This window comes from Gordonia sp. 'Campus' (genome assembly GCF_022206305.1).
Lineage (GTDB): Bacteria > Actinomycetota > Actinomycetes > Mycobacteriales > Mycobacteriaceae > Gordonia.
Genome location: NZ_JAKOIW010000030.1, coordinates 1 through 42,132, shown reverse-complemented (window position 1 = coordinate 42,132; position 42,132 = coordinate 1). Strand labels below are relative to the sequence as shown.

At 68.3% G+C, this 42,132-nt stretch carries 36 protein-coding genes and 1 pseudogene; 18 read left to right on the top strand and 19 right to left on the bottom strand.

All coding sequences use genetic code 11. The annotated features are described in order from the left end of the window. Positions 1-133: 133 nt before the first annotated feature. The 5 genes from atzF to MAY35_RS21890 are packed head-to-tail and all read right to left on the bottom strand — an operon-like array spanning position 134 to position 7,076. On the bottom strand, positions 134-1,801 hold the full coding sequence (atzF, locus tag MAY35_RS21910) for an allophanate hydrolase (protein ID WP_238423397.1): 1,668 nt from the start codon (positions 1,799-1,801) through the stop codon (positions 134-136). Then, the gene (locus MAY35_RS21905; RefSeq protein ID WP_238423396.1) at positions 1,798-3,873 is read right to left on the bottom strand and encodes a 5-oxoprolinase/urea amidolyase family protein; all 2,076 of its coding nucleotides are present in this window, start codon (positions 3,871-3,873) and stop codon (positions 1,798-1,800) included. The genes atzF and MAY35_RS21905 overlap by 4 nt, the downstream gene beginning before the upstream one ends. Positions 3,874-3,926: 53 nt before the next feature. Then, positions 3,927-4,601: an urea amidolyase associated protein UAAP2 gene (locus tag MAY35_RS21900; RefSeq protein WP_238423395.1), complete on the bottom strand. Its 675-nt coding sequence runs from the start codon at positions 4,599-4,601 to the stop codon at positions 3,927-3,929. Between the two features lie 25 nt (positions 4,602-4,626). Further along, complete coding sequence (locus MAY35_RS21895; RefSeq protein WP_238423394.1) at positions 4,627-5,478, bottom strand: urea amidolyase associated protein UAAP1; 852 nt, start codon at positions 5,476-5,478, stop codon at positions 4,627-4,629. A gap of 35 nt (positions 5,479-5,513) precedes the next feature. Next, a complete protein-coding gene (locus MAY35_RS21890) occupies positions 5,514-7,076 on the bottom strand; it encodes an amino acid permease (RefSeq protein ID WP_238423393.1) in 1,563 nt (520 codons plus the stop codon). A 227-nt stretch (positions 7,077-7,303) separates the two neighbouring features. On the opposite strand from MAY35_RS21890, the gene MAY35_RS21885 reads away from it, so the two are divergent. The 3 genes and pseudogenes from MAY35_RS21885 (at position 7,304) to MAY35_RS21875 (ending at position 9,488) form a co-directional block, all read left to right on the top strand. Further along, the gene (locus MAY35_RS21885; protein WP_238423392.1) at positions 7,304-7,954 is read left to right on the top strand and encodes a TetR/AcrR family transcriptional regulator; all 651 of its coding nucleotides are present in this window, start codon (positions 7,304-7,306) and stop codon (positions 7,952-7,954) included. 59 nt (positions 7,955-8,013) lie between these two features. After that, on the top strand, positions 8,014-8,517 hold the full coding sequence (locus MAY35_RS21880) for a MarR family transcriptional regulator (RefSeq protein WP_238423391.1): 504 nt from the start codon (positions 8,014-8,016) through the stop codon (positions 8,515-8,517). A gap of 99 nt (positions 8,518-8,616) precedes the next feature. After that, positions 8,617-9,488: pseudogene (locus MAY35_RS21875) on the top strand (type IV toxin-antitoxin system AbiEi family antitoxin domain-containing protein). Between the two features lie 66 nt (positions 9,489-9,554). Here the strand turns inward: MAY35_RS21875 and mmsB are convergent. The 3 genes from mmsB to MAY35_RS21860 are packed head-to-tail and all read right to left on the bottom strand — an operon-like array spanning position 9,555 to position 13,180. Continuing rightward, positions 9,555-10,424 (bottom strand): 3-hydroxyisobutyrate dehydrogenase, encoded by an 870-nt coding sequence (gene mmsB, locus MAY35_RS21870; RefSeq protein WP_238423390.1) that lies wholly within the window; start codon positions 10,422-10,424, stop codon positions 9,555-9,557. Between the two features lie 41 nt (positions 10,425-10,465). Beyond that, the gene (locus tag MAY35_RS21865) at positions 10,466-11,641 is read right to left on the bottom strand and encodes an acyl-CoA dehydrogenase family protein (protein ID WP_238423389.1); all 1,176 of its coding nucleotides are present in this window, start codon (positions 11,639-11,641) and stop codon (positions 10,466-10,468) included. 6 nt (positions 11,642-11,647) lie between these two features. Next, on the bottom strand, positions 11,648-13,180 hold the full coding sequence (locus tag MAY35_RS21860; protein WP_238423388.1) for a CoA-acylating methylmalonate-semialdehyde dehydrogenase: 1,533 nt from the start codon (positions 13,178-13,180) through the stop codon (positions 11,648-11,650). A gap of 157 nt (positions 13,181-13,337) precedes the next feature. Between MAY35_RS21860 and MAY35_RS21855 the strand changes: the two genes are divergently transcribed. Continuing rightward, positions 13,338-13,787 carry a flavodoxin domain-containing protein gene (locus MAY35_RS21855; RefSeq protein WP_238423387.1) on the top strand — a complete coding sequence of 150 codons (450 nt, stop codon included), beginning with the start codon at positions 13,338-13,340 and terminating at the stop codon, positions 13,785-13,787. Between the two features lie 45 nt (positions 13,788-13,832). Here MAY35_RS21855 and MAY35_RS21850 read toward each other — a convergent pair whose 3' ends face one another. Beyond that, a complete protein-coding gene (locus MAY35_RS21850) occupies positions 13,833-14,708 on the bottom strand; it encodes a DMT family transporter (protein ID WP_238423386.1) in 876 nt (291 codons plus the stop codon). Between the two features lie 115 nt (positions 14,709-14,823). On the opposite strand from MAY35_RS21850, the gene MAY35_RS21845 reads away from it, so the two are divergent. From MAY35_RS21845 to MAY35_RS21830, 4 genes are all read left to right on the top strand, one after another. Next, complete coding sequence (locus MAY35_RS21845; protein WP_238423385.1) at positions 14,824-15,117, top strand: hypothetical protein; 294 nt, start codon at positions 14,824-14,826, stop codon at positions 15,115-15,117. Beyond that, entirely contained in the window at positions 15,114-15,608 is a 495-nt protein-coding gene (locus tag MAY35_RS21840) for a histidine phosphatase family protein (protein WP_238423384.1), read from the top strand. The genes MAY35_RS21845 and MAY35_RS21840 overlap by 4 nt, the downstream gene beginning before the upstream one ends. Positions 15,609-15,660: 52 nt before the next feature. Then, positions 15,661-16,488: an ammonia-dependent NAD(+) synthetase gene (gene nadE / locus MAY35_RS21835; RefSeq protein ID WP_238423383.1), complete on the top strand. Its 828-nt coding sequence runs from the start codon at positions 15,661-15,663 to the stop codon at positions 16,486-16,488. 61 nt (positions 16,489-16,549) lie between these two features. Next, positions 16,550-18,583, top strand: a complete 2,034-nt coding sequence (locus tag MAY35_RS21830) for an NAD(+) synthase (protein WP_238423382.1) — start codon at positions 16,550-16,552, stop codon at positions 18,581-18,583. A gap of 18 nt (positions 18,584-18,601) precedes the next feature. Here MAY35_RS21830 and MAY35_RS21825 read toward each other — a convergent pair whose 3' ends face one another. The 3 genes from MAY35_RS21825 to MAY35_RS21815 all read right to left on the bottom strand — a co-directional run bounded on the left by MAY35_RS21825 (position 18,602) and on the right by MAY35_RS21815 (position 23,020). Then, positions 18,602-20,002: a wax ester/triacylglycerol synthase family O-acyltransferase gene (locus MAY35_RS21825; protein ID WP_238423381.1), complete on the bottom strand. Its 1,401-nt coding sequence runs from the start codon at positions 20,000-20,002 to the stop codon at positions 18,602-18,604. Positions 20,003-20,171: 169 nt separating this feature from the next. Continuing rightward, positions 20,172-20,996, bottom strand: coding sequence for a fibronectin type III domain-containing protein (locus MAY35_RS21820; RefSeq protein ID WP_238423380.1), 825 nt, complete (start codon positions 20,994-20,996; stop codon positions 20,172-20,174). Further along, the gene (locus MAY35_RS21815) at positions 20,996-23,020 is read right to left on the bottom strand and encodes a serine/threonine-protein kinase (RefSeq protein WP_238423379.1); all 2,025 of its coding nucleotides are present in this window, start codon (positions 23,018-23,020) and stop codon (positions 20,996-20,998) included. The genes MAY35_RS21820 and MAY35_RS21815 overlap by 1 nt, the downstream gene beginning before the upstream one ends. A gap of 104 nt (positions 23,021-23,124) precedes the next feature. Here MAY35_RS21815 and MAY35_RS21810 point away from each other — a divergent pair, with 104 nt between their 5' ends. From MAY35_RS21810 to MAY35_RS21785, 6 genes are all read left to right on the top strand, one after another. Further along, positions 23,125-23,703, top strand: coding sequence for a nuclear transport factor 2 family protein (locus MAY35_RS21810; RefSeq protein WP_238423378.1), 579 nt, complete (start codon positions 23,125-23,127; stop codon positions 23,701-23,703). A gap of 358 nt (positions 23,704-24,061) precedes the next feature. Further along, positions 24,062-25,054, top strand: coding sequence for an acyl-ACP desaturase (locus MAY35_RS21805; RefSeq protein WP_238423377.1), 993 nt, complete (start codon positions 24,062-24,064; stop codon positions 25,052-25,054). A gap of 77 nt (positions 25,055-25,131) precedes the next feature. Beyond that, positions 25,132-26,265 carry a tRNA dihydrouridine synthase DusB gene (gene dusB, locus MAY35_RS21800; protein WP_281063168.1) on the top strand — a complete coding sequence of 378 codons (1,134 nt, stop codon included), beginning with the start codon at positions 25,132-25,134 and terminating at the stop codon, positions 26,263-26,265. A gap of 230 nt (positions 26,266-26,495) precedes the next feature. Then, positions 26,496-28,727 (top strand): LCP family protein, encoded by a 2,232-nt coding sequence (locus tag MAY35_RS21795; protein WP_238423375.1) that lies wholly within the window; start codon positions 26,496-26,498, stop codon positions 28,725-28,727. Between the two features lie 141 nt (positions 28,728-28,868). After that, positions 28,869-29,531, top strand: coding sequence for a phosphate signaling complex protein PhoU (gene phoU, locus MAY35_RS21790; protein WP_238423374.1), 663 nt, complete (start codon positions 28,869-28,871; stop codon positions 29,529-29,531). A gap of 156 nt (positions 29,532-29,687) precedes the next feature. Further along, positions 29,688-29,837 carry a hypothetical protein gene (locus MAY35_RS21785; protein WP_238423373.1) on the top strand — a complete coding sequence of 50 codons (150 nt, stop codon included), beginning with the start codon at positions 29,688-29,690 and terminating at the stop codon, positions 29,835-29,837. A 120-nt stretch (positions 29,838-29,957) separates the two neighbouring features. Here MAY35_RS21785 and pstB read toward each other — a convergent pair whose 3' ends face one another. The 6 genes from pstB to MAY35_RS21755 form a co-directional block, all read right to left on the bottom strand. After that, positions 29,958-30,734 carry a phosphate ABC transporter ATP-binding protein PstB gene (gene pstB / locus MAY35_RS21780; protein ID WP_238423372.1) on the bottom strand — a complete coding sequence of 259 codons (777 nt, stop codon included), beginning with the start codon at positions 30,732-30,734 and terminating at the stop codon, positions 29,958-29,960. A 45-nt stretch (positions 30,735-30,779) separates the two neighbouring features. Continuing rightward, the gene (gene pstA / locus MAY35_RS21775; protein ID WP_238423371.1) at positions 30,780-31,679 is read right to left on the bottom strand and encodes a phosphate ABC transporter permease PstA; all 900 of its coding nucleotides are present in this window, start codon (positions 31,677-31,679) and stop codon (positions 30,780-30,782) included. 2 nt (positions 31,680-31,681) lie between these two features. Further along, a complete protein-coding gene (pstC, locus tag MAY35_RS21770) occupies positions 31,682-32,710 on the bottom strand; it encodes a phosphate ABC transporter permease subunit PstC (protein ID WP_238423370.1) in 1,029 nt (342 codons plus the stop codon). A 144-nt stretch (positions 32,711-32,854) separates the two neighbouring features. Continuing rightward, complete coding sequence (gene pstS / locus MAY35_RS21765; RefSeq protein ID WP_238423369.1) at positions 32,855-33,931, bottom strand: phosphate ABC transporter substrate-binding protein PstS; 1,077 nt, start codon at positions 33,929-33,931, stop codon at positions 32,855-32,857. Positions 33,932-34,196: 265 nt separating this feature from the next. Continuing rightward, entirely contained in the window at positions 34,197-35,135 is a 939-nt protein-coding gene (gene mshD / locus MAY35_RS21760) for a mycothiol synthase (protein ID WP_238423368.1), read from the bottom strand. Further along, entirely contained in the window at positions 35,116-35,904 is a 789-nt protein-coding gene (locus tag MAY35_RS21755; RefSeq protein ID WP_238423367.1) for a response regulator transcription factor, read from the bottom strand. Before MAY35_RS21755 ends, mshD begins: the two co-directional genes overlap by 20 nt. Before the next feature lie 210 nt (positions 35,905-36,114). Between MAY35_RS21755 and MAY35_RS21750 the strand changes: the two genes are divergently transcribed. The 4 genes from MAY35_RS21750 (at position 36,115) to MAY35_RS21735 (ending at position 39,475) form a co-directional block, all read left to right on the top strand. Beyond that, the gene (locus MAY35_RS21750) at positions 36,115-36,972 is read left to right on the top strand and encodes an LmeA family phospholipid-binding protein (RefSeq protein WP_238423366.1); all 858 of its coding nucleotides are present in this window, start codon (positions 36,115-36,117) and stop codon (positions 36,970-36,972) included. 412 nt (positions 36,973-37,384) lie between these two features. Continuing rightward, positions 37,385-38,224: a sulfurtransferase gene (locus MAY35_RS21745; RefSeq protein WP_238423365.1), complete on the top strand. Its 840-nt coding sequence runs from the start codon at positions 37,385-37,387 to the stop codon at positions 38,222-38,224. 5 nt (positions 38,225-38,229) lie between these two features. Further along, the gene (locus tag MAY35_RS21740; protein WP_238423364.1) at positions 38,230-38,535 is read left to right on the top strand and encodes a DUF1416 domain-containing protein; all 306 of its coding nucleotides are present in this window, start codon (positions 38,230-38,232) and stop codon (positions 38,533-38,535) included. A 226-nt stretch (positions 38,536-38,761) separates the two neighbouring features. Beyond that, entirely contained in the window at positions 38,762-39,475 is a 714-nt protein-coding gene (locus tag MAY35_RS21735; RefSeq protein ID WP_374238000.1) for an FABP family protein, read from the top strand. 80 nt (positions 39,476-39,555) lie between these two features. Here the strand turns inward: MAY35_RS21735 and MAY35_RS21730 are convergent, their stop codons facing one another. Continuing rightward, positions 39,556-41,724 (bottom strand): heavy metal translocating P-type ATPase, encoded by a 2,169-nt coding sequence (locus tag MAY35_RS21730; protein ID WP_238423363.1) that lies wholly within the window; start codon positions 41,722-41,724, stop codon positions 39,556-39,558. Between the last annotated feature and the right edge of the window lie 408 nt (positions 41,725-42,132).

Sequence of the window (42,132 nt, the reverse complement as noted above, 5' to 3'; positions counted from 1 at the left end):
GGTCATACGTCCCACTCCCTCTCCCCGCCCCACCGAGATGAGTCAGTCAATCATCACGGGCGGCCGATTGGTAGCCGAACGAGACTTGTGGCACGAAACGGACTTCGGGACAGGCGTCCAGGTCTGGGCTCACCTACCAGCGGTCGCGGTCGAGGCTCTCGCCCTCGGCTCCGGCATCGGCCGCACAACCGAATCCGACGACCCACCTGGCGGGTCCGGTCTCGCCCGCGGCGATCTCCACCCTGCCCAGCATCATCGGTTGCGGAAGGGCGGCGAGGAACTCGCCGAGAGCCGCCGACGGCAGGGTCCAGATCTCACCGCGGATCGCCCGTCCCGCAGCGGGATCCCGGATCAGGCCGGGCTTGGGAGGTGTGGTGTCCAAGGCCACCAGTCGGTAAGCCGCGGTGGTCGTGACCTCACCCGCCCAGCGCGCGCCGCGGTCGGAGAGTTCCTGCGTCAGGGGTCCACCGCGCATGTGTGCGCCGAAGACCGCCAGCTCGATCGCATCGTCCGGTTCCACCCAGGAGGGACCCGCAACGGGTGAGCCGAGGAACCGGCCGGCCACGTCGACGAGGACGGCGTCGTCGTGGCCGCGGCCGAGGAACGTGACACCGAAGCGGGACTCGGTGCCGTCGGCCTCGGCGACGGTGCCGGCGGGGACCGCGAGCGCGGACAGATCGAACAGATTGCAGAAGTTCGTGTACGTCCCCATCGTCGAGTTCACGCCGACCGGGTCGGCGGCGACCTCGGCGATCGTGGGATGCATGGGGGCGGTGGGGACCAGCAGGGCCGTCGCGTCCCCCCACTGCCCCATCGCCTCGTCCCGCAGGACGGTCAGGCGACGACGGGCACGCAGCAGGTCGACGGCGGAGAAACGTCCGGCCGCGCCGATGATCCCGGCGACCGTCGGATCCACACCGTCGGCGATCGGGTCGGTCACCGAGGCGAGGTACTCCCCCACCGCGTCGGCGCGTTCGGCGACGAGGGCGTCGTCGTAGAGGAGCCTGGCGGCTTCGAGGAACGGCGCCAGGTCGATGGTCTTGACCACGAAACCGGCTGCCTCGGCACGGCATATCGCGTCGTCGAACGCCGCTCGCCACCGCTCGTCGAGGCCGGGGAGCTCGGCGGGCACCGCCACGGTGGGCCGTTCCGGCGCCGCGTATGGGATCGACGAGGGAAACGGGCGGGGTCCGACCGCGGCCTTCATCGCCGCGGTCGCCCGGTTCGCGAGCGCGAGATCGGCGGCGAAGATGGTCACCACGTCGTAGCTGGCACAGGCCGGGACGACGCCGCCGGTGGAGATCACACCGACTGTCGGTTTGACGCCGACGAGGCCTTGCAGTGCCGCCGGCACGCGTCCCGATCCCGCGGTGTCGGTCCCGATGGCGATGTCGGCGAAGCCCAGCGCCACGGCGACCGCGGAGCCCGAGCTCGAACCGCCCGAGATTCGATCCGGGCGGCGCGAATCACGAACCGCGCCATGCGGACTGCGCGTGCCGACCAGTCCGGTGGCGAACTGGTCCAGGTTGGTCTTGCCGATGACCACCGCGCCGGCCGCACGCAGCGCGGCCACCGAATCGGCGTCGGCATCCGGGGAGTAGGCGTACCCGGGACATGCGGCGGTGGTCGGCAGCCCGGCTACGTCGACGTTGTCCTTGACGGCCAGGAGAACTCCGGCCAGCGGACCGCCCGCTGCCAGGGACCGTCGATGATCGGCCTCGACGTCGGCCTGTGGTCGGATCGCGAGGAAGACCTCCGGCCGATCCGCGATGCGCCGGTAGATGTCGTCGATCCTGGTCATGCCACCTGCTCCTGATCCGCCGCGTTGTCCGCGGCCCTGTCCGTGGTCGGCGAATCCTCGACATGCTTTGTCTTGAGCGCGAATTCACCCTGCTGTGACCAGCGATGCCGTTCTTCGGCCCGAGCGGCCTCCATGGTCCGGCGCCGGGCCGCGATGTCGTCCGCGTTGTCGTCCAGGAAGGTCTGATGCTCGGCGAGCGAGAACATCCCGTCGGTGATCTCGGTGCTGTCGCCCCGTCCCGCGGCGACGTCGGCGCGCATGTCCAGGAGTTCCTCGGCGCTGACCGGATACCACTGGATGCGGTCGAAGAAGCGGAGCAACCACGGGTGTTCGGGATCGAACCCGGGCGCGGGCAGCGGGTGCCGGTGGTTCCAGACCTGTGTCGTGCGCCCGACGAACTGATAACCGCCCGGACCCTCCATGCCGTAGATGCAGAGGTAGGCGCCGCCGATACCGACGGCGTTCTCCGGCGTCCAGGTGCGGGCGGGGTTGTACTTCGTCGTGACGAGACGATGGCGGGGATCCAGCGGAACAGCGACCGGTGCACCGAGATACACATCCCCGAGACCCAGGACGAGGTAACTCGCGTCGAACACGGTCCGGTATACGTCGTCGACGGAGTCCAGGCCGTTCATCCGGCGGATGAACTCGATGTTCCACGGGCACCAGGGGGCGTCGGACCGGACGCCGAGCATGTACCGCTCGATGGCCTCGCGCGTGGCCGGGTCATCCCACGACAGGGGCAACCGAACGGTGCGGCTGGGGACGGCGAGATCCTCGGCCGCGGGCAACTGACTCTCGCACTCGGTGAGCCACTCGAGCATCTGCGACTGCGACCACACATCGGGGTCCGCCTTGACCTGTAGCGATCGGATTCCCGGCGTGAGATCGATCAGACCACGCGGCTTCTCGGCCGCGATCCGTTCGCTCAGCGCGTGCACCCGGGCGCGCAGAGCCAGGTCGAGATGCATCTCGCCGTACTCGACCAGGACGTTGTCGTCACCGGACCGGCGGTAGGTGACCGCCGTGGACCCGTCGGCTGTCGTCGTGCTGCCGAGGATTCCGTTGTCGAGGTCGCCACCGGACGACAGCACGTCGACGAAACTCGCACGCCGCCCGAGTCCCGTCTGGGCAGGCGATGCCGCACGATCGCCACGCACTGCGACGAACCGGATGGTGTCGCCGGGCTTGAGCTGTCCGAGCTTCCACCGCTGGGCCGTCGTGACGGTCACCGGGCACACGAAACCGCCCAGACTGGGCCCGTCGGGGCCGAGGAGAATCGGTGTGTCACCGGTGAAGTCGAGAGCACCGACCGAGTAGGCGGTGTCGTGGATGTTCGACGGATGCAGACCGGCCTCGCCGCCGTCCTCCCGCGCCCAGCGGGGCCGGGGTCCGATGAGCCGGATTCCGGTGCGGTCGGAGTTGAAGTGGACCTCGTAGTCGGCGGCGAACAGGTCGGCGATGTCCTCCTCGGTGAAGAACTCGGGCGCACCGTGCGGGCCGACCGTCACGCCGAGCTGCCAGTTGTTGGTGAAGGCGGGCTGCTCGTCGCCCAGAATCCGCCGCGGCGCCGCGCTGGGCCCCCCGAACAGTGCGAGCCGGTCGCCTGCGGTGAGTGCCCGTCCGTCCAGACCACCGAAGCGACCCATCGTGAACGTCGACCGGCTGCCCAGATGGTCCTCGGCGTCCAGTCCGCCGGCCACCGCGATGTAGGCCCGCATGCCCAGTGACCCGACGGTGCCGACGTCGAGGACGTCGCCGGCCGCCAACCGGAGCGGAAACCATTGCGGCACGGTCGTTCCGTTGACGGTGACGGTCACCGGAGCGCCCGTCACCGCGACCACGGCCGCCTCGTCGAACCGCAACGACGGCCCCATCAGGGTGATCTCGAGCCCGGCTGCGGTCTCCGGATTCCCGACGGCCAGGTTGGCGAGCCGGAACGACAGATCGTCCATGGGACCGGACGGCGGGACGCCGACCTTCCAGTACCCGATGCGGCCGGGCCAGTCCTGGATGGTGGTGAGCGGACCGGACCGCAGAACGGTCACCGACCCCGCGGTGGTGGCAGACATGATGTGGGATTCCTCGTCAGACGACAGTGCGTGGGCGTGCGGGACAACGGGGATCAGGACGGGCGGGTCACGACGACCCGCACCGCAGTGGGATCGAATCCGTTGCAGGGGTTGTTGATCTGCGGGCAGTTGGAGATGAGCACGAGGGTGTCGGTCTCGGCACGCAATGCCAGGCGCTTGCCCGGCGCGGACAGGCCGTCGACGATGCCGAGCGACCCGTCGGGATCGACCGGGACGTTCATGAAGAAGTTCACGTTCCCGACGAGGTCGGCCTTGCCGAGTCCGTGTCGGCTGCCCTCGATGAGGAAGTTCTCGACGCAGGCGTGCTGGTGCTTGGTGTGGTGGCCGTAGCGCAGCGTGTTCGACTCCTGCGAGCACGCGCCGCCCAGGGTGTCGTGGTTGCCGACCTCGTCGGCGACGATCGTCATCAGCGGCGACGACTCGTGGTCGCGGATCACGCTGCCCGTCGTCAGGAAGATGTTGCCCTGCGCGGCGATCGTCGACTGTGCCGAGTATCGCCGTGACACATCGTCGGCCGCGTAGAACAGGGTGTCGACGGCCTGGTTCCCGTACAGGTCGACGATGGTGAGCACGTCACCGGCGGCGACGACGCCCGACCACGGTCCCCGGTCGCCCACGAGAGCGTCGAGGACGACGTCGCCCGGGACGAGCGCGAGGTCGGCGGCCGGGGCCGAAGCGGCATCGGTGATGGTGTGTGCGGTGGTCACTGTGGTGTCCTCTCAGCGGGTCAGCTCAGAAATGAGCTGCAGCCCAGACGTCTTCGGAGTTGGCAACGGCACGCTGGTATTCGGGGTCGCGCGTGCCTGCATCGGCGACGAGGGTCTCGAGGTCCTGCGCCGCCCGCCACGCGAGCACCTCCAGCGATGTGGTGTCGAAGGTCGGTGACGGGTCGAGCGGATGAGCGGTGTTGGCGACCGCGACGATGCACGGCAGGTGCAGGACGAGATCCACCGCGGTACCCGGGCCCGCGTTGCCGGTCGAGCGCAGCGAACCGTCGGGGTCGACGGTCACCCCGTGGAAGAACGACAGCGACGGCGCGACGTCCGACGGGGTCAGTCCGTGCTTGGCGGCGGCGAGGGTGAAGAGTTCACGACCGGCCGGGCTGGCTGAATGCACCTCGCCGGCACCGTATCTCGAGGTGTTCGAGGCAAGGGTCGTGGTGCCGCACAGGGCATCGTGGCGTCCGGAACCGTCCGCGACGACGGTGGCCAGGGCCCGCCCCTGATCGCTGAGCAGCGGGTGCCCGGCACCCAGGTATGCCTGCCACGGCACCTTGACGGTGTCGGCGACGTTGAGTCGCTCCCAGGGGGCGTCGGCACGCCACAACATCAGGTGTGCGCACGCCGCGCCGGCGACATCGTGGAGCCGGACCCGCGTGCCGCGTGCGAGGACCTTGCTGGTGTACCGGCCACCGGGCACGGTCTCGGCCCAGGTGAGGGTCGCGGCGTCGACATCGGCAGGTGGGTTCGGCCATCGTGACGCCGGGACCACCGGCATGCTGTCGGTGATGACACCGGCCTGCGCTCGGGCGTGTGCGCGCGCCCCGGAGGTGGTCCCGGTGCCGGGAACTGTGCTCGTGGTCATGGGAGTTCCTTTTGTCGTCGGGGGTGTTCGGTCAACTAGGCGCGTGCGGTGTCCACCGGTCGGGGGTGCTCCTTGCCGCGCGGATAGCAGGCGATGCCCACCAGGACGGTGGCGACGATGCAGATCGGTCCCGCCCAGCGCAGGATCGGCATCTCGCCCGAGGGATCGAAGACCTCGGCGCGCGGCCACGCCAGGTTGATCACCATGAGCGCGCCGTAGAGAACGGCGAGGGCGTTGACGACGATCCCGAACCGGCCCAGGCTGAACAACTTCCGGCCGCCGGCGTCGACTCCGCCCGCATGGGGCCAGCCCTGGAACCTGCGGTAGAGCATCGGGCCGGTGACGGCGAGATACGCGAGGTAGATGAGGATGATGCACACGCTGGCGAGGGTCGCGAAGATCGCCGAGTTGCCGATGTTGACCAGGAGGATGCCGATACACAGCAGGCCGATGAGGATCGACGGGACGATCGGGGTGCCCGTCCGGCTGTTGACGTGGGACAGCTGCGCGGAGAACGGGAGCCGGCCGTCGCGTGCCATCGAGAACATCAGTCGTGAACACGCGGTCGTGATGGCGAGAGTGCAGATGAAGATGGCCACCGCGACATCGGCCAGGAGGACCTTGCCCCAGAAGCTGCCGAGCACCGAGTCGAGAACGTAGGGCAGGCCGCCGGTCGCGAGTTGTTCGTCGAGCGTGGGTGCGGCCATGAGGGTGCCGAGGAGCATCAATCCACCGCCGATGGCCGACACCGTGAGCGCCATGCGGATGGTGCGCGGGGCGACGCGCCGGGGGTCGCGGGTCTCCTCGGCCAGCTCACCGGCCGAACCGAAACCGACCATGACGTAGGCGGCCATCAGTCCGGACACGATGAACGCCCAGATGTACCCGGGCTGCTGGCCGGGAACGCCGGTCTCGAAGACCACGTCCGGCCCGCGCTGGGCGTGGGTGAACAGGGCCAGGATGACCGCGACGACGCCGACGAGCTCGCACACCACACCGATGCTGTTGACCCGGCTCATCCACCGGACGCCCACGCAGTTGATCGCGGTGACGATGACGACGAGGATCGAGCCGAGCAGAACCGCGTTGGCGGCACCGCTGGTCGTGGTGAGGGTCGGGTCGTCGCCGACGATCTGGAAGCCCAGCCAGATCGACGGCAGGACCACCTGCAGGGCGATCGCGGCCGCGGCGGCCGTGACCACCTGGGCGATCATCATGAACCAGCCGCCGAACCAGCCGACCACCTCGCCGCCCATGCGCCGCGACCACTGGTAGATCGCACCCGAGATCGGGTACCGCGCAGCGATTTCGGCGAAACAGAGGGCGACCAGGAACTGGCCCGCGTAGACGATCGGCCAGGTCCAGAAGAACGCCGGCCCGCCGAAGCCGAACCCGAGTCCGAACAACTGGAAGATGGTGGTCAGAATGGACACGAACGAGAAGCCCGCGGCGAACGACGCGAACTTGCCGAGAGATCGGTGGAGCTGCTGGTCGTAACCGAGCTCGGAGAGATCCGAGGCATCGCGGTCCGAGGTGCCGGGCCCGGTGCCCGGCGGGGGTGTCGTCGTCACGGGAGCCACTTCGGGGGTGGAGGTCATGGCGCGGTCTTCCTTTCCGAAAGCTCCACGTTGAGCGCTGTTTCCTGTCACCTGATAGATAAGCCCTCGCTCATTTCTATCGATTGACAGATTTGTTCCGGTCACGCAAACTCCGGTTACGGCCCTGTTACGCGCCCGGCTTTTCCTTCCCGGTCGCCTCGTCGAGACGCCGTATCGCCCGAAGCGTCGGCTACTGTCGGGAAATCCATTGACCCCCAGGAGGACACATGGCGACCGGCTCGAGCGCGGCGTCGGCCCCCGCCGGCCGCGGCCGCCCACGCCTGATCCCCGCCCGGCGCCGCGGGGAGACCGCGCGCGAGGAGATCCTCGACGCGGCCGCGGAATTGTTCACCCGACACGGGTACACCGGCACGTCGACGCGCATGATCGCCGAGGCCGTCGGCATCCGGCAGGCGTCGATGTACCACTACTTCGGGACGAAGGACGACATCCTCGCAACCCTGCTGGAGACCACCGTCGACGCGTCGCTCGGCCATGCCCGACGCCTCCTCGACGACCCTGGCCCCGCCCTGCCGAGACTGCTCGAGCTCGCCCGGTTCGACGTCGACCAGCTCGCCCGGTCGCGCTGGAATCTCGGCGCGCTGTATCTCCTACCCGAGGTCGGCGATCAGCGGTTCGTCGAGTTCCGCACGGCCAGGCAGGAATTGGCCGGTGCATACGCATCGCTGGCCGCGGCCGCGCTCGACGACGAGACCGACAAGCGCACGCTGCTGCCCTTCCGGCTCGTCGAATCAGTGATCATGATGCGCGCCGACGAGCAGCGCGGGGAGCTCGGCGACCACGGCGCCGTCGGACTCGCGGACACCGTCGTCGGCGCGATCGAGATGCTCATCGAACACCGGCCGCACCGGGGTTGAGGCGGCCGGCCCGTCCGCGCCTGACCGATACGGGACCAAGCGCCCGTTAGGGTATCCGTATGGCAGGGCGCAGCATGGATTTCGACCCCATCGCCGAGGCGCGGGACAACTGGACCCAGGCCGGGTGGGGCGAGGTCGCCGACGGCATGGTCGCGGTGACCTCGGTGATGCGTGCCCACCAGATCCTGCTGGCCCGCGTCGAGGCCGCGCTGCGCCCCTTCGACCTGAGCTTCTCGCGCTTCGAACTCCTTCGCCTGCTGGCTTTCTCGCGGCAGGGCTCGTTGCCCATCACCAAGGCCAGCGACCGCCTTCAGGTGCACGTCACCAGCGTCACCCACGCCATCCGTCGCCTCGAGGAAGGCGGGCTGGTCCGGAGGGTTCCCCACCCCACCGACGGGCGCACCACCCTCGTCGAGATCACCGACCTCGGCCGCGACACCGTCGCCCGCGCCACCGAGACCCTCAACGACGAGGTCTTCGCCGATGTCGGCATGTCCGACACCGAGATGAGCGGCCTCGTCGGCGCGATCCAGTCACTGCGCAAGCACAACGGGGACTTCTGATCGGTATGGCGTTGTAGTCGGTTTCCGGACCCGATGTCATACAGGTTTCTCACGCCGTCGGCGATGGAACCGTGTTCCCGCCGTCAGCGTCGAACAATCATGGACATCACCGAATTGACAGTCCGCCGCGACGGCGTCTTCTCGGCCCGGGAAGCTCGTGAGTGCGGCGTGGACTCGTCGACGATCCGCCGCAGGGTGGCGGCCGGGGAGTGGACGGCGGTGGCCCGCGGTGTGTATCTGGTCGCGGGGCACGCCCGCGCGGCGCGTGCCCAGGCCAGAATCGCGGTGCTGTCCGTGCATGCCGACGCCGTTCTCGGTGGTGCAGCGGCCGCCTGGTGGCTCGGACTCCACGACGCAGAGCCCAGGAAGCACCTCGTCTACACCGGAACCCGGGGCAAAGCACGACGATCGTCGGCGACCGCGGTGGTTCGGTACCGGCACCTGCACGACGAGGACATCGCGGTGCACCAGGGACTCCGAACCACCGCAGCTGCCCTGACCGTCCTCGACGCTTCGACAGAGCTGGGGATCAGCGTCATCGACTCCGCTCTGTTGACCAGGCGGGTGTCCGTCGACGCGCTGCAGACTGCGCACGCCCGGTATCCCGGACGCCATGGCGCTCCGCGTGTTGCCTCGTATCTGCGGGGCTACTCGGGGACGGGGCTCGTTCAGAAGCCGAGCGAATGACGGGCCGATTGTTCACCGAGGGCGGGCTCACCGGATGGGTGGCGAACATGCCGGCCCATGGTTACGTCATCGACTTCGCGTTCCCAGATGTGAAAGTGGCGATCGAGATCGACGGCTTCGCGTTCCACCGGGACACGCAGACCTTCCAGCGGGACCGGATGAAACGAAAGCTCCTGACCGCCCAGGGGTGGACGGTCCTCAATTTCACCTGGGTTGATCTGGTCGAGCGCCCGGCAGAAGTCATCGCGGACGTCCGAGCTGCGCTCGAGCGAGCAGCCGCCTGAAACCCGTATGACGTTGCGTCCGGAATACGGACACAACGTCATACGGATCTGAGGGGAACCCCGAACCTAGTGCAGTGACGTGATGATCGCGCTGAAGTCGAGGTCGGCGTGCTGTTCGGCGAAGCCGCGGTAGAGCTGTGCGGCGTGGGTGCCGAGCGGGGCGCGGGACCCGGTGCTGGCGACGGCGTCCATCGCCAGACCGAGGTCTTTGTTCATCAGTGCCGTCGCGAAGCCCGGCTTGAAATCGTTGTTCGCCGGCGACGTCGGGACCGGCCCCGGGACCGGGCAGTTGGTCTGCACGGCCCAGCAGTTGCCGGTGGCGCCGGTGATCACGTCGTAGAGTGCCTGATCGTCGAGACCCAGCTTCTGGGCCAGGACGAAGGCCTCGCCCACCGCGATCTGCTGGACCGCGAGAACCATGTTGTTGCAGACCTTCGCGGCCTGGCCCGCGCCGGCGGCACCGCAGTGGATGATCTTGCCCGCCATCGGGTCCAGGGTTCCGCGTGCGGCCGAGAACGCCTCGTCCTCACCTCCGACCATGAACGCCAGCGTGCCGGCGACGGCACCCTTGACGCCACCCGACACCGGCGCGTCGAGCTGCGCGAAGCCGTGCTCGGCAGCGCGCTGGTGGATCTCGCGGGCGTCGTCGACGGAGATCGTCGACGAGTCGATGAACAACGCCCCGGTCGGCGTGGCCGGGAGGATGTCGTCGTACAGCTTCTTCACGATGGCGCCGCTCGGCAGCATCGTGATCACGACCTCCGCGGCCGCCACGGCCTCGATCGCGGCGGGGAACGTCTCGATGCCGTTGTCCTGGGCGGTCTTCACCGCCTCGGGCACCGGATCGAAACCGTGCACGGTATGGCCGGCCTTGACCAGGTTGGCGGCCATCGGGCCGCCCATGTTGCCGAGGCCGAGGAAGGCGATCGTCGTCATTGTCTCTGCTTCCTACGAAAGTGGTTGTGGAGGACGGGTTGTCAGCCGTCCCGGTGGCGGGACGCGATCGAACGGCCGAGCACGACTCGCATGATCTCGTTGGTCCCTTCCAGGATGCGGTGCACACGGAGGTCGCGGACGATTTTCTCGATTCCGTATTCGGTGAGATACCCGTACCCGCCGTGCAACTGCAGCGCCTGGTCGGCGACCTCGTAACACGTGTCGGTGACGAATCGCTTGGCCATCGCACACTGCTCGACCTTGTCCGGCGCATCGTCGTCGAGCGCGGTCGCCGCCTGCCACAGCATCAGCCGCGATGCCTGCAACGACGTGGCCATGTCGGCGAGGGTGAACCGGATGGTGGGCTCGTCGATGAGCGCGTTCCCGAACGCACGACGACTCGCGACATAGGCGGCCGCCTTGTCGAAGGCCGCCTGTGCGCCACCGAGCGACGACGCCGCGATGTTGATGCGGCCCCCGTTCAGGCCGTTCATCGCGATGCCGAATCCGATGCCCTCGGTGCCGCCGAGCAGATTGGCCGCGGGCACACGCACCTCGTCGAGGATGACCTGGGCGGTGGGCTGCGCGTGCCAGCCCATCTTGTGCTCCTGCGCACCGAAACTCAGTCCGGGAGAACCTTTCTCCACGAGGAACGTGGAGATCCCCTTCGGACCGGCCTCGCCGGTGCGGGCCATGATGACGTAGAGGTCCGACGACCCCGCACCGGAGATGAACTGCTTGACCCCGGTGAGCACGTACTCGTCACCGGACCGTTCGGCACGCGTGGCGAGTGCCGCCGCGTCCGACCCGGCACCCGGCTCGGTCAGGCAGTAACTCGCGACCGTCTCCATGGTCGCCAGCCGGGGCACCCAGGTGGACCGCTGATCGTCGGTGCCGTACTTGTCGACCATCCACGTGCACATGTTGTGGATGGACAGGAACGACGCGACGGCCGGGTCGGCGTAGGCCAGCTGCTCGAAGATGCGGACACCGTCGAGACGGCGGAGGCCGCTGCCGCCCGCGTCCTCGGAACAGTAGATGGCGCCCATCCCGAGCTCTGACGCCTCACGCAGCTCCTCCACCGGGAAGTGGTTCGAGGCATCCCATTCCAGCGCGAACGGCGCCAGCTTCTTGGCCGCGAAACCCGCCGCGGTCTCGACGATGACGCGTTCGTCACCGTCGAGCCGGGCGGTCGCGGCCTCGGCGAAGGTCGTCAACGCCGATCAGTCCATCGTCGGGATGACGAACTCGGCGCCGTCCTTGATGCCCGACGGCCAGCGCGTCGTGACGGTCTTGGTCTTGGTGTAGAACTGGATCGACGCCGGTCCGTGCTGGTTGAGGTCACCGAAGCCCGAACGCTTCCAACCGCCGAAGGTGTAGTACGCCACCGGAACCGGGATCGGCACGTTCACGCCGACCATGCCGACGTCGACGCGGGCGGTGAAGTCGCGGGCGGCGTCGCCGTCCTGGGTGAAGATCGCGACACCGTTGCCGTACTGGTGATCCGACGCCAGCGCGAGGGCCTCCTCGTAGTCACCGGCGCGCACGATCGACAGGACCGGACCGAAGATCTCCTCGGTGTAGATGGTCATGTCCTTGGTGACGTGGTCGAACAGGGTCGGGCCGATGAAGAAGCCCTTCGAGATGTCCTCGTCGCCGAAGGTCTGCTCGTTGTTGGCGCGGTCGCGGCCGTCGATCACGATCTCGGCACCCTCTTCGGCACCCTTGTCGATGAATCCGCGGACGCGGTCGAGGGCGGCGGCGGTGACCAGCGGCCCGTAGTCGGCCTTGGGGTCGAGGCTGTGGCCGACACGCAGAGCGTTCACCCGGTCGATCAGCTTGGCGCGCAGACGGTCTGCGGTCTGCTCGCCAACCGGCACCGCGACGCTGATCGCCATGCACCGCTCGCCGGCGCTACCGTAACCGGCGCCGATCAGTGCGTCTACGACCTGGTCGAGGTTGGCGTCGGGCATGATGATCGCGTGGTTCTTGGCGCCACCGAAGCACTGTGAGCGCTTCCCGTGCGCGGCTGCGGTCGAGTAGATGTACTGCGCGATGTCGGAGCTGCCGACGAAGCCGAGGGCCTTCACGTCGGGGTGGGTCAGCAGCGCATCGACGGCTTCCTTGTCGCCGTGCACGACCTGGAACACGCCGTCGGGAAGTCCTGCCTCGCTGAACAATTCGGCCAGGCGGACCGGCACGGACGGATCGCGCTCACTCGGCTTGAGGATGAAGGCGTTGCCGCACGCCAGGGCGGGGCCGGCCTTCCACAGCGGGATCATCGCCGGGAAGTTGAAGGGCGTGATGCCCGCGACCACACCGAGCGGCTGCCGGATGGAGTGCACGTCGATACCACCGCCGGCACCTTCGGTGAACTCACCCTTGATGAGGTGCGGGATGCCGATCGCGAACTCGATGACCTCGACGCCGCGCTGGATGTCGCCGAGAGCGTCGGCGTGGGTCTTGCCGTGCTCCAGCGACAGGGTCGTCGCGAGTTCGTCGGCGTTCTTGTTCACGAGGTCGACGAACCGCATCATCACGCGGGCGCGGCGCTGCGGGTTCCAGGCGGCCCATTCCTTCTGCGCGGACGAGGCGGTCGCGATCGCGGCGGAGACCTCGTCGGTGGAGGCCAGCGGCACCTGTGCTTGAACGGCACCGGTGCTCGGATTGAAGACGTCGGCGAAGCGGCCGCCCTCGGCGGGAACGCGCTTGCCGTTCAGGTAGTGCGGAATCGAGGGAACAGCGGGTGCGGACACGGAGATCACCTTTGGCTTCGTCGGGTTATGGCCTGTGTCACCACATAGTAGGACATCCAAGTATTTCTTCCAACCCCCGACCACCAGTGATTTCGTCACGGCGAGCGGGTTAGGTTACCCTCGCTGAGCGAAAACGCCGACGTCGAGAGGAGTTCACATGTCGGTTGTCATCCTCTACGGAACCGAAACCGGAAACGGTGAGCTCGTCGCCGATGCCATTGCCGATGCATTGGCCGCCGACCACGACCCGTCGATCTACGACATGAGCGAGTTCGCGGTCGAGGACCTCGACCCCGCGGACTTCCTCGTCATCGTCTGCTCGACGTACGGCGAGGGCGAACTCCCGACCGGCGCCGAGCCGTTCGCCGACGAGCTCGAGAGCGTCGACCCGGATCTGACCGGGGTCCGGTTCGCCGTCTTCGGACTCGGCGACTCGATCTACGACACGTTCAACCGTGGCGGCGAGATCATGGCCGAGATGCTGACCAAGCGCGGTGCGGTCCAGGTCGGCGAGCACGCCCGCCACGACAACTCGTCGCCGATCAAGCCGGCCAAGCAGGCAGCGGAGTGGGCCGAGAACCTCGCTGCGGAGATCGCCCCCTCCTAGTCGGAGCCCCCCAGCCCTCCGGCGGGTTGCCCGACATCATCAGCGTCACGCCGCCGGGCGGGATCCGGCCTCCTCGGCCGCGGCCTCCTCGGCGGCGACGGCCTGCTCGTAGCCACGAACCGCGGACAGTTTCGCGAGCTCGCACACCGCGCGGACCATGATCGCCAACACGATCCCCAGGAACAGCGCCGTCGGCACCGACACCTGGAGATTCTCCCCGAGGAGCAGGACACCGAGCACCATCGCGACGGCCGGTTCGGCGACCGTCATCGACGGGAACGACGTCTGCAGGTCACCTGCGCCGAAGCCCATCTGCTGGGCGAGGATCGCGCAGACCACGACCAGCACGAACAGGTAGATCTCCGGCTGGGCGAAGGTGCGCCACAAGTGGTGGGTGATCTGGAAGATGACCGTCTTGACCAGCAATGCCGACACCCCGAACAGGATGCCCGCGACCAGTCCGTAGAACAGTGCCTTGTAGTGCGGGCTGGAACGGTGCGCGAAGACGACCAGGGCCACCACGATGGCGACCACCGAACCGACGGTCGACCACATCAGCAACGCGTCCGGCCTGCGCATCGACGGCTCGGGACGCGCCACGATGAGGAACGTCACGACGCACGCGACGAGGACCCCGCCCCACGCCCATTCGATCGGCGCCGGGTGCCGGTGATCGGCCCACGCCTCCAGCGGAAGCGCGAACAGCACCGCGAGCACGACGAGCGGTTGCACCAGCAGGATGGACCCGAGTCCCAGGGCCGATGCCTGCAATCCGAACCCGCACAGGGCGATGGCCGCACCCGCCCACCAGCCCGGGGTGATGGCGCCGTTGACCCGGGAGGCGCGCTGACGCAACACGGTGCCGGCGGCGATCATCAACGCGGCCAGCACCGCGAGGAGCGCGGGTACCCAGGTGTGCACGTTCCCCAGGGTAACGGCGTCCCGTGGTGGTCGCGGTCCGGGCGAGGGTCGCCGAAAGCCGAATCCGCGGTGTCGGAACCCCCACTGCCTGCTCCGACGACGTAGATTCGGATTCATGCGTTATCGGTCAGATCTGGAACGACTGGCCACCCTCGACGCCGCCGCGATCGAGGAGGCCTGCACCGACTGCACCACCGTCGACGAACTCGTCGCGTGTGCCGTCGACGAGTACCTGGAGTTCGATGTGGCGGCCGAGGAGGCCGAGGCCCGCGGAGACGACGAACACGCGGCGTTCCTCCACCAGGAGGCGGCGGCGTGGCGTGCGACGGTGCGGGTGCTGCGGCAGATGGCCGTCGACTCGCGCCGCGGAGATGCGCCTGACAGGTCGTCGCAGCACGGGGCGGCATGAGCGAGCGCCGCACGCTGATCCTGATGCGGCACGGCAAGTCGGGCTATCCGCCCGCCACCGCCGACCACGATCGCCCGCTTGCCGAGCGCGGGGACCGGCAGGCGGCTCTCGCGGGGCGGTGGATGGCCGAGGAAGGCCTGTCCGTCGACGCGGTGCTCTGCTCGACCTCGACGCGGACACGTCAGACACTCCAACGCACCGGGATCGACGCGCCGGTCACGTTCGTCGACGACATCTACGGCGGCCACCCCGACGACATCCTCGAGTCCATCCGGATACATGCGCCGTCGGACGCGCGCACAGTTCTCGTGGTGGGACATGAGCCGGGAATGCCGGCCACGGCCCTCACCCTCGACCCGGACGGGCACATCGATCGCTTCCCGACGTCGGCATACGCCGTCGTGACAGTGACGCACCCGTGGGATCGCCTCGGTCTCGAACCCGACCCGGACGCCCGCCTGATCGGGGTCCGTATCCCGCGCGAAGCGTGACCCGCCGAGCGGAAAGGTGGCCGCGACGCCGTCTGCCCGACACACTTGGGTGATGCGTGAGATCCAGCGAGACATCATCGACGCCCTGCGAGTGAAGCCCACCATCGATCCGGCCGACGAAGTGGAGCGCCGGGTGGCGTTCCTCGTCGACTATCTCCGCGCCAGCGGTGCCAAGGGTTACGTCCTCGGCCTGTCCGGCGGCGTGGACTCGACCCTCGCCGGTCGTCTCGCCCAACTGGCGGCCGAGAATATCCGCGCCGACGGCGGGGACGCGGTGTTCGTCGGTGTGCGCCTGCCGTACCGGGTGCAGCACGACGAGGACGACGCCGCCGCCGCGGTCGACTTCGTGGCCGCCGACGAGGTCCTGACCATCAACATCGCACCGGGCGTGGACGCGCTGAACGACGAGATCTCTCAGGCCACCAGCACTGCGCTCACCGACTTCACCAAGGGCAACGCCAAGGCCCGGCACCGCATGGTCGCGCAGTACGCCGTGGCCGGGGATCGCGGGCTGCTCGTGATCGGCGCCGACCACGCGTCGGAGAACGTCACCGGCTTCTTCACCAAGTTCGGCGACGGTGCCGCCGACATCCTGCCGCTGTCGGGTCTGAACAAGAGGCAGGGCCGCTCGCTGCTCCGCCACCTCGGCGCTCCCGCACAGCTCGCCGAGAAGGTGCCGACCGCGGACCTGCTCGACGAGAAGGCGGGCCAGACCGACGAGGACGAGCTGGGCTTGCGCTACGACGACATCGACGACTATCTCGAGGGTCGCGACATCCCCGTCGAGGCGGCCGAGAAGATCGAGGCCACGTGGATCCGCAACCGGCACAAGCGGACGACCCCCGTCGAGGTCTCCGACACCTGGTGGCGTTCGGCCTGAGCACACCGGCCGGCCGCCCACCGGCCCGCGCTTTCACGATCGCGTCGCTAGGGTCTTGAGGGTGTCTGTCTACGCAAACGGCTTCGTCCGCGTCGCCGGAGCAGTTCCGGTCCTGACCCTCGCCGAGCCGGCCGTGAACGCCGCGCGCACCATCGAACTGATGACACGGGCCGCCGAGGACGGCGCATGTCTGGTCGTCTTCCCCGAACTCGGCCTGTGCGGATACAGCGTCGACGACCTCTTCCATCAGGACGCGCTTCTCGACGCATGTCTGTCGGCGCTCGGCGAGATCGTCGCGGCCAGCTCCGGCCTGACCCCGGTCGTCAGCGTCGGTCTCCCGATGCGCGTGGGCGACGGCCTGTACAACTGCGCCGCGGTGATCCACGACGGCGCCGTTCTCGGCGTCGTCCCGAAGTCGTATCTGCCCAACTACCGCGAGTTCTACGAACAGCGCTTCTTCGCGGCCGCGCGGGACGCGGTCCCGGACACCGTCACCATCGGCGGGACACCGGTCCCGTTCGGGGCCGACCTGATCTTCGAGGCCGACGACGTGCCGGGCTTCGCCCTGTTCGTCGAGATCTGCGAGGACGGCTGGGTCGCGATCCCGCCCAGCACCTGGGCGGCGCTGGCCGGGGCGACCGTGCTGGCCAACCTGTCGGGCAGCCCGGTCACCATCGGCAAGGAGGGTTACCGGCGCAACCTCTGCACCGGACACTCCGCCCGGACCATTTCCGCGCACGTGTACGTGGCAGCCGGTTACGGCGAGTCGACGACAGACCTCGCCTGGGACGGCGATGCCCTCATCACCGAGAACGGTTCGCTGCTCGCCCGCAGCGAACAGTTCGCGACGACCGACCAGATCATCACCGCCGACGTCGACCTCGATCGGCTCCGCCAGGAACGGATGCGCATGATCAGCCTGCGCGACCAGGTGGGTGATCACGCGGAACGCCTGAAGTCGTTGCGTCGCATCCCGTTCTCGTTCGGCCCACTGTCCGACGACGACGTCGTGCGACGGGTGATCCCCCGCTTCCCCTACGTCCCGGCCGATTCGGCCGACCGCGACGACCGATGCGCCGAGGTCCGGTCCATCCAGGTCCAGGGACTGGCACAGCGACTGCGGTCGACGGGTATCGAGAAGATCGTCATCGGGGTCTCCGGTGGTCTCGACTCGACCCTCGCCCTGCTGGTCGCGGTGGACACCGTCGATCGCCTCGGTCTCCCCCGCGAGAACATCCTGGGATACACGATGCCCGGATTCGCGACCGGCGGCCCGTCGCTGCGCCGGTCACACGCGCTGATGACCTCGCTGGGGGTGAGCGGCGCGGAGATCGACATCCGGCCGTCGTGTGAACAGATGCTCGCCGACCTCGACCATCCGTATGCGCGGGGCGAGAAGGTCTACGACGTGACCTTCGAGAACGTGCAGGCGGGCGAGCGCACCTCACATCTGTTCCGGCTCGCCAACAACAACGGGGCCATCGTCCTGGGTACCGGCGACCTGTCCGAACTGGCACTCGGCTGGTGCACGTACGGCGTCGGCGACCAGATGTCGCACTACAACGTGAACGGCTCGGTCCCCAAAACGCTGATCCAGCACCTGATCCGGTGGATGATCCGCAGCGGCCACCACTCCGCCGAGACCACCGAGGTCCTCGGCGAGATCCTCGACGACGTCATCTCGCCCGAACTCGTGCCCGCGGGGGACGACGGCAGGATTCAGAGCACCGAGGACGCCGTCGGCCCGTACGAGCTGCACGACTTCTTCCTCTACTACGTCACCCGATTCGGCTATCGACCGAGCAAGGTCGCGTACCTGGCACGCCAGGCCTGGGGCGATCGAACCCGCGGGCCATGGTCGGACCTGTTGTCCGAGGACAAGCGCAACCAGTACGACGCCCCGACCATCGACCACTGGCTCGGTGTGTTCCTGAAGCGCTTCATGGGCAACCAGTTCAAGCGGACCGCGATGCCGAATGGGCCGAAGATCGGCTCCGGCGGGTCTCTGTCACCGCGCGGTGACTGGCGGGCGCCGTCGGATGCGTCGGCTCGGCTGTGGCTGGACCAGCTCGCCGGCGGTGAATCCGGGAGCTAGATCGGCCCCCACTGCCGGTCAGTCGCAGGCGGCGAGCAGATGTTTGAGCTCGTCGTCGAACGCGTCGGCGATCGCCGACGGGTCCGGGGTCTGATCGGTGCACCCCACGATGCCGACGTTCAGGTTGCCGTCCGCGGAGAAGACCGTGATGTTCAGTCCGAGGCCGTGCATGATCGGGCCGAGGGCGTACACGGCGGTCACGCGAGCGCCGAGGAAGTACAGCGGGAAGTCCGGTCCGGCGACGTTGGAGACCAGGACGTTGAAGACCGGCGGGTGCGCCGCCGCCCAGTTGCGGTCGCCGTAGATCTTCATCGCGGTCGACAGCGTGGTGCCGGGGGCGAATTGGGCCCAGGACCGCAGGATGTTCGCATCGATCTCGGCGTGATGCTCCTTCGAGGTGCGACTCAGTTCGGCCTGCTTCTGCAGACGGGCGACCGGATCGGGCTCGTCGGAGGAGAGCAGGGTGAACATGCCGGTGACCTTGTTGGTGCCGGTCACGACGAGATCCTTCTCGTCGGCTCCGTGCACGGAGACCGGCACCATCCCGACGAGCGGCCGGTCGGGTAGCTCGTCGTGGCCGAGGAGGTAGGTACGCAGGGCACCGCCGACCATCGCGAGGACCACGTCGTTGAGCTTGACGTCGAAGTGGTTCTTGACGCGCTTGACGTCGTCGAGAGACAGCTGCGTCACGGCGATGCTCCGGTGCGGCGTGATCGGCGAGTTGAAGCGCGTACGCGGGGCACGGAACGGGGCGGGCATCGCCGAATCCTGTTGTGCGCGACGGAGCCACCCGATGGGCACACTGACGGTGCGGGGCAGGAGTTTGACCATCGCCAGCGGTCGCTGCACGAAGAAGTTGACCGCGCCGCCGGCCGCCATCGCGGTGCGCGACGACGGGCCCGCCGATTCGCCGACCTTCTCGGCGTCGAGCTCGGGGGGTTCGGGTGTGAGCGTGCACATCTGGGCGAGCATCTCGGCGCCGGTGACACCGTCGGTCCCGGCGTGGTGCATCCGCAGCATCGCGCAGACCCGGCCGTTGTCGAGACCTTCGATGACCCACAGCTCCCACAGCGGCTTGCCCCGGTCGAGCGTCTGGCCCGCCAGATGACCGCACAGTTCGGCGACCTCGGCGGCACCACCGGGCGCGGGCACCGCGACGCGATGCACGTGGCGCTCGATGTCGAAGTCCTCGTCCTCGATCCACACCGGGTGGTCGATGTTGAGCAGCGAGTTGTCGAGTTTGCGCCGAAAGGTCGGAATGGCGGCTACGCGTCGTTCCATCTCGGCGCGGAGTTTGTCGAATCGATATCCGTCCGGCATGGTGCTCGGATCGATCTCGAAGAGACCGATGACATGCATCAGTTGCGCACGCGTCTCGAGGTAGAGAAACGATGCGTCCAGTCCGCTCAAGCGCTGCATGAGTCCAGCCTCTCCTCGAGTGGGCGCCACCCCGGAGGCACCCCAGGCCATCATGCCGCACCCGGTGTCCCTCGCGGAGCAGGTTGCGCCGACCGCGATACGCCACAGCCGCGAACGGGCCGGATCACGAGTGCGGTGGCCAGTGCCGTGGTGATCAGAGCGGCGGTGGTCAGAGCGGTAACGAGTCGACCATCTGGAGAATGTCCTGCGACTCCGTCTCGAGGACCACGATCATCGCCAGTTCGCGCGCGGGGTCGTCGGTGATCTTGAAGACCCCCCGGCCGTTCTCGTCGATCAACCCGGTGCCGTGCCGCCATTTCACCGGCCGCGACGTCGACGACAGTCGCGAGTACTCCGCGTTCAGCGCGTCCTTGGAGGCGAACCAGAACACCCCGAACGGACGGTCGACCGCGCCGGCGGCGCAGCGGACCACGAACACGGTGCGGACCTCGCCCACACCGTTCTCCGACGGCCCCACCTCGTCGCGACCGCCGGAGTAGCGGCGGATGCACTCGGCGTTCATCCACGACGCGGCGGTGTCCGGCGACTGCGGGAGCATCTCGGGGAACTGCGCCACCAGCGGCGCGAACTCCCCCCAGCTCTCGCCGGAGCGCACCCGCTGTCGGGGTCCCGACTCCGAATACACCCCGTCGCGCACCGCGATGACCCGGTATTCGTGTTCTCCCGGTGGGACACGCGCGTCGATCGCCTCGGTCTTGTCACCGTCGTACACCACGAGGCCGTCGCCTCGGACCAACTGATATGACGATGCCCCGGGGACCGGCTGCCACGTCGCGACGACGTGGCCCGGCCTCGTGGTCAGCGTCAGTCCGCCCGGCGTCTCGGGCGCGTCCGGCGCGGTAACCGCGCGGACGAGGAAGAAACTGCCGGCCGCGACCGCCACCGCCGACACCACGACGAGCGCGATGATCCAAGCGACGGAACGGAATCCGCGTGGCGACGACGCGGGGTCCGCCGGGGTCTGGTGACTCATCAGATCGGCAACCTCGCCAGTACGTCCGCGGCCGCCGACGCAGGCCGCCCGGGCACGACGACCCACACCACGGTCCGGGCGTGATCGCCCGCGCCGAACGTGAGGATCGCCTGGCCCTGCTCTTTCTGCTTGTCCGAGAGGTAGAGCGTGCCCGCGTGCCCCTGGGCCGTCGTGTAGGGCACTCCCCGCAGGTCGTAGGCGGTCACCTTGGCCGCCGTCACCGCCTCGTCCGAGGTGTCGTAGCTGTCGATGATCACCTGGTACTCCACCTTCGGCGCGTCGGATTCCGGACCGTCGCCCGCCGCATCGTCGTCCTTCGGTGCGTCGCGGGTACACGAGACCGTCCGCTTGGAGGAGGAGAACGCGAGGTCGCCGTCCTCGCCCCAGCACCGCATGGCGTCGAAACCGTTGGTGCTCAACGGAGTCGCCGGGATGACGTCGTGGTAGAGGTCCGCGATCGGCTGCAGCTCACCCCAGGTCATGAAGACGTCGACCTGCTCGGAGTTGCGCGAGAAATCCGACGTCCGCCCGTCTCGATGGGCCGCGACCTGATACGTGTACGTCCCGGGAACCGGCCGGGGTGCGGAGAACTCGGTCGCCGGACCCGCGTAGATCACCTTGTCGTTCTGTGTCAGGACGTAGTCGGTCGCGCCCCGGACCCCGTTCCACGTCAGCTCCACGGCGGTCGTGGACACCTCCACGTCGGGCGGGTCCGGAGGGTCGAGCGCGACCGCCGACAGACGGACCACACCGGCCAGGGCGCCGAGGACTCCGGCCAGCAGGACGGTGACGACGCCGATCACCACCAGACGACCGGTCCGTCGACCTCGCGGACCCGACGGCCGGTGGACGTCCCCGGATGCCCACGGCTGCAGCCCTTCTGGCGGCCCCGGCCGCTTCAGCCGTTCTGGCGGCCCCGGCCGCTGCAGCCGTTCTGGCGGCCCCGGCCGCTGCAGCCGTTCTGGCGGCCCCGGCCGCGGGGCAGACGGCGCCACCGGGGACGGCACGCCGTGTCCGGGGCCATGTCCCTGGCCGAACGGAGCGGTGACCGCATGGGGCAGGGCCATCGGCGACGCGGGGTTCTGCAGGACCTGTTGCGTCGGGGGCGGCACGGCGTGCACCGGCGTGGCCCCCCGGTCGGAATCGGACCGCACGGCCGGACCGATCAGCGTGGAACGCGAGTCGAAGACGTCGGCGAGAGCGGCGGCGAACTCCCCCGCCGTGGCGAACCTGCGTGCGGGATCCTTCGCGATGGCCCGGGTCAGCACGTTGTCGATCGCCGCAGGCAATGCGCGGGTGCGCGCGCTCGCCGACGGCGGTTCCGACCGCATGTGCGCGGTCATCAGCCCGTGCAGCGATGGCGAATCGAACGGCGGTGTGCCGGTGAGCAATTCATAAGCGGTGGCGCCGAGCGAGTAGATGTCGCTTCGCCCGTCGACGCGCAACCCCTCGATCTGCTCCGGCGACGCGTACCGCATGGTGCCGATCGTGATCCCGGTGCCGGTCAGGTGGGTCACCTCGTCGAGGACCTGCGCGATGCCGAAGTCGGTGAGCTTGATCGCTTCGGGCATCCCCTCGCCGGAGTCGCCACCCGGCGTGATGAGGATGTTGGCCGGTTTGATGTCGCGGTGCATCACACCGCCGCGGTGTGCGGCGTCGAGCCCGGCCGCCGCCCCCGAGATGATCGTGCACGCAAGTCCGGGGTCGAGCGGCGCCTCGCGTGCGAGCATGCGGGCGGCGTCGGTTCCGGGAACGTACTCCATCGCGATCCACAGGAGTCCCTCGAAGACGCCCCGGTCGTAGACGGCGACGATGTTGGGATGGTGCAGCGGCGCGACGATGTCGGCCTCGCGCTCGAAGCGCGCCCGGAAGACCGGGTCGGTGGCGTGGACCGATCGCAGGACCTTCAGCGCATCGGCCCGCGGGAGCCGTGGGTGCGCGGCCTTGTAGACCTCCCCCATGCCCCCGCGTCCGAGCACGTCGAGGACGCGGTATCCCGCGATCAGGTCCCCTACCTGGTACATGACGTCCTCACCGGTCCGTGTGCGGTGGCTTGTTAGGGCACGAATGCTACCGAGTGTCGCCAAACGCGGTCGACGACACTGTCCCGGACTCTACGATCGCGGCGATGGAAACCACCGAGAACCCGACCCCGATCCCCGACTCCGCCACCACCGGGACCGACACGCCCCGGTTCACCGCCGCCGAACTCGACGAGGCGTTCGGCCGATTCCAGCGCACGGTCGCCGAGATCGCGGTGAGCCGCGATTGGGACCGATTCGCCGAGATGTTCACGCCTGATGCGGAGTACATCGAACACGCGCTGGGCACCATGCACGGTCGTGAGGAGATCCGGGCGTGGATCTGGCGGACGATGTCGTCGTTCCCGGGTAGCCACATGACCGGGTTCCCCTCGCTGTGGCACGTCGTCGACGCCCCGACGGCACGGGTCATCTGCGAGGTCGACAACCCCATGCGCGATCCCGGCGATCAGTCGCACATCACGGCGACCAACATCACCATCCTCACCTATGCCGGCGACGGCCTCTGGAGCCGCGAGGAGGACGTCTACAACCCGATGGAATTCGGCCGGGCGGCGATGCGGTGGTGTGAGAAGGCGCGCGAGTCGGGCTCGATCGACGAACCGGCCACGGCGTGGATGGAGACCACAGGCGCGATGTTCGCATCTCGGCGCCCCGCGCGCTGACGCCCTCCGTCGGCGCTCCGACCTGCGCAGATGGGGGCGCCGGCGGGCCGAGATCGAACGTGACCGACACCACGGTCGGCCCTCGTAACGGCGAGGCGCCACGGGAACGACTCCCAGAGGACAGACTTGGGACACCGGTACTCGTGCCGTACGCTAGAACTTTGACCAGTGGCGACGGGCGCACGGGGGTTCCACCCGGTACACCACGGTTCGGTGGGCGGGGTGCGCATCTGCCCACGACGACGTCGCGACCCGCGATCGTGGCCACCGGCCGCGAACGGGGATCGATCGACCTGACGCAAACATAACGACGACACGCAATGACGAGACACGCGGACACCGTTCGGAGGACATCTACATGGCACGCGAGCTGACGCAACTCGAGCTCCTCAAGGAGCTGGCACCGGTTGCCGAGGACAACGTCAACCGTCACCTCAAGATCGCCAAGGACTGGAACCCCCACGATTACGTGCCGTGGGACGAGGGCCGCAACTTCGCCGCCCTGGGTGGCGTCGACTACGACCCCGAGCAGTCCCAGCTCGACGAGGTCGCCAAGGCCGCGATGATCACCAACCTCCTGACCGAGGACAACCTGCCGTCGTACCACCGCGTCATCGCCGACAACTTCTCGATGGACTCCGCATGGGGCCACTGGGTCGGCCGCTGGACCGCCGAGGAGAACCGGCACGGCATCGTGATGCGCGACTACCTCGTGGTGACCCGCGGCGTCGATCCCGTCGCCCTCGAAGAGGCGCGGATGATCCACATGACCAACGGTTACGACCCGATGCTGGCCGCGGCCGGACGCGTCGACGAGCTCGAAGAGCACGCCGACGAGCTGGGCCTGCTGCACTCGGTGGCGTATGTGACCTTCCAGGAACTCGCGACCCGCGTCAGCCACCGCAACACCGGCAAGGCGTGCAACGACCCCATCGCCGACAAGATGCTGCAGCGCATCGCGGCCGACGAGAACCTGCACATGATCTTCTACCGCAACATCTGCGGCGCGGGCTTCGACATCTCGCCCGACCAGACGCTGCGCGCGGTCACCGACATCGTGACCAACTTCCAGATGCCCGGCGCCGGCATGCCGAACTTCCGCCGTCACGGCGTCCTGATGGCCAAGCACGGCATCTACGACCTCCGCCAGCACCTCGAAGAGGTCGTCATGCCGGTTCTGCGCAAGTGGAACGTCTTCGAGCGTGACGACTTCACCAGCGAAGGCGAGAAGGTCCGCGAGGAGCTCGCCGCATTCCTCGAGCAGCTCGAGAAGGACACCCTGCGCTTCGAGGAGATGCGCGACCGTTCCCTCGCCCGCGAGGCCAAGAAGCGGGAGCAGCAGGCATCCTGAGCACCACCCTTCCCCTCGAGGCCCGCACCTCGGGGAGCAACCCGGCGCCCTCGACCACCGAGGGCGCCGGTTCTGCGCTGCGCATCGGCTCGATCGAACTGGCCAGCCCGGTCGTCCTCGCCCCGATGGCCGGGGTCACCAACGTCGCGTTCCGGACGCTGTGCCGTGAGCTCGAACTCGCTCGCACCGGAACCGTCTCCGGCCTGTACGTCTGCGAGATGGTGACCGCCCGCGCACTCGTCGAGCGGCACCCGGTCACGATGCACATGACGACCTTCGGGCCCGACGAGAACCCGCGGTCGATGCAGCTGTACACCGTCGACCCGGAGTACACCTATCAGGCCGCGAAGATGATCGTCGACGAGAACCTCGCCGACCACATCGACATGAACTTCGGATGCCCGGTCCCGAAGGTGACCCGCAAGGGCGGCGGCTCGGCCATCCCCTACAAGCGCACCCTGTTCCGGAACATCGTCGCGGCGGCCGTCCGCGCCACCGAGGGCACCGACATCCCGGTCACGGTGAAGTTCCGCATCGGCATCGACGACGAGCACCGCACCCACCTCGACGCCGGTCGGATCGCCGCCGAGGAAGGCGCCGCTGCGGTCGCCCTGCACGCCCGCACCGCGTCGCAGCGCTACTCCGGCGAAGCCGACTGGGACGAGATCGCCCGTCTGAAGGAGCACGTGACGTCCGTGCCCGTACTCGGCAACGGCGACATCTTCGAACCCGCCGACGCGGTCGCGATGATGAACCGCACGGGGTGTGACGGCGTGGTCATCGGACGCGGTTGTCTCGGCCGACCCTGGTTGTTCGCCGAACTCGCCGCAGAGCTGGGCGGGTTCGAGGCCCCGACCCCGCCGAACCTGGGTGAGGTCGCCGACATCATGGTCCGGCACTGCCAACTGCTCGTCGACCACCACGGTGAGATGAAGGGCTGCCGCGAGATCCGCAAGCACGTCGCCTGGTATCTCCGCGGGTTCCCGGCCGGATCGGAGATCCGTCGTCGTATGGCGTTGGTCGGCAGTGTCGACGAACTGCGTGAGCTGCTCGCCGAGCTGCCCGCCGACGCGCCGTTCCCGTCCGACGGGCACGGTCCGCGCGGTCGCCAGGGATCGCCGGCCAAGGTCGCGCTGCCCGACGGCTGGCTCGACGATCCCGACGAGGACGTGGTCCCGGCGGGTGCCGAGATCATGCACTCCGGCGGCTGACCGAACCGCACTTCGATCGCACAGCGATCAGTCCACCGCCCTGCAACCGCGGGTGAGCCAACTGCGAAAACTGTCACATCGCGCACCCGGCTGAGACTGTTTCTCAGGTGCGGTCAGTACTATGACGCGAAGGTCCCGGTCCCCCGGGACCTTGTTGTGCGCACCGCGCCGATCGAGCCCCGATCTGCGGTGAGACTGCGAATCAGACCTCGGGGCATGAGGAACGTGCATTGAGTCGTTGGACATCGGGCCCGGACGACCCGGAGACGGGCGGCGACGCCGACCGCTCTCGTCGCGGTCGCGCCGGACGCCCCCGCGACGACGCCACGGAGAAGTTCGACACGCCTCCCGTCCCGGACTCATCCGCACATCCCAGCCTGCGTGAACCCCGCTCGGCCGATCGTTTCGTCCGCGGCCGTACTCGACTGACGGTTCGCGAACTCCTCGAGCAGATGAACGCCGAGGAGTCGACGGACGCCCCGGCCGCCGACCCCGGCCGATCGGAGTCGCGCCGGGCCGCACGGTCGCGGTCCGAGGGGCCCCGTGAGACACCGCCCAGCACGCGCGGTCGGTCCCGCCGTTTCGCGCCCCCGCCCGCCGGTCGACCCACGGACCAGCCGCCTACTTCCCCGCCGCGGCGCGCGTCGTCGCAGCCCGAGCCGGACGACCGCCCCACCACCGTTCATCACTTCGGCAACGACGTCACCCAGAAGATCCCGACCATCGGCGACTCCGCACCGGATCTGTCCGACCGGGCGACCGCGCAACGTGCGATCGAAGAATCCCGCGCGCAGGAGCCGCAATCCGGCGGCCCGGCCGGCGCTCCACCGGCGCAACCGCTGGAACGCACACCCGATCTCACCGGTCCGCTCGCCCTGCGTTCCGGTCCCCGCCGCCATCCCGGACGGTCCGACGACCGTCGCGGGGCGATGCTGCGCAAGACCACGGCAACCGGGCGCATCCTGGTCGCCATCGCCTGCGTGATGGCCCTCGTCGGCACCGGTTTCGTGTGGGGTTACATCAAGACGTGGAACGGCAACTGGCGCAATGTCACCGCCGTCGACCCCGAAGACGAGAACATCCGCAACAAAGACGCTCAGTACGGCGACGAGACGTACCTGATCGTCGGCACCGACACCCGCGGCGGCAAGAACGCGAAGGTGGGCGCGGGCACCACGGCCGACGCCGATGGCGCCCGGTCGGACACCGTCATCCTGGTGAACGTCCCCGCGAACCGGAGTCGCGTCGTCGCGGTGTCGTTCCCGCGCGACCTCCAGGTGGACCAGCCGGCCTGCCGGGCCTGGGACAACACGACCGGCGCGTACGGCGCCGAGATGGCGCCCGCCGACGACGTCAAACTCAACGGCGTCTACGCCGCGGGCGGTCCGCAGTGTCTCGTCCGCGTGATCACCGCGATGAGCGGCCTGAACATCAACCACTTCATCGGCATGGACTTCTTCGGCTTCGAGAAGGTCGTCCGAGCGATCGGCGGCGTCGAGGTCTGCTCGACGGTGCCGCTCTACGACTACGAGATCGGCCAGATCCTGCGCAAGCCCGGCAAGCAGAAGCTGACCGGGCGGCGGGCGCTCAACTACGTGCGGGCCCGCAACATCTCCTCGGAAGGCAACGGCGACTACGGACGCATCAAGCGCCAGCAGCTGTTCATGTCGTCGCTCCTGCGGTCGTCGCTGTCGGGCAACGTCCTGTCGAACCCGAACAAGCTCAACGGCATCGTCAACACGTTCATCGAGTACAGCTACGTCGACGGGGTGGACACCCAGTCGCTGATCAAGCTCGCGGAGTCGATGCAGGGCATCGAGGCCGGCCGGGTGTCGTTCCTGACGATCCCCACCTCGGGCACGTCGACCGACGGCGCCAACAACGAGATCCCCCGGACCGACGACATCGACGCCATCTTCGACGCGATCATCGACGACCTCCCTCTGCCCGGTGAGCAGGCCCGCAAGAAGCCGACGACGTCGAAGGCACCCTCGAGTCCCAGCGCGCCCAGCTCGAATGCGGGCGCCGATGCGGGCGCGCCCGGCCCGGTCACGGCCACCGCACAGAACCCGGGGAACGTCGGCGTCCGGGTGCTCAACGGCACCGGTCAGACGGGCCTGGCCTCCGAGGTCTCCGAACAGCTGGTCCCCTACGGCTTCGACGTCCGAGGTGTCGCCGACGCCTCGGAGAACCGCAACGACACCGTCGTCCGGTACGGCCCCGGACAGCGCGACGCGGCCGCGACGCTCGCCGCACTGTTCCCCGGCGCGAGCATCCAGCTCGACCGCACGGTGAAGTCCGGTGTGGAGTTGATCGTCGGCGCCGATTCCACCGGGAGCCTCGAGTCGGTACCCGCCGCCGGGTCGACGCTCACCGTGGACCAGCTCGCCCCCGCCGAGAACACCGGCAACCTCCCCAACGACCTGGCCATCACGAACGCAGGCGACACCACCTGTACGTGACCCTCGTCACCTCGATGAATGCGCTGTGGTCGACCCCTCGGGGACGCACCGACCCGGAGCCCGCACAGGACGTACCGGACGTTCATCATGCGTTCATCGGTCGGAGTCGGATACGAGTCGCGACGCACGTATCCTTGATGAATGCGTACCGCCTACCAAGAGCAACTCGAGGCGCTGACCTCGGTACTGGGTGAGATGTGCGAGCTGGCCGGCACCGCGATGTCGCGGGCGACGCAGGCACTGCTGCAGGCCGATCTCGCCATCGCCGAAGAGGTCATCGGCGACACCGAGCGGATGAGCCAGCTCACGGCTCGCGCCGAGGAACAGTCCTTCGCGCTGCTCGCCCTGCAGGCACCCGTCGCGGGTGACCTGCGCGGTGTCGTGAGCGGATTCCAGATCGTCGCCGACGCCGACCGTATGGGCGCGCTCGCGCTGCACGTCGCGAAGGTCGCGCGCCGTCGCCATCCGGCCAAGGCACTCCCGGAAGAGGTCAACGGCTACTTCGCGGAGATGGGGCGTCTCGCGGTCGCGCTGGCCAAGAGCGCGCACGAGGTCCTCGTGACCAGCGACCCGCAGGCGGCCCTGCGTCTGCAAGAAGACGACGACGCGATGGACGACCTGCACCGCCACCTCTTCACGGTGCTGATGGATCGCGAGTGGAAGCACGGCGTCGCCGCCGCCGTCGACGTGACCCTGCTGGGCCGCTACTACGAGCGGTTCGCCGACCACGCCGTGCTCATCGGCCGCCGCGTCGTCTTCACGGCCACCGGCAAGACCCCGGAGCAGTTCCAGAACGTCGGGTGATTTCTCTCGCTCGGTTCACGTGACCGAGCGGGAGACCACACCTTCAGAGGCCGAGAATTCAGTTCAACGAACTGATCTCGGCCTCTTTTCATGTCAGTGAAGATCTCGTCGCGGAGGGATTTCACACAGGCCGGGGTCGTGGCTAGGGTGGCGGACATGGCCCAGCATTATCCGACCGAGCCCGATTTCAATGCGGCGACCGACGAAGACGCCGAGGCTGCCGCCCATCGCCGCAAGATACTCGCCTACCTCGGCGTGACCGCCTCCCTGGTGGCGCTGCTGGCGATCCTGCTGCTCAACATGTGACTGTGCCCGCCAGGCGATTCCCATCCCGGGCACGGCCATCCACCCTGCCAACGCGACAAGGCCCGCTCACCCCAAGGCGAGCGGGCCTGTCCGTGTCGAGGATGGGTCCTGGTCTGACGATCAGCCGAAGCGACCCGAGATGTAGTCCTCGGTCTCCTTCTTCGTCGGGTTCGAGAACATCGCCTCGGTGTCGTTGATCTCCACCAACTGACCCGGCTGGCCGACGGCCTCGAGGTTGAAGAACGCCGTCTGGTCGCTGACGCGGGCCGCCTGCTGCATGTTGTGGGTCACGATGACGATGGTGTACTCCTTCTTGAGCTCACCCATCAGGTCCTCGATCGCCAGCGTCGAGATCGGGTCGAGAGCCGAACACGGCTCGTCCATCAGCAGCACGTCGGGCGACACTGCGATCGCGCGGGCGATGCACAGGCGCTGCTGCTGACCACCCGAGAGGCCGCCGCCGGGCTTGTCGAGACGGTCCTTGACCTCTTCCCAGAGGTTGGCGCCGCGCAGGCTCTTCTCGGCAACGTCATCGAGTTCGGACTTGTTGCGCACACCCTGCAGCCGGAGGCCGGCGACCACGTTGTCGCGAATGGACATGGTGGGGAACGGGTTCGGGCGCTGGAACACCATGCCGATGGTCGCGCGGACGCTGACCGGGTCGACGCTCTTGCCGTAGATGTCCTCGCCGTCGAGCAGCACGCTGCCCTTCGCGTACGCGCCGGGCGTCACCTCGTGCATGCGGTTGAGGGTGCGCAGCACGGTCGACTTGCCGCAGCCCGACGGGCCGATGAAGGCGGTGATGCAGCGCGGCGGCACCTCGAGGGTGACGTCCCGAACCGCATGGAAGTCGCCGTAGTAGATGTTCAGGTCTTTGATGTCGAGGCGCTTGGCCATGGGGTTGGTTCCGTTCTGGAGGAGATGACCCGAGAGGGTGAGGGATCAGGAGGTCTTGGGGGCGAAGAACTTCGACACGACCTTTGCGCCGAAGTAGACGATCGCGACGAGGATGACCAGGGTCAGCGCCGCTCCCCACACCTGGTCGAAGGCACCCGGTCCGTTGTTGTACTGCTGCACCATCATCAGCGGCAGGGATTGCTGATTGCCGTCGAAGGGATTGAAGTTCATCGCACGCGTCGCGCCGACCAGGATCAGCACGGGCGCCGATTCGCCCATCACTCGGGCGATGGCGAGCATGACGCCGGTGACGATGCCCGAGAGTGCCGTCGGCAGGACGATCTTGACGATCGTCTTCCACTTGGGGATGCCGAGCGCGTACGACGCCTCCCGCAGGTCCTGCGGAACGATCTTCAACATCTCCTCGGTGGCGCGGACCACGAGCGGGACCATCAGCAGCACCAGTGCGATCGCGACGACGAAGCCCGAACGCGGCAGGCCGAGGGTGGTTCGCCAGACCGCGTAGACGAACAACGCGGCGACGATCGACGGGACGCCGGAGAGGATGTCGACCATGAAGGTCGTGACCCGCGCCAGGAGTGACTTCTGGGTGGCGTACTCGACCAGGTAGATGGCGACGAAGATGCCCAGCGGGATCGAGATGACGGCGGCGAGCGCGGTCTGCATGAGCGTGCCGATGATGGCGTTGGCCGCGCCGCCACGGCGCTCGGCCTCCGTCCACCAGCCGATGTCGAGGATCGGCTCGATGCCGCGCGAGACGAGGGTGAACACCAGCCACACCAGCGGGACGAGTGCCAGCAGGAGGGCGGCGACGACGGCCACGCGCACCGTCGCGTCGGTGAATTTTCGACGCCCGGACATCGGCGTGAAGCCCGACGGCTTCTTGACGGGGTCGGCCGCGGAACTTGTCGTGGTCACAGACATGGTCACTTCTTTCCGGCGACGACCGCGCGGGCGGCGGCGTTGACGATGAAGGTCAGGACGAACAGGGTCAGGCCGGCCGAGATGTAGGCGCCCGTCTTGGCGGGCGAGTCGAACTCGGCCGCGTTGTTCGCGATCTTGGTCGCGAAGGTCTCGCCGCTCTCCATGAGGTTGAAGTTCATGGGACCGACGGTCGAGATGATGAGGAGCAGGGCCATCGTCTCGCCGAGTGCGCGACCGAGACCGAGCATCGAGCCCGAGATGTACCCGGAGAACCCGAAGGGCAGGACCGCGACCTTGACGACCTCGAACTTGGTGGCGCCCAGCGCGAGCGCGGCCTCACGATGTCCCTTGGGGGTCTGCATGAAGACCTCACGCGTGACCGCGGTGATGATCGGCAGGATCATGACGGCCAGGACGATGCCCGCGGTCAGCAGCGTTCCGCCGGTGCTCATGTTGGCGACCTGGGTGGGCTGCTGGAAGAACGGCAGGAAGCCCAGGTTGCCGACGAGCCACTCGTTGACCGGCACCAGGGCCGGGCCGAGGACCAGGATGCCCCAGAGGCCGTAGACGATGGAGGGCACCGCGGCGAGGAGGTCGACGGTGTAGGTGATCGGGCCGACGAGCCGTTTCGGCGCGTACTCGGTCAGGAAGATCGAGATACCCAGTGCGACCGGCATCGCGATCAGCAGCGCGATGACCGACACCACGACGGTCGCGTAGAACAGCTGCGGGATACCGAAGGCGAGCTGGGACCCGCTGGTGATCCACTGGCCGGTGTAGGTGAAGAAGTTCTCCTCGTTCTTCGCCAGCGACGGAATCGCCTGCGCGAGAAGGAACAGCGCGATCAGCGCGATGACGATCGAGACCACGAAGCCCGAGCCGACGGCCAGGGTGCGGAACACCCGGTCGGCCACCTGGTGGTGTGCGGCCGAGTGCAGTGTGCCCGACGGCGGTTCGTGCGATGACCCGGAGGTGGTCGGTTCGTCGGTGCCCGGCGGAACCGCGCCACCCTCTTTGCTCAGCGAGGTCATGCGTCCTTCTTGTGATTCGGCTCTGGTCATTGGGGCCACTTCCCGCCGTCTCGTGGACACGCGAAATGTCGTGTCAGTGTGTCAACCGTGTGCGCGGGGCCGCAAACCGAAGCGGCCCCGCGCACGCGATCAATGTTGGGTTGATCAGGCGTTCCCGGACCCACCGGAGAGCGAGTCGATGGTTCCCTGCAGCTTGGCCTTGAAGGCCTCGGGCACCGGCACGTAGCCGATCTCCTCGAGTCCGGCCTGACCGTCGTTCAGCACCGTGGTGAAGGCGTCCTTCAGCGTCTGGCTGGTGGCCTCGTCCTCGTAGCCCGCCGAGCAGACGATCGAGTACGGGGTGAGCAGCAGCGGGTAGGCGCCCGGAGCCTTCGAGGCGAACAGCGCGTCGGTGTCGACGACGAGGTCCTTGCTGGCCGGGTCCTTGAAGGCCAGCGACTCGAGCGCGTTGCCCGCGCTCTCCGCGTTCAGCGCGACCGGGCCGGCACCGAAGTCGACCTGGGCGACGCCGAGGTCGTTCTCGGTGGCGAAGCCCCACTCGACATAGGTGATCGAGCCCGGGGTCTTCTTCACGGTGTCGCCGACGCCGGTCGACTTCGAGGCACCGGAACCGACACCCTTGGGCGCGAACTCCTTGCTGTGCTCGTACGGCCAGTCAGCGGGCGCCGCATTCTCGAGGAAGCGCTGGAAGTTGTCGGTGGTGCCCGAGCTGTCCGAACGGTAGACCGGAACGATGTCGCCGGCCGGGAGCTGCACGCCCGGGTTGAGCGCGGCCACTGCCGGGTCGTTCCACTTGGTGATCTTGCCGTTGAAGATCTTCGCGATGACGCTGGGGTTGAGCTTGAGGTCGTCGACGCCCTCGACGTTGTAGGCGACCGCGACGGGGCCCACGACGAGCGGCAGGTGCCAGGGGGCGTTGCCGTTGCAGCGCGCGGTGGCCTCGGTGACCTCGTCGGCCTTGAGCGCCGAGTCCGAGCCGGCGAAGTCGACGTCGCCCGCGATGAACTTCTTGATGCCGTCACCCGAACCGCTGCCGGTGTAGTCGAGGACGATGTCGCCGTTGTCGGTCAGGACCTGGCTGAAGTGCTCCATGGCCTTCTGCTGCGCGGTCGAGCCCTCGCCGCTGACAGTCTGTTCGCTTCCCCCACCGCACGCCGTCACGAGGGTCAGTGCCGCGATCGCCGACACCGACGCCAGGGCGCCGTTCCGATTGATTTTCACCGCTGGTGTTGCCTTTCCGTTCGCATTCTCCGCCCGACGTGGCCGTGGGGCCCGGAGTGTCCGATTGGAAAGCTATGGGGGCGTGGTGGACTGATCCCCTACAAAAGATGAACTGACGGTGAACTGGCCAAGGCAGGCGGGGTGCGATCCGGCCGGCCCGCCACCATACGTGACCTGGCTAACTGTGCGCCGTGTCAAATGACCATCTCGGAGGAACACGCGACCTGGGCGCAGAGTGAACACGCGACCCGCCACGGGCACGCGCTCAGCCGTAGGCGACGTCGACGGCGTAGCGGGTGAAACCCAATCGCTCGTAGGTGTGCAGGGCGGCGGTGTTGTCGCCCTCCACGTAGAGGTTGATCTCCGAGACGCCGCCCCGCGCCAGGTGATGCAGCCCGGCCAGGGTCAGCAGGCGCCCGAGCCCCCGGCCCTGCGCCGCCGGGTCGACGCCGACGATGTAGACCTCGCCCAGCTCGGCGTCGTGTCGCTTGGTCCAGTGGAAGCCGAGGAGGCGCCCGGCGTCGTCGGCGTCGAACGCGAGAAACAGTCCCTCGGGATCGAACCAGTCGGCGTCGACGCGCTCACGGATCTGCTCCTCGGACCACCCGCCCTGTTCCGGGTGCCAGTCGAAGGCGGCATTGTTCACCCGCAGGATCTCGGCGTCATCGGACTGCCCGGCATAGGTGCGCAACGCGATGGTGGGATCGACGACGAGTTCGGGGAGTTCGTGTCCGGCGCCGACGGGGCGTCGGAGCTGAAGGAGTTCGCGACGCTTGGTCAGCCCCATGGCGGCGGCGAGTGCCACGGCACCGGGCAGGTCGCCGTGGGCCCACACCCGCACTCCGGGAGAGTCGGCACCAGAAGAGTCGGCACCGGAAGAGTCGGGGGCGGGCGCCGCACCGAAGGCGGCCTGGAGCAGTGCGCGTCCGTGTCCGCGTCTGCGCGAGGCGGGGTCGACGACCGCCTCGATCATCGACGGTTCACCATCGCGCCCGGACACGATGTTGGCGTACCCGGCCGTCGACCACACGTGCACGATCGGGGACCCGTCCCCGGCATCGATCGCCGCGACCGCCCCCTCCGACAGCGGCGCGACACCATCGGCGGTCGTCGCCTCCCGGACCAGGCGATGCGCGAAGTCGGCGACCTCGGGCGCAAGAGCGCCGCGGCGCACCTGTAATTCGTCAGTTCCCGGTGCTGGCACTGAACTCCTCGTCGAAGGGATCGGGACCGTCGAAGGCATCTTCGAGATCATCGGTGACCGCCGGGTCGTCCTCGACGACGTCGGCGGACGGGGCTCGGCCGCGGGTGGGACGCACGGCCTTGTATCCCACGTTGCGTACGGTCCCGATGAGGGACTCGTGCTCACTGCCGAGCTTGGCGCGCAACCGGCGGACGTGGACGTCCACGGTCCGGGTGCCACCGAAGAAGTCGTACCCCCACACCTCCTGCAGCAGCTGCGCGCGCGTGAAGACGCGACCGGCGTTCTGCGCCAAGTACTTCAGGAGTTCGAACTCCTTGTATGTGAGGTCGAGGGGGCGTCCACGCAGCCGCGCGGTGTAGGTCCCCTCGTCGATGACCAGCTCCCCCAGCGTGACCTTCCCCGAAGCCTCCTCGGCCGTCACCCCCCGGGTACGCACCACCAGGAGACGAAGGCGCGCATCGAGTTCCGCCGGCCCGGTGCCCGGGAGCAGGAACTCGTCGATCCCCCAGTCCGCATTCACCGCGACCAGACCGCCCTCGGTCAGCACCGCGGCGACCGGCACCGACGAACCGGTGCTGCCCAGCAGCCGGCACAGTCCGCGCGCCGCCGCCAGATCGGCGCGCGCGTCGACCAGCGCGACATCGGCATTGCCCGCCTCCATCAGGGAGGACACCTCGGTCGGCGCGGTTCGTACCGTGTGCGCGAGGAGCGACAACGACGGCAGGACCGACTCCGGATCAGGGTCGGCCGTCAACAACAAGAGATCCACCCAGCACTCCGATCTCGTTCGTCCCCGTCCCGGACCTTCCAGATCGCTCACCACGCCGTGAACGCCACCCGCGCACCGTCGGCGATTGTTTACGCTGCCTTACCAACGTGTGCGAGATAGATGACAGAATAGCGTCACCGAGGCGTTCGGCAGTTGACAAGGCACGTCCGACCGCTGGTGGACGACGACGGGGAGGGTGATCGGCTGAGCATGCCGCGCATCCGAAAAGTCCTTGTCATCGCCGTCGCCGTCGTTCTCCTCGCCGGCGGCGTGGCGGTCGGTGTCGACGTCGGGGCCGCGGTCCGCGCCGAGTACCAGCTCTCCCGGGCCATCGCCGAATCCCCCCGGGTCACTGTCGATCCCGAGGTCACGATCGCGGGATTCCCGTTCACCTCGCAGTCGTCTGCCGGTGAGTTCGCGGGCGCCACCATCGCGGCACCCGGCGTCGAACTGCCCGGATGCGACCGCGCACGCGGCGTCTGCCGGGGCGAACTGGGCGCCACGCTAGGCCCGTTCGAGGTTGCCGACGGGCACGGATTCGGTCCGAGTGATGTTCTGCACACGTCGTCGCTGTCGACGTACACGAGGCTCGATGCGGTCACGCTGGCCCGTTATCTGCGCATCGTCGACCTCACCGTCAGCACTCCCGGACCCGACGGCAAGGCGGGCTCCGGGGGTCCGCAGGACGGCATCGTCAGTCGGGAGACGGGTGTGGTGTTCACCGGCACCGTCGCCCTGCCCCCGACCGACGGGCTGGACCCGGCTGACCCGCCGTCGGCCTCGGCATACGACGGCCCGAAGGTGCGGGTGAGTGTGTCCGTCGACCTGTCCGTGGTCGACGGTGCACTCGACATCCGCGCCACCGACTTCTACACCGGCCCCGAACGCCACGTGGACGCCGACATCCCGGCCGCGTGGCGGGAGGCGGCCCTGGACCGGTTCAGCATGACGCTCCCCCGCCTTCCGATGGCCTGGGATCTCACCGCCCGGCGCGCGGAGAGCTTCGGCGGGGACATCCAACTGGTCGGCGAATCGGGCCCCACCGCGGTCCGGCCCGACCGGTTCTGACACCCGGCCGACAGCCTCTGAGCAGTTCAGAAGGGCTTTCGGCGGTGACCGAGGCAAAGCACCCCGGCCGTTGGGAGCGGGTTCGGCTCTGTTGTACCCTCGTGGGCATGCAGCAGCGCCGTGAGTACTTGCTCACACGACGCCGGGCGATCGACTTCTGTCGTGTCGCCGACTGTTGTTGTCGCACTCGCCGTTGACGGTGTGACCCTTCGCGCTGCGTTCGCAGCCGGTCGCCCACGCCGTCGATGAGTACGGGGGCGTCTCCACCGAGGTCTCGAATCCTCGATTCCGTGCGCCGTCACCCGCGCTCGTCATCTCCGCCGAGAACGCGGGAACCCTTTTCGCGTCTCACCGTTTCCACCATCTCCACCTGATCGATCACCACCACAGATCCACTGGAAAGGACACCGCCATGGCACGTTCCGACGTCCTGGTCAGCACCGAATGGGCTGAACAGAACCTCAATGCCGACAAGACCGTCTTCGTCGAGGTCGACGAGGACACCTCGGCCTACGACGGCGGCCACATCGCCGGCGCCGTCAAGCTCGACTGGAAGACCGACCTGCAGGATCCGGTCCGTCGCGACTTCGTCGACGCCGAGCAGTTCGGCGCCCTGCTCTCCGAGCGCGGAATCGCCAACGACGACACCGTGATCCTCTACGGCGGCAACAACAACTGGTTCGCCGCCTACGCGTACTGGTACTTCAAGCTGTACGGCCACAACGACGTCAAGCTGCTCGACGGTGGCCGCAAGAAGTGGGAACTCGACGGCCGTCCGCTGTCGTCGGACGCCGTCAGCCGTCCCGCCACGACCTACAAGGCCGGCGAGCCGGACCTCAGCATCCGTGCGTTCCGCGACGAGGTCGTCGACGCCATCAACGTCAAGAACCTGGTCGACGTGCGCAGCCCCGACGAGTTCTCCGGCAAGATCCTGGCACCGGCTCACCTCCCGCAGGAGCAGAGCCAGCGTCCCGGCCACATCCCCGGCGCCATCAGCGTGCCGTGGAGCAAGGCCGCCAACGAGGACGGCACCTTCAAGTCCGACGAGGAACTCGCCGAGCTCTACGGCGAAGCGGGTCTCGACGGCTCCAAGGACACCATCGCCTATTGCCGCATCGGTGAGCGTTCGAGCCACACCTGGTTCGTGCTGAAGGAACTGCTGGGTCACCAGAACGTCAAGAACTACGACGGCAGCTGGACCGAATACGGCTCGCTGATCGGTGTCCCGATCGAACTCGGAGAAGGAAAGTAAGAGATATGTGTGCTGCACCCAAGCAGGGACAGAAGTTGCCCGCGGGCGTCGACGTCGAGAAGGAGGTCGTCCTGACCGGACAGGTCACCGACGGCTCCGGATCGCCCGTCGCCGGCGCCTTCGTGCGTCTGCTCGACTCGACCGGTGAGTTCACCGCCGAGGTCGTGGCCTCGCCGACCGGCGACTTCCGCTTCTTCGCCGCCCCCGGCACCTGGACGCTGCGTGCCCTGTCCGCGCTGGGCAACGGCGATGTGACGATCAGCCCGGAGGGCCCCGGCATCCACGAGAAGGACATCACCGTCTCGAAGTGACTCCGGAACGACAGTCACGTCGTGACGGTCCCGTCTGACCGACAGCCCGGTCACCGCACCCGCGGTGACCGGGCTGTCTGCTTTCTCACCCCGTCGATCGGCAGCTCCGCGACGGGGTTAGAATTTCTCCCGTGGTCCTCTTCTTCGAAATCCTGCTGATCCTGGCCTCGGTGCTGATCACCTGGTTCGGTGTCTACACCCTCTACCGCCTGGTCACCGACGAGTCGTGACGTCTCCATCCGGAGGCGCGCCCGACGACGAATCCGTGCAGCCCGGCCCGTCCGGTGAGGGCGCGCCCGGCGCTGCGGCGTCGGAGCCGCGCCGGTCCGGCGACGAGGCGATCAGTCAGGCCGAGGCACGCGCCGAGGAGTCCGGAAGCCGCGAGCGCAACGTCCCGACGTGGGACGATCTGCCGTTGGCCGCCGACACCGCCAACCTCCGGCTGGGCGCGGATCTGCATCCGGGCCTGCTCGCACTCCTGCCGATGGTCGGGGTGTGGCGCGGCGAGGGCGAGGGGCGCGACCCCGAGACGGACACCGATTATCACTTCGCCCAGCAGATCGTCGTCTCCCATGACGGCCAGAACTTCCTGACCTGGGAATCGCGATCCTGGGTGATCGACGAGGACGCCGCGTTCGTGAGACCCGATCTGCGGGAGTCCGGGTTCTGGCGGATCGGCGACGACGACACCATCGAACTGCTGCTCGCCCATGCCGAGGGCTGGATCGAACTCTTCTACGGCACGCCGCTCAATCAGACGACCTGGGAACTGGCGACCGATGTCGTCATCAAGGCCGAGTCGGGGCGTCGGGCCGGCGGCGCCAAGCGCCTCTACGGTCTCGTCGCCGATGGCGACCTCGCGTATGTCGAGGAGCGGGTCGACGCCGAGGGCGATCTGGTCCCGCGCCTGTCGGCGAAGCTCCGTCGTCACGTCGGCTAGCCGACCATGCACTTCAGTGGCTAGCCGACCATTCACTTCAGCGGCTGGCCGACCATTCACTTCAGCGGCTGGCCGACCATTCACTTCAGCGGCTGGCCGACGCCGCTCCCCGTCACCACCTTCCCCGGCCGCAGATCGAGGCGGCGCAGGAGTTGCGCGTTGAGCGCCACCACGACCGTCGACGCGGACATCAGGATGGCACCGACGCTCATCGGCAGGACGAAGCCGATCGGTGCCAGGATCCCGGCGGCCAGCGGCACCGACACGAGGTTGTATCCCGCTGCCCACCACAGGTTCTGCGCCATCTTCCGGTAACCGGCGCGCGACAACTCGATCACCGACAGGACCGAGCGCGGGTCGGACGATGCGAGGATGACCCCGGCCGAACCGATCGCCACATCGGTGCCGGCACCGATCGCGATCCCGACGTCGGCCTGCGCCAGCGCGGGCGCGTCGTTGACCCCGTCGCCGACCATGGCGACACGCCGCCCCTCCTCTTGGAGCTCGGCGACGATCGCAGCCTTGTGCTCGGGGCGGACTCCCGCGTAGACACGGTCGACGCCGAGCCGGGCGGCGACATCGTCGGCAACGGCCTGCGCATCCCCGGTGATCATCACGACCTCGATCCCCCGGTCGTGCAGTGCGGCGACGGCTTCCGCCGACTCCGGGCGGATCTCGTCGGCCAGGCGGATCGCACCCACGATCGACTCGTCGACGAGAACGTGGAGGATGATGGCGCCCTGCGACTTCCACTCCTCGGCAACGGCCAGTTCGTCGAGCCCGTACTGCTCGAGCAGGTTGGGCCCGCCCACACGGATGATCTGGCCCCCTACGGTGGCGGTCACGCCCACGGCGGGCGACGACGCGAAGTTCCGGGCGGCGGGCACCGCCAGCTCGGCACCGGTCGCCGCATGGACGATCGCCCTGGCGAGGGGGTGTTCACTGTCCGTCTCGGCGGCTGCGGCCCACGCCAGCACGCGGTCGCGGTCCTGTCCGGGCGCCGGTTCGACAGCGGTGACGGCCGGTTCGCCCTTGGTCAGGGTCCCGGTCTTGTCGAAGAGCACGGCGTCGACGCTGCGCATCGATTCGAGCGCGAGCCGGTCCTTGACGAGAACCCCGGCGCGCGCGGCGCGCTCGGTGGCGATGGACACGACCAGCGGGATCGCGAGTCCCAGGGCGTGGGGGCAGGCGATGACCAGCACGGTGATGACACGGATGACGGCATCGTCGGGCATCCCGACAGCCGTCCATACGACGGCCGTGACGACCGCCGCACCGAGGGCGAACCAGAACAGCCACCCGGCGGCGGTGTCGGCGATGCGCTGCGCACGCGACGAGGACGCCTGCGCGTCGGCGACCAGCCGCCCGATTCCGGCCAGCGTCGTGTCGTCGCCGGTGGCGGTCACCCGGATTCGCAGCCCGGAGTCAGTGGCCACGGTACCGGCGACCACGGAATCGCCGAGACCGCGTCGGACGGAGGCGGATTCTCCGGTGACCATCGACTCGTCCATGCTCGCCGATCCGTCGACGACGATGCCGTCGGCCGGGACGGCCGCTCCGGGCCGGACGATCACCACGTCGCCGACCTCCAACTCGTCGGGCGACACCGCGACGACCCCGTCTCCGACGACCTTCTCCGCCTCGTCGGGCAACAGTGCGGCCAGCGAGTCCAGTGCCGAGGTGGTGCGGGCGAGTGAGCGCATCTCGATCCAGTGGCCGAGCAGCATGATGACCACGAGGAGCGCGAGCTCCCACCAGAAGTCGAGCTCGTGGTCGAGCAGATGCAGCGTCGAACCCCACGACGACACGAAGGCCACGGTGATGGCCAGCGCTATCAGCAGCATCATCCCGGGGCGGCGGGTACGGATCTCCTGCACCGCGCCGGCGAGGAATGGTCGACCGCCCCACGCGTAGATCACGGTGCCGAGCAGAGGCGACACCCAGCGCACCCACTCGGCGTCGGGCAGACCGTACCCGGCGATACCGGCGAACATGTCGTTGAGCGCAACCGTGGGCACCGCGAGCGCGAGCATGACCCAGAACAACCGTCGGAACTGTGCGACGTGGTCGGCGTGGCCGACATGCCCGTCGTGACCATGGCCCTCGTGACCATGACCCTCGTGACCATGGCCGTGTCCGGCCTGATCGATGTCGGCGTGACCGTGATCGTGTCCGCCGGACTCGGGGCGCTCGTGCGCGTGTCCCGCGGACGACCCCGTCGAGGGCGAATGCTGGTGCTGTGCGTTCATGTGTCCGAGGGTATACCCCCCAGGGGTACCCTGGCCAGAGCTACAGCTACCCGGTACGGGTATCGATCCGACTAACCTGACCGGGACGTGGAACGGCCCCCGCACCGCCCTGACGGGCCTGTGCCGACCGGACCGGGTCGGGATGCGGGGGCCGGGTGACCACCTGGTATTCGCTGCGCCGACCGGCGGTCTCCCGCCTCGGTGCGACACGAATGCCACACGGTCAACTGCTAACGGATGGTCACCTCACATGTCCGATGAGAAATCACTATCAGACCACCTCCTTCCTTGTGTACCCGCGAACGTACGCCCGATTCCGGCGGCGCGCAACGGATTAACCGATCAGGGAGTGGGCACCGGCGCCGGCGGAGTGCCGGGGGCGGTGCCCACTCCCTGATCGGTTAATCC

Coding starts and splice junctions, on each gene's coding strand:
- MAY35_RS21895 (WP_238423394.1), bottom strand. CDS start 5,478: ATGACCACGAGCACAGTTCCCGGCACCGGGACCACCTCCGGGGCGCGC.
- MAY35_RS21805 (WP_238423377.1), top strand. CDS start 24,062: ATGGCACGCGAGCTGACGCAACTCGAGCTCCTCAAGGAGCTGGCACCG.
- MAY35_RS21750 (WP_238423366.1), top strand. CDS start 36,115: ATGCCGCGCATCCGAAAAGTCCTTGTCATCGCCGTCGCCGTCGTTCTC.
- MAY35_RS21880 (WP_238423391.1), top strand. CDS start 8,014: ATGGCAGGGCGCAGCATGGATTTCGACCCCATCGCCGAGGCGCGGGAC.
- MAY35_RS21885 (WP_238423392.1), top strand. CDS start 7,304: ATGGCGACCGGCTCGAGCGCGGCGTCGGCCCCCGCCGGCCGCGGCCGC.
- pstC (WP_238423370.1), bottom strand. CDS start 32,710: ATGACCTCGCTGAGCAAAGAGGGTGGCGCGGTTCCGCCGGGCACCGAC.
- MAY35_RS21785 (WP_238423373.1), top strand. CDS start 29,688: ATGGCCCAGCATTATCCGACCGAGCCCGATTTCAATGCGGCGACCGAC.
- mmsB (WP_238423390.1), bottom strand. CDS start 10,424: ATGACGACGATCGCCTTCCTCGGCCTCGGCAACATGGGCGGCCCGATG.
- MAY35_RS21820 (WP_238423380.1), bottom strand. CDS start 20,996: ATGAGTCACCAGACCCCGGCGGACCCCGCGTCGTCGCCACGCGGATTC.
- MAY35_RS21815 (WP_238423379.1), bottom strand. CDS start 23,020: ATGTACCAGGTAGGGGACCTGATCGCGGGATACCGCGTCCTCGACGTG.
- MAY35_RS21825 (WP_238423381.1), bottom strand. CDS start 20,002: ATGCAGCGCTTGAGCGGACTGGACGCATCGTTTCTCTACCTCGAGACG.
- nadE (WP_238423383.1), top strand. CDS start 15,661: ATGCGTGAGATCCAGCGAGACATCATCGACGCCCTGCGAGTGAAGCCC.
- MAY35_RS21905 (WP_238423396.1), bottom strand. CDS start 3,873: ATGTCTGCCACCACCGCGGGGTCGGTGACCGTTCTGCGGTCCGGTCCG.
- MAY35_RS21845 (WP_238423385.1), top strand. CDS start 14,824: ATGCGTTATCGGTCAGATCTGGAACGACTGGCCACCCTCGACGCCGCC.
- MAY35_RS21810 (WP_238423378.1), top strand. CDS start 23,125: ATGGAAACCACCGAGAACCCGACCCCGATCCCCGACTCCGCCACCACC.
- MAY35_RS21740 (WP_238423364.1), top strand. CDS start 38,230: ATGTGTGCTGCACCCAAGCAGGGACAGAAGTTGCCCGCGGGCGTCGAC.
- MAY35_RS21840 (WP_238423384.1), top strand. CDS start 15,114: ATGAGCGAGCGCCGCACGCTGATCCTGATGCGGCACGGCAAGTCGGGC.
- pstB (WP_238423372.1), bottom strand. CDS start 30,734: ATGGCCAAGCGCCTCGACATCAAAGACCTGAACATCTACTACGGCGAC.
- MAY35_RS21890 (WP_238423393.1), bottom strand. CDS start 7,076: ATGACCTCCACCCCCGAAGTGGCTCCCGTGACGACGACACCCCCGCCG.
- phoU (WP_238423374.1), top strand. CDS start 28,869: ATGCGTACCGCCTACCAAGAGCAACTCGAGGCGCTGACCTCGGTACTG.
- MAY35_RS21745 (WP_238423365.1), top strand. CDS start 37,385: ATGGCACGTTCCGACGTCCTGGTCAGCACCGAATGGGCTGAACAGAAC.
- MAY35_RS21855 (WP_238423387.1), top strand. CDS start 13,338: ATGTCGGTTGTCATCCTCTACGGAACCGAAACCGGAAACGGTGAGCTC.
- MAY35_RS21730 (WP_238423363.1), bottom strand. CDS start 41,724: ATGAACGCACAGCACCAGCATTCGCCCTCGACGGGGTCGTCCGCGGGA.
- pstA (WP_238423371.1), bottom strand. CDS start 31,679: ATGTCTGTGACCACGACAAGTTCCGCGGCCGACCCCGTCAAGAAGCCG.
- atzF (WP_238423397.1), bottom strand. CDS start 1,801: ATGACCAGGATCGACGACATCTACCGGCGCATCGCGGATCGGCCGGAG.